The sequence below is a fragment of the Lachnoclostridium sp. An138 genome (assembly GCF_002160765.1).
Taxonomy (GTDB): Bacteria; Bacillota; Clostridia; order Lachnospirales; family Lachnospiraceae; genus Laedolimicola; species Laedolimicola faecalis.
Map to the genome: position 1 here is coordinate 1 of NZ_NFLF01000018.1, position 57528 is coordinate 57528.

General features: G+C 53.1%; 48 protein-coding genes. 36 read left to right on the forward strand and 12 right to left on the reverse strand.

The annotated features are described in order from the left end of the window. The first annotated feature begins 95 nt into the window (after positions 1 to 95). The 6 genes from B5E82_RS13590 to B5E82_RS13615 all read left to right on the forward strand — a co-directional run bounded on the left by B5E82_RS13590 (position 96) and on the right by B5E82_RS13615 (position 6397). Positions 96 to 1673: a DUF4368 domain-containing protein gene (locus B5E82_RS13590; protein WP_265104726.1), complete on the forward strand. Its 1578-nt coding sequence runs from the start codon at positions 96 to 98 to the stop codon at positions 1671 to 1673. Between the two features lie 127 nt (positions 1674 to 1800). Then, positions 1801 to 2118 carry a hypothetical protein gene (locus B5E82_RS13595; RefSeq protein WP_140393147.1) on the forward strand — a complete coding sequence of 106 codons (318 nt, stop codon included), beginning with the start codon at positions 1801 to 1803 and terminating at the stop codon, positions 2116 to 2118. Between the two features lie 499 nt (positions 2119 to 2617). Then, positions 2618 to 3781 (forward strand): helix-turn-helix domain-containing protein, encoded by a 1164-nt coding sequence (locus B5E82_RS13600; RefSeq protein WP_162610783.1) that lies wholly within the window; start codon positions 2618 to 2620, stop codon positions 3779 to 3781. A 145-nt stretch (positions 3782 to 3926) separates the two neighbouring features. Next, a complete protein-coding gene (locus tag B5E82_RS13605) occupies positions 3927 to 4745 on the forward strand; it encodes a toll/interleukin-1 receptor domain-containing protein (RefSeq protein ID WP_087308106.1) in 819 nt (272 codons plus the stop codon). A gap of 193 nt (positions 4746 to 4938) precedes the next feature. Next, positions 4939 to 5802, forward strand: coding sequence for an EFR1 family ferrodoxin (locus B5E82_RS13610; protein ID WP_140393148.1), 864 nt, complete (start codon positions 4939 to 4941; stop codon positions 5800 to 5802). Then, on the forward strand, positions 5792 to 6397 hold the full coding sequence (locus B5E82_RS13615; protein WP_087308107.1) for a hypothetical protein: 606 nt from the start codon (positions 5792 to 5794) through the stop codon (positions 6395 to 6397). The genes B5E82_RS13610 and B5E82_RS13615 overlap by 11 nt, the downstream gene beginning before the upstream one ends. Before the next feature lie 125 nt (positions 6398 to 6522). Here the strand turns inward: B5E82_RS13615 and B5E82_RS13620 are convergent, their stop codons facing one another. From B5E82_RS13620 to B5E82_RS13640, 5 genes are all read right to left on the reverse strand, one after another. After that, complete coding sequence (locus B5E82_RS13620) at positions 6523 to 7245, reverse strand: response regulator (protein WP_087308108.1); 723 nt, start codon at positions 7243 to 7245, stop codon at positions 6523 to 6525. A 91-nt stretch (positions 7246 to 7336) separates the two neighbouring features. Continuing rightward, on the reverse strand, positions 7337 to 8395 hold the full coding sequence (locus B5E82_RS13625; protein WP_087308109.1) for a sensor histidine kinase: 1059 nt from the start codon (positions 8393 to 8395) through the stop codon (positions 7337 to 7339). 182 nt (positions 8396 to 8577) lie between these two features. Next, positions 8578 to 10002 carry a sensor histidine kinase gene (locus B5E82_RS13630; protein WP_087308110.1) on the reverse strand — a complete coding sequence of 475 codons (1425 nt, stop codon included), beginning with the start codon at positions 10000 to 10002 and terminating at the stop codon, positions 8578 to 8580. Between the two features lie 6 nt (positions 10003 to 10008). Further along, the gene (locus B5E82_RS13635) at positions 10009 to 10710 is read right to left on the reverse strand and encodes a response regulator transcription factor (protein WP_087308111.1); all 702 of its coding nucleotides are present in this window, start codon (positions 10708 to 10710) and stop codon (positions 10009 to 10011) included. Positions 10711 to 10717: 7 nt separating this feature from the next. After that, positions 10718 to 13102, reverse strand: a complete 2385-nt coding sequence (locus B5E82_RS13640) for an endonuclease MutS2 (protein ID WP_087308112.1) — start codon at positions 13100 to 13102, stop codon at positions 10718 to 10720. Positions 13103 to 13302: 200 nt separating this feature from the next. On the opposite strand from B5E82_RS13640, the gene B5E82_RS13645 reads away from it, so the two are divergent. From B5E82_RS13645 to B5E82_RS13680, 8 genes are all read left to right on the forward strand, one after another. Beyond that, positions 13303 to 14580: a S1C family serine protease gene (locus tag B5E82_RS13645; protein ID WP_087308113.1), complete on the forward strand. Its 1278-nt coding sequence runs from the start codon at positions 13303 to 13305 to the stop codon at positions 14578 to 14580. A 60-nt stretch (positions 14581 to 14640) separates the two neighbouring features. Next, a complete protein-coding gene (locus B5E82_RS13650) occupies positions 14641 to 15588 on the forward strand; it encodes a 3'-5' exoribonuclease YhaM family protein (RefSeq protein ID WP_087308114.1) in 948 nt (315 codons plus the stop codon). A 2-nt stretch (positions 15589 to 15590) separates the two neighbouring features. Beyond that, positions 15591 to 16970 (forward strand): 23S rRNA (uracil(1939)-C(5))-methyltransferase RlmD, encoded by a 1380-nt coding sequence (gene rlmD / locus B5E82_RS13655; protein ID WP_087308115.1) that lies wholly within the window; start codon positions 15591 to 15593, stop codon positions 16968 to 16970. Positions 16971 to 17032: 62 nt separating this feature from the next. Next, complete coding sequence (locus tag B5E82_RS13660; protein ID WP_087308155.1) at positions 17033 to 17851, forward strand: DNA-3-methyladenine glycosylase family protein; 819 nt, start codon at positions 17033 to 17035, stop codon at positions 17849 to 17851. 83 nt (positions 17852 to 17934) lie between these two features. Further along, a complete protein-coding gene (locus tag B5E82_RS13665) occupies positions 17935 to 18489 on the forward strand; it encodes a DUF3783 domain-containing protein (RefSeq protein WP_087308116.1) in 555 nt (184 codons plus the stop codon). A 53-nt stretch (positions 18490 to 18542) separates the two neighbouring features. Further along, positions 18543 to 19484 carry a ketopantoate reductase family protein gene (locus B5E82_RS13670; RefSeq protein ID WP_087308117.1) on the forward strand — a complete coding sequence of 314 codons (942 nt, stop codon included), beginning with the start codon at positions 18543 to 18545 and terminating at the stop codon, positions 19482 to 19484. Between the two features lie 8 nt (positions 19485 to 19492). Continuing rightward, positions 19493 to 20260, forward strand: coding sequence for a sigma factor (locus B5E82_RS13675; RefSeq protein ID WP_087308118.1), 768 nt, complete (start codon positions 19493 to 19495; stop codon positions 20258 to 20260). A gap of 6 nt (positions 20261 to 20266) precedes the next feature. After that, the gene (locus B5E82_RS13680; protein WP_087308119.1) at positions 20267 to 20683 is read left to right on the forward strand and encodes a zinc ribbon domain-containing protein; all 417 of its coding nucleotides are present in this window, start codon (positions 20267 to 20269) and stop codon (positions 20681 to 20683) included. Positions 20684 to 20846: 163 nt separating this feature from the next. On the opposite strand, the gene B5E82_RS13685 is transcribed toward B5E82_RS13680, so the two are convergent. Then, on the reverse strand, positions 20847 to 21053 hold the full coding sequence (locus B5E82_RS13685; RefSeq protein WP_087163541.1) for a cold-shock protein: 207 nt from the start codon (positions 21051 to 21053) through the stop codon (positions 20847 to 20849). 376 nt (positions 21054 to 21429) lie between these two features. On the opposite strand from B5E82_RS13685, the gene B5E82_RS13690 reads away from it, so the two are divergent. The 10 genes from B5E82_RS13690 (at position 21430) to B5E82_RS13730 (ending at position 32838) form a co-directional block, all read left to right on the forward strand. Further along, entirely contained in the window at positions 21430 to 21891 is a 462-nt protein-coding gene (locus tag B5E82_RS13690) for a MarR family winged helix-turn-helix transcriptional regulator (RefSeq protein WP_162610784.1), read from the forward strand. 253 nt (positions 21892 to 22144) lie between these two features. Continuing rightward, on the forward strand, positions 22145 to 23890 hold the full coding sequence (locus B5E82_RS13695; RefSeq protein WP_087308121.1) for an ABC transporter ATP-binding protein: 1746 nt from the start codon (positions 22145 to 22147) through the stop codon (positions 23888 to 23890). 15 nt (positions 23891 to 23905) lie between these two features. Further along, positions 23906 to 25807 (forward strand): ABC transporter ATP-binding protein, encoded by a 1902-nt coding sequence (locus tag B5E82_RS13700; protein WP_087308122.1) that lies wholly within the window; start codon positions 23906 to 23908, stop codon positions 25805 to 25807. Positions 25808 to 26065: 258 nt separating this feature from the next. Continuing rightward, a complete protein-coding gene (larE, locus tag B5E82_RS13705) occupies positions 26066 to 26884 on the forward strand; it encodes an ATP-dependent sacrificial sulfur transferase LarE (RefSeq protein WP_087308123.1) in 819 nt (272 codons plus the stop codon). Positions 26885 to 27084: 200 nt separating this feature from the next. Further along, positions 27085 to 28242, forward strand: coding sequence for an exonuclease SbcCD subunit D (locus B5E82_RS13710; RefSeq protein WP_087308124.1), 1158 nt, complete (start codon positions 27085 to 27087; stop codon positions 28240 to 28242). Next, positions 28239 to 31112 (forward strand): SbcC/MukB-like Walker B domain-containing protein, encoded by a 2874-nt coding sequence (locus B5E82_RS13715; protein WP_087308125.1) that lies wholly within the window; start codon positions 28239 to 28241, stop codon positions 31110 to 31112. The genes B5E82_RS13710 and B5E82_RS13715 overlap by 4 nt, the downstream gene beginning before the upstream one ends. 145 nt (positions 31113 to 31257) lie before the next feature. Continuing rightward, complete coding sequence (locus tag B5E82_RS17960) at positions 31258 to 31431, forward strand: iron-containing alcohol dehydrogenase (protein WP_140393149.1); 174 nt, start codon at positions 31258 to 31260, stop codon at positions 31429 to 31431. 10 nt (positions 31432 to 31441) lie between these two features. Continuing rightward, positions 31442 to 31678: a hypothetical protein gene (locus B5E82_RS13720; protein ID WP_442911312.1), complete on the forward strand. Its 237-nt coding sequence runs from the start codon at positions 31442 to 31444 to the stop codon at positions 31676 to 31678. Then, the gene (locus tag B5E82_RS13725) at positions 31675 to 32145 is read left to right on the forward strand and encodes a flavodoxin (protein WP_087308126.1); all 471 of its coding nucleotides are present in this window, start codon (positions 31675 to 31677) and stop codon (positions 32143 to 32145) included. Before B5E82_RS13720 ends, B5E82_RS13725 begins: the two co-directional genes overlap by 4 nt. A gap of 54 nt (positions 32146 to 32199) precedes the next feature. Continuing rightward, positions 32200 to 32838, forward strand: a complete 639-nt coding sequence (locus B5E82_RS13730; RefSeq protein WP_087308127.1) for a TetR family transcriptional regulator — start codon at positions 32200 to 32202, stop codon at positions 32836 to 32838. Positions 32839 to 33080: 242 nt separating this feature from the next. Here B5E82_RS13730 and B5E82_RS13735 read toward each other — a convergent pair whose 3' ends face one another. The 3 genes from B5E82_RS13735 to B5E82_RS13745 all read right to left on the reverse strand — a co-directional run bounded on the left by B5E82_RS13735 (position 33081) and on the right by B5E82_RS13745 (position 37457). Further along, entirely contained in the window at positions 33081 to 33491 is a 411-nt protein-coding gene (locus B5E82_RS13735; RefSeq protein ID WP_087308128.1) for a metal-dependent transcriptional regulator, read from the reverse strand. Between the two features lie 147 nt (positions 33492 to 33638). After that, complete coding sequence (locus B5E82_RS13740) at positions 33639 to 35639, reverse strand: RNA polymerase sigma factor (RefSeq protein ID WP_087308129.1); 2001 nt, start codon at positions 35637 to 35639, stop codon at positions 33639 to 33641. Between the two features lie 54 nt (positions 35640 to 35693). Continuing rightward, on the reverse strand, positions 35694 to 37457 hold the full coding sequence (locus tag B5E82_RS13745) for a sigma-70 family RNA polymerase sigma factor (protein ID WP_162610785.1): 1764 nt from the start codon (positions 37455 to 37457) through the stop codon (positions 35694 to 35696). Between the two features lie 396 nt (positions 37458 to 37853). On the opposite strand from B5E82_RS13745, the gene B5E82_RS13750 reads away from it, so the two are divergent. The 4 genes from B5E82_RS13750 to B5E82_RS13765 all read left to right on the forward strand — a co-directional run bounded on the left by B5E82_RS13750 (position 37854) and on the right by B5E82_RS13765 (position 41638). After that, on the forward strand, positions 37854 to 38396 hold the full coding sequence (locus tag B5E82_RS13750; protein WP_087308131.1) for a hypothetical protein: 543 nt from the start codon (positions 37854 to 37856) through the stop codon (positions 38394 to 38396). Positions 38397 to 38573: 177 nt separating this feature from the next. Continuing rightward, on the forward strand, positions 38574 to 39365 hold the full coding sequence (locus B5E82_RS13755) for a hypothetical protein (protein ID WP_087308132.1): 792 nt from the start codon (positions 38574 to 38576) through the stop codon (positions 39363 to 39365). A 44-nt stretch (positions 39366 to 39409) separates the two neighbouring features. Next, entirely contained in the window at positions 39410 to 40423 is a 1014-nt protein-coding gene (locus B5E82_RS13760; RefSeq protein WP_087308133.1) for a hypothetical protein, read from the forward strand. Positions 40424 to 40426: 3 nt separating this feature from the next. Then, positions 40427 to 41638, forward strand: a complete 1212-nt coding sequence (locus B5E82_RS13765) for a hypothetical protein (RefSeq protein ID WP_087308134.1) — start codon at positions 40427 to 40429, stop codon at positions 41636 to 41638. Between the two features lie 62 nt (positions 41639 to 41700). Here the strand turns inward: B5E82_RS13765 and B5E82_RS13770 are convergent, their stop codons facing one another. Continuing rightward, positions 41701 to 42270 carry an RNA polymerase sigma factor gene (locus B5E82_RS13770; protein ID WP_162610786.1) on the reverse strand — a complete coding sequence of 190 codons (570 nt, stop codon included), beginning with the start codon at positions 42268 to 42270 and terminating at the stop codon, positions 41701 to 41703. A 102-nt stretch (positions 42271 to 42372) separates the two neighbouring features. Continuing rightward, the gene (locus B5E82_RS13775) at positions 42373 to 43332 is read right to left on the reverse strand and encodes a hypothetical protein (protein WP_087308136.1); all 960 of its coding nucleotides are present in this window, start codon (positions 43330 to 43332) and stop codon (positions 42373 to 42375) included. Between the two features lie 232 nt (positions 43333 to 43564). On the opposite strand from B5E82_RS13775, the gene B5E82_RS13780 reads away from it, so the two are divergent. The 5 genes from B5E82_RS13780 to B5E82_RS13800 all read left to right on the forward strand — a co-directional run bounded on the left by B5E82_RS13780 (position 43565) and on the right by B5E82_RS13800 (position 53414). Next, entirely contained in the window at positions 43565 to 45025 is a 1461-nt protein-coding gene (locus tag B5E82_RS13780) for an SPFH domain-containing protein (RefSeq protein WP_087308137.1), read from the forward strand. Between the two features lie 29 nt (positions 45026 to 45054). Continuing rightward, entirely contained in the window at positions 45055 to 45507 is a 453-nt protein-coding gene (locus B5E82_RS13785; protein WP_087308138.1) for a hypothetical protein, read from the forward strand. 25 nt (positions 45508 to 45532) lie between these two features. Continuing rightward, positions 45533 to 47578: a toll/interleukin-1 receptor domain-containing protein gene (locus B5E82_RS13790; RefSeq protein WP_087308139.1), complete on the forward strand. Its 2046-nt coding sequence runs from the start codon at positions 45533 to 45535 to the stop codon at positions 47576 to 47578. Further along, the gene (locus tag B5E82_RS13795; RefSeq protein ID WP_087308140.1) at positions 47578 to 50220 is read left to right on the forward strand and encodes a hypothetical protein; all 2643 of its coding nucleotides are present in this window, start codon (positions 47578 to 47580) and stop codon (positions 50218 to 50220) included. The genes B5E82_RS13790 and B5E82_RS13795 overlap by 1 nt, the downstream gene beginning before the upstream one ends. Before the next feature lie 86 nt (positions 50221 to 50306). Beyond that, positions 50307 to 53414 carry an RCC1 domain-containing protein gene (locus tag B5E82_RS13800; protein WP_087308141.1) on the forward strand — a complete coding sequence of 1036 codons (3108 nt, stop codon included), beginning with the start codon at positions 50307 to 50309 and terminating at the stop codon, positions 53412 to 53414. Positions 53415 to 53853: 439 nt separating this feature from the next. On the opposite strand, the gene B5E82_RS13805 is transcribed toward B5E82_RS13800, so the two are convergent. Beyond that, a complete protein-coding gene (locus tag B5E82_RS13805) occupies positions 53854 to 54882 on the reverse strand; it encodes a PD-(D/E)XK nuclease family transposase (RefSeq protein ID WP_087308142.1) in 1029 nt (342 codons plus the stop codon). A 158-nt stretch (positions 54883 to 55040) separates the two neighbouring features. Between B5E82_RS13805 and B5E82_RS13810 the strand changes: the two genes are divergently transcribed. From B5E82_RS13810 to mutY, 3 genes are all read left to right on the forward strand, one after another. Further along, entirely contained in the window at positions 55041 to 55520 is a 480-nt protein-coding gene (locus tag B5E82_RS13810) for a hypothetical protein (RefSeq protein ID WP_087308143.1), read from the forward strand. 89 nt (positions 55521 to 55609) lie between these two features. Beyond that, positions 55610 to 56335 (forward strand): DNA/RNA nuclease SfsA, encoded by a 726-nt coding sequence (gene sfsA / locus B5E82_RS13815; RefSeq protein ID WP_330398378.1) that lies wholly within the window; start codon positions 55610 to 55612, stop codon positions 56333 to 56335. Further along, on the forward strand, positions 56336 to 57421 hold the full coding sequence (mutY, locus tag B5E82_RS13820; protein ID WP_087308144.1) for an A/G-specific adenine glycosylase: 1086 nt from the start codon (positions 56336 to 56338) through the stop codon (positions 57419 to 57421). Positions 57422 to 57528: the final 107 nt, after the last annotated feature.

Below are 57528 nucleotides of genomic sequence, written 5' to 3' on the forward strand. Positions count from 1 at the left end.
CAAAAGTATTGTAAGCGTGGGTTGTTTCTTTAGAAGGAGGATTTTTAACGGTGAAACAACCTTACAATACTACGATTTACAACACGGCGCTTTATATGAGATTGAGCCGGGACGATGAACTGCAAGGAGAAAGCGGGAGTATTCAGACACAACGCATGATGCTCCGGCAATATGCCGCCGAGCATAGCCTGAATGTCATAGATGAATATATCGACGATGGATGGTCTGGAACGAACTTTGACAGGCCGGATTTTCAGAGAATGATTGATGACATTGAGGACGGGAAAATCAACTGCGTTGTTACGAAGGATTTATCCCGCTTAGGCAGAAACTACATTCTGACCGGCCAATACACGGAAATCTACTTTCCCAGCAAAGGAGTCCGCTATATCGCTGTCAATGACAATGTGGACACCATCAACGGAGAGAATGAGCTTGCCCCATTCCTCAACATTCTGAATGAAATGCACGCCCGCCAGACCAGCAAAAAGGTAAAAGCGGCCATGCGGACACGGTTTGCAAATGGCGCACACTATGGAGCCTATGCCCCGCTGGGCTATGTCAAAGACCCGGATAAGAAAGGCCATCTTCTGATTGACCCGGAAACAAGGTGGATTATCGAAAAGATTTTTGACCTTGCCGTTCATGGCCGGGGAGCCGCCAGCATTACACGGATTTTGGTCGAAGAAAAAGTGCCTACTCCCGGCTGGCTGAATTTCCAGAGATACGGCACTTTCGCAAATATCTATGCCGGAGCGCCGGAGGAAAAAGCCTATGCGTGGACGATAGCGCAGGTGAAAAGTATTCTGAAAGAGGAAACCTATATCGGACACAGCGTCCACAATAAGCAGACCAACATTTCATTCAAAAACAAGAAGAAAGTACGCAAGCCAAAAGAGGAATGGTATCGTGTGGAGAACACCCACGAAGCGATTATTTCCGAAGATGTGTTCCGTCAAGTACAGGAGCAGATTTGCAACAGGCGCAGACGGCAGAAGAACGGCACAACACAGATATTTTCCGGGCTGGTAAAATGTGCGGACTGCGGCTGGTCGCTGGCCTATGGTGTGAACAGCCAGAACAAAAATCCCTATGCCCACTACCATTGTAGCAAGTACGGGCAAGGATTGCACCAGTGTTCCATGCACTATATCCGCTATGATGTGCTTTACGCCTATGTCCTTTCCCGTCTGCAATACTGGTCTGTGCTGGCACAGCAGGATGGGGACAAACTTCTGAAACGGCTACTTAACGCCAGCGACAAGGAACGCAATACTGCAAGGAAGCGGCAGACAGCCGAACTGAAAAAGGCGGAAAAGCGCAAAGCAGAAGTAGACACCCTGTTTGCAAAAATGTATGAGGACTGGTCTGCCGGACGCATTACAGAATACAATTTCAATATGCTGTCCGAAAAGTATCAGGGCGAACAGCGAGAATTGGACGCAAAAATTGAACGGCTTCACGAAGCGATGGAGGTCGCCGCCCAGACAGCGGTTGACGCTGAAAAGTGGATAGGTCTGATGAAACAGTATGTCAATCCCACAGAATTGACGGCTGAACTTCTGAATACGCTGATTGAAAAAATCCTTGTCCATGAAGCGGTCAAAAGTGAGGACGGAAGCCGGGAACAGGAAGTGGAAATCTTCTACCGCTTTATCGGCAAAATCGAATGACACATCTTGAGATACCCAACAATATCTTTAACTAAGGGAAACGGGATTGTCCGTCCCTGATTCGGATATGCTGATTTCCATCTCAGAAGCATTGGATACATCTGTAGGCGCTCTGCTGGGGGAAAATATGATGGAACCGGAAACGGATACCCTGAAAGCGATTTCTGAAAAACTGGAGGTTATAAACCTGCAGCTGGCGCAGAGAAAAAATGCGCGGCGAAGAGTGTTTCATGGTCTGCTTATTTTATTATGCGCGGTTATAGCAGTAATTTTTGCAGCCTTGGCAGCATTGAACAGTTCTTACCTGAGCTGGGATTACAGTGATCCCGAAATGGCTGTCGCCGGAACAATTCTTCATGGTTTGGAATGGCTGTTTGTCAGAATAGCGCCGATTATTTTTGCTGGGGCAGCTATTGGAATTTTCCTGACCCGGAGAAAGGAGTAGGGCTGTACAACGCCTGAGAAAAAACAGAATAGACAGGGTGTTGGTTCATACCGATTTTTAGCCTCTGACATGCAGAAAAAAGACAATCCCAAAGAATTCGAACTTTTTTAAGGACCTGAATTCTCCGGCGGACTGTCTTTTTCCTTTGTATTTCATCTCTGATTTTCTGAATGAACAGATTAAATTCTTTCAAGCTCATACACGGTTCTCTTTTCTCGAGCTGTTCAAGAGAGAACAGACGGGGATTGCCAGCTATATATAACCTCAAAGTATTATATTTCTGTATTTTTTCGACAATTTAAGGAAATAGAATGATATATCCTGTTTAAATCCAACTTTTCGGTATATAATGAATCCTCAGATCAATCCATTTGCGGAATAGACAAATAATAATGCTGTTTTTGTAAACATTTTCGAATTTTTATATTGTATAATCAATACGCATTTTACTCTGTCGGATACAGAAATGAAAGAAGGGAACGGAGGACGAAAACAAAAGATGAAAACAGCGGAATGGATCAGGACAGAACGGGAAAAGAGAGGAATGTCAAGAAAAGAGCTGGGGGATATCCTGGGCTGTACAGCGGAAGCGGTGAGGTTATGGGAGTTTGGAAAAAGGAAACCAGGCAAAAAATATGTGTCTGCGCTGGCACGGATATTTTACTTGGGAAGGGAGGCGTCGGGAGAAACAGCACACAACAGCGGCAGTAAGAAATTATACGCAGCATGTGGAATGGAAGGGCTTCTGAAAAAGAGTCTTCAGCTGACAGTATGCCGGAAAAAGAGCCGGATATACCTGAGAAAAAATCTGAGTGCTCAGCTACGCTGCCCGGTTGAGATTTCCATTCATCCACGAAATGCCAGAGAGCTTTTGATTCGTGAAAAGAAAGATGGCGCGCCGAAAAAAGCTTATTATTCAGTGAAGCTGGTACGGGAGATTTCAGAGGCGCTGGAGACGGAAGGAAATATGAGATTTCTTTGTATCTGGGATGAATGTGAAGGCGGTTGGCGGGCAGTGCTGCTGCCGGAAATGACGGTATCATATTTATGGAACAATATGAGAAGACAGGCAGATGAAACGTGGACGAAAGCTGCCCGGCATAAGGGTGCAGCGGAGGGCGCCGTATGGAAGGATACTGCATGGCTGGACACCATATGGACGGAACGGATTTTCTGGGCGTTATGCTGGAAATACGGCAGACTTGTGGAGCATGAAGAAATCCGGATGATGTATCGGCTGGCACAGGAACTTGCCGTAAATGCAGACATATTTGAAGCAGATGAAATCTGGTATTTGGTTTTAATGTATGCCTCTGCCCTGCTGGACGAAATTCAGAGGGTGCAGAGGCGCTGTATGAGGGCAGAAGCGTCTCTATCTTTTGACCAGCCGCTGGGGAAAGAAGACGGATACAGTCTGCATGAAGCCTGGATGGGAGGGGAAATTCCTCATATGCAGATGGAAATTGATGAGTTTATCGGAAGGCTGACCGGGTTTGAGAAAAGAATTTTAAGTCTGCTGGCGGATGACAGAGATCCGGAGGATAACATAAATTTCGGCATCGGCTTGAAAGTGCTTGTGCGGGAAGGAGTACAGAGTCTTCGAAGAAAAGCGGAAGACTATTACGGAAAAGAGTATATTGGAAGCTTGCTGGCAGCAGGCTGACGCTGATGGAAATTGAAAAAACGCCCGGACAGAAAACTGCTGCGCGGAGGCAGAGCGCGGCAGCATAAACCAGGTTAGAAAATCCAAAAGATAAATCAAAAAACAAATATATGGAATAAATCCAAAGGACTGTAAAGGAGAAAAAATGAGATTAGATAAAGATTTTGTATGGGAAGGTGAATATGGAAGGAGAGAACATCTTGCTCCGGTATTCAGGGAGCTGCTGAAAATGCAGAAGGCGCATTCGCTGCAGATGCTGAGTCTGTTTGTCAATAATGTGCCGTACAATCTGGAGTTTTTTGTTGGGGCCAGTTACGACAGGCCGGGAAAAGACGATATGGATGAGATGAAAAGACTGTTTGAGGATGCGGGCCTCCGTTACCGCCAGGATCTGACGCTTCAAAAGCTGTTTCAGAAAATGGGGAGCAGAAGATTCGACAGTTATGCGATTTCGGAAGAAGCTGATGTGGACATAGTGATGAAAAATGCGTTTGTATTTGCCGAGATCAGTGATTTGGAGAAGAAAGGATATGGAATGAGTCCGTTTGGAAAGGAAAAGCAGGTTTTTATAAGCCACAGTTCCAAGGACAAGGAAGAGGTGGAAAAACTGATCCCGTATCTGAATGGAGCCGGGCTGCCCGTTTGGTTTGATAAATACAGCATTCATGTGGGAGATTCCATCGTCGATAAGGTCCAGGAGGGGCTGGATGAAGCAGAGAGTGTTATATTCTGGATTACGGAGCATTTTCTGGATTCCAGCTGGTGCAGGTATGAGATGAGCGCGTTTATAAAAAAGCTCATAGAGGAAAATGCGCTTATTATCAGTATCCTGGATAAGAACATAGGGATCAGGCAGCTGCCGCTGTTTTTACGGGATATTAAGGCCATCTATAACAACGGGCAGGGATATGAGAGCCTGTCAGGGGAAATCATTTCGGCTGTAAAAGAAAGAACCAATTTGTAAAGAACCCCCTTCCCTTCTCCCCTCTCTCCCCCTTTCTCCAGAAATTGTTCGCTGTAAAAGGATCTGCGGAACGATCTGCAAAGGAACAGTTGACAGACCCTGTACTTTTCGTAGAAAATAGAAAAGGACGTAAAAAGTCCTGCCCCCGGAAAACGGACCGGGAAAATGAGAAAGATCAGAAGAGGAGAACGGCATGATTTTATATTATTCAGGAACCGGAAACAGTGAATATGCGGCAAAGAGAATCGGCGGGGAAATCGGAGACGAGGTCCTGAACCTGTTTGAGAAGCTGCGTGATGGGGATGTTTCCGAAATGTATTCGGAAAAGCCATGGGTGATTGTGACGCCTGTCTATGCCTGGAGAATTCCGCGCATCCTGGGAGAGTGGCTGAGAAAAACGAAACTCACCGGTAATCCTGCGGTTTATTTTGTGCTGACCTGCGGTGCGGGAATTGGAAATGCGGGGAAATATCTGAAGACATTGTGCGCAGAGATGGGAATGGAGTACAGGGGCTGCCTGGAAGTGGTGATGCCTGAGAATTACATTGCCCTGTTCAGTCCGCCTTCGGACGCGGAAGCGCGGAGGATCATCGAACAGGCGGAGCCTGCGCTTCAGCAGGCGGCGGAAGCGGTTGGAAGCGGAAAACCGTTTTTGGAAAAACCGGTTACGTTTACGGACAGGGTGCTGAGCGGCGCGGTGAATGCTCTGTTTTATCCCCTGTTTATTCACGCAAAAAAATTTTATGTGACAGACGCCTGCGTCTCCTGTGGAAAATGTGCGGAGGTCTGTCCGCTTCAGAATATCCGGATGGAGGGCGGGAAGCCTGTCTGGGGAGAAAACTGTACCCACTGCATGGCGTGTATCTGCCGCTGCCCGAAAGCTGCCATCGAATACGGGAAACACAGCAGAGGCCTGCCCCGTTATACCTTCCCGGCAATGGCGGAAAATGCGGCGGATGGGGAAAAAGCCCAGAATCAGGGATTTCAAAGCCAGGGATTCGACCAGCAGGAACTTCAGAATCAGGAGAAAGGAAGTATCGAAGGAAATGAAGAATGAGAATCTGAAGGATAAAAATATAAAGAATGGGAAGCTGGCGGTAGTCTTTCCGGGGGTCGGCTACCATGCAGACAAACCGCTTTTATATTACAGCAGAAAGCTGGCTGCCCAGTATGGGTATGAGATCATCTGCGCGGATTACGGGATTCTTCCGTCCGGCATTAAGGGAGACGCAGGGAAGATGTACGCGGCATTTGAGCAGGCTCTTTCTCATGTGGAGGAACAGCTTGCCAGTGTAGATTTTGTGTCCTGCAGCAGAGTGCTGTTTCTGTCAAAGAGTATCGGCACGGCGGTGGCTGCTGCCTATGATGGGAAGCATAAGACCGGCGCCGGTCATGTCTACTATACGCCGGTGGAGGCGTCTTTCCAGGCGATTGGAACGGAGGGAATCGTTTTTCACGGAACGGGAGACGACTGGGCTGACACCGGTGCGATTCGGGAGGCGTGCGAAAAAAGAAATCTGCCTCTGTTTCTGACGGAGGGAGCAAATCATTCGATGGAAACAGGAGACGCGCTGAAGGATCTGGAAATTCTCCGAAAAATTATGGAAGAGACCGATCAATATATCAGAAAATTTTCGGAGGCAGCCCGTTAAAGGAACGAAGGCAGCCTGTTAAAAGAACAGAGACAGATACCAGCAGGAAAATTCCTGTTTGATAGCTGCGAATAAATGTTTGAATGAAATTTCTGCCTGGGCCTCATTCCTGGAACAGGCTGCCGTTATTTCCCTTCGTTTCCCTTTTGAGTTTCTTCTGCCATCCGGTAGCCGATTCCCACTTCCGTGAAAATATACTGCGGGTCCGCAGGATTTTTCTCCAGTTTCCGTCTGACATTTGCCATGTTTACGCGCAGAATCTGATTGTTGCGCTCGATATAGGGGCCCCAGATCTGTGTCAGAATGCTGTCGTAGGTCAGTACACGTCCGGCGTTGCGCGCCAGAAGAGAGACAAGGCGGTATTCGATCTGAGTCAGGTGGATGCTTTCTCCGTTCAGAAACACGAGGCGCTTGTCGAAATCTACAGTCAGCTCGCCGCATACATAGGGACGCTTGTAGAGTTCTGTGTCGGAATCCAGACGGTTGCTGTGCCGGAGTGCTGTCCGGATGCGCGCCAGAAGCTCGGCTGTGCCGAAGGGCTTGGTGATATAGTCGTCGGCTCCCGCGTCGAGCGCAAGAACTTTTTCATGCTCTTTGGTTCTGGCAGAAATGACAATGATGGGCAGGCTGGACCAGGAGCGCACTTCACGGATGATTTCCAGTCCGTCCGCATCAGGCAGTCCCAGATCCAGAAGCACCAGATCGCAGCTTCCGCTGTTTACAATGGACAAGCCTTCCGCAGCTGTGGAGGCTGTTGCGATCTTGTAACCCTGGGTCCGCAGGGAAGTCTTAATAAAATTACAGATATTTTCTTCATCTTCAATAATCAGTACAGAAAGCTTGCTCATAACTAAATTCTCCTAATTCTTGCCTGCGGGAAGGGCCGCACTTCGGGCGGCTGTTCTTGTCCCGTGGTATATTTGTATGATACAGCAGACGTTACATGGGCAGTGTAAAAGAAAATTTTGCGCCTTTTCCATGGTTCTCTGCAGTAATAGTGCCTTTATGGGCGGAAATGATGGTCTTACAGATAGAAAGGCCGATTCCCATACCTTTAAAAGCTTCGCTGCTGCCTTCTCTGCTGTAGGCGGCATCTCCGTCAAAGATAGAACTCAGCCGTTCCGGAGCGATTCCTTTCCCATAGTCAATCACATCAAACTGCATCATATTTCCGTTTGGCCAAACGTTCAGCTCAATGGGATCTGAGGAACCGGAGTGGCGGGCGGCATTTTCCAGAAGATTGATAATTACCTGCTCGATCAGAGTAGCGTCCATGGGAATCAGATAAAATTCATCTGGCACCCTTGCTTTAACAGATATGTCAGGAAGGCGCTGCTTCAGCCTCGTGACAGCTTCGGCCACTACTTCCTCCACAGGTTCTTCTGTCTTTACGACGCTGGCTGTATCTGCGTCGATACGGGTTACGGTAAGCAGGTTTTCCACCATGTTCAGAAGCCAGTGGGCGTCCTCGTGGATGCCGCTTACCAGAGCGTTTCTTTCCTTTTCGGACAGTTCCTCTCCGTTTTCCAGGTAAGTGGAGCTGGAACCGATGATTGCGGTCAGAGGCGTGCGCAGATCGTGGGAAATAGCACGCAGCAGGTTGGCTCTCATTTTTTCTTTGTCAGCTTCCAGCAGCAGGCGTTCCTGTTCCTGAATCTGCCTGGCCTGGCTCTTCAGGTGCGTGGTTGTGGTGCTGGTGATGATAGACACGCTCAGAAAGCCGAGAAAGGTCAGGGGATATCCGGCCATGGTAAAATTCAGCTTGCCATAGGGATAGGTAAATACGGCGTTTACGATAAATACGCTGATAACAGAAGCCAGGATTCCCGGCAGATAGCCGCTGCTGTATCGGGCAATCAGAGCTACAGCCAGGACATAAATCATGGATATATTATTTGCGCTGCCTGTAGCCAGATAAAAAAGATAGGCGATCAGGGTAGCCAGAAGCAGCGCCAGTATAGTGATCAGACAGTTTCGTTTCAGTTCTGTGTTCGTCATACAGATTCCTCGTTTTGCTGCAAACAGTTCTCTTGTTTTTGATACTGCCTATTATACAATACTTCCGCTGTGTTTTACAAGATTTCTGAGGATATCTGGAAGTTCAGAAAAAAGGAGCTGTGAACGCAGCTCCCTTTCTGTCCCTGTGCGCCTGGCGGCGCACAGTTTTTCTTCTCTTCATTTTATTCTTCATGCACACGGGGCAGTGTAAAGATAAATTCCGTTCCTACTCCTTCGGTGGAAATCGCGTTGATGTGTTCTCCGTGGGAGGTAATGATTTCTTTTACAATGGACAGGCCCAGGCCGGTTCCTTTTTTGTCTCTGCCCCGGGAGGCGTCGGTCTTGTAGAAACGCTCCCATATTTTTTTCATGCTGTCCTTGGGAATTCCTATGCCCTGATCCTTTACGGAGATGAAGACCTTTTCGTGGCGGAGCGTGGTCTCAATGGTAATCTGGGAATCGTTGGGGCTGAACTTGATGGCATTGTCCAGCAGGTTGTACATTACCTGCTGAATCTTACCCATATCTGCGGATACAAACTGTTCCCTGGCGTCAAACAGAAGCTCGATAGAGATGTGGCGCTCCGTACACCGTCCCTCGAAGGAAGAGACGGTGTTTTTGATTACCTTATTGATATCGAAATCGGTGATGTCCAGGCGGTTTTTCTTCGTGTCGAAGGAATTCAGCGTCAGGAGGCCGCTGGTGAGCTTGTTCAGGCGCTCGGTCTCCATCAGGACAATGTTCAGATATTTTTCCTGCATCTCCGGTGGGATGGTGCCGTCCAGCATTGCTTCCACATAGCCCTTGATGGAAGTCAGGGGGGAGCGGAAGTCATGGGAGATGTTCGCAACAAATTTTTTCTGGTAATCATCGGTTTCTTTCAGCTCATGGGCCATATAATTCAACGTGGCGGCCAGCTGTCCGATTTCATCTTCGCCATAGATTTCCAGCTGGTACTGAAAATTTCCCTGGGCGTACTGACGGGCCGCTTCTGTGATTTTTTTCAGGGGCCTGTAGACGGTGACGGTAAAAGCGGCCAGTATCATAAGCGACAGGCCGAAGATAAACAGAAGAGTCAGGTAAGTCACATTCAGCAGCCCGTCCCGCTCTGCGGTGAGCTGGCGCATGGGCATATGGATTAGAACATATCCTCTGGTCCGGAAATTGTAGGTGATGGGCGTGACTACCGAAAGGGTCTCTTCATCGAAGCGGCCGTAAAAATCGCCGATCACATAATAGCTGCTGCCCATATCGGTGGGATCAAAGTCTTCTATGACGGTTTCTGTCCCTTCGGAAAGACTGGTGTCGGAGTTTACGAGAAGGGTGCCGTCGGCGTTCAGCAGCCAGATAGAAGCGTTCAGATAAGTGTCCAGCGCCTGAAAATGGGAGTGGATATCTTCCAGCGAGGCGGCGTTGGGGCTTTCCGAATAGTAGCTTCTCGCAAAATTCGTGGAAATATAATTGGCCTCCCGGTACAGGCTTTCCGCTCTCTGCCCTGTCAGGTAATTCAGGGTCATGTGGGAGCTGAAGGTGGCGATCACCAGAAAGCCCAGAAGACCAAAGACCAGATAGGTCAGTATAAATTTCAGATAAAGAGAATGCTTCATGACCGCCTATCCTTTTACCTCAAATTTGTAGCCGATTCCCCATACGGTAGCCAGGCTCCAGGAGGGATGATCCTTGATTTTTTCCCGCAGACGCTTAATATGTACGTCTACGGTACGGGTGTCGCCGATGTATTCATATCCCCAGATATGATCCAGAAGCTGCTCTCTGGTAAATACCTGATTGGGTGAGGAAGCCAGAAAATACAGAAGCTCCAGCTCCTTGGGCGGCATATCTACGGGATGCCCCTGGTACAGCACGGAGTAGTTGGTCTGATTGATGACCAGATCCGGATATTCCACGATCTTGGCCGTGGCCTTCGGGGCTTCCGGTTTCGCGGGCTGGTAGCGGCGGAGCACAGCCTTGACCCGGGCCACCAGTTCTTTGGAATCAAAGGGTTTGATGATATAGTCGTCAGCTCCCAGCTCCAGGCCCAGCACCTTGTCAAAGACTTCGCCCTTGGCGGAGAGCATGATGATCGGCGTAGAAGACTTGGAACGGATCTCCCGGCATACCTGATAGCCGTCGATGCCCGGGAGCATCAGGTCCAGCAGAATCAGGTTGGGCTGAAAGGTTTTGAAGACGGAGAGCGCTTCCTCCCCGTCGTTTACAATCATGGTCTCATAGCATTCTTTTGTCAGGTACAGAGAGATAAGCTCTGCAATGTTGGCATCATCGTCTACGATTAAAATTTTCTGTTTTGCTGCCATGTTCGAATCACTCCTGTTTAAACGTCGCAATGGTGACGCCGGCGTCTCCTTCGCCGAACTCGCCAAGACGGTAAGATTTCACATACTTGTTGCGCTTCAGCAGACCCTGAACAGCTTTTCTGAGAGCCCCGGTTCCCTTGCCGTGCACGATGCGGACGGATGGAAGATGGGCCAGATAGGCATCGTCCAGGTATTTGTCCAGGTGTGCCAGCGCTTCATCCACAGTCATGCCGATCAGGTTGATCTCAGTGCTGACGCTGGCGGATTTGCTCATCTTGATTTTTCCCGTGCTGCTCTTCTGGAACTGCTTCGAGGTAATCACAGCCTCCTCCACAAGCTCCAGATCGGAGAGCTTCACCTGAGAGCGCAGAATTCCCATCTGAACAAAAAGACTGCCTCTGGCGTCGGGAAGGGAGCTGACGGTTCCCTGCAGATTCAGGCTCAGGACACGGACAGTATCCCCCAGATGAATATCTGAGGGCTTTAGGGCGCGTCTGGGCTTCTGTTCCTTCGGCTGGGAGAGAGCTTTTTCAGTCTTTTTCATCCGCTCCCGGAGGCGGGCGCGCTCCGCTTCCATCTCACTGGCGGAGATGCCTGCTTTTCCGAATTTATGGAAATCCTTCATGGTCTGGTCTGCATAATCTTTGGCCTCCTGAAGGATCTTTCTGGCCTGTTCATTGGCTTCGCGCAAGATCCGGTCTCTCTGGGCGTCCAGCTTTTCCTGCTTCTTTTCCAGAGCCTCGCGCAGGGAGCGGATTTCCTCCTTATGCTCACGGATCTCTTCCTGCTCCTGTTCAATGGTCCGGCGGCTGCTTTCCAGATCGGCCAGCAGGTCCTCAAAGCTTTCGCTCTGCTCGCTTAAATGGCCTCTTGCGTCCTCGATGAGAAAATCAGGAAGTCCCAGCTTTGAGGAAATGGCAAAGGCATTGCTCTTTCCGGGAATTCCGATGAGCAGACGGTAGGTGGGGCTTAAGGTCTCCACGTCGAATTCGCAGCAGGCGTTTTCCACACCGGAAGCAGAGAGGGCGAAGACCTTCAGTTCACTGTAATGGGTGGTGGCCATGGTGCGGATTCCCATTTTATGCAGGTGGGAAAGGATCGCAATGGCCAGGGCCGCGCCCTCTGTCGGATCGGTTCCCGCGCAGAGCTCGTCGAAGAGAACCAGGGAATTTAAAGAGGCCTCCTTCAGAATCCGGATAATGTTCGTCATGTGGGACGAAAAAGTACTTAAGGACTGTTCAATGCTCTGCTCGTCGCCAATATCTGCGTATACCTCGTCAAAGACCGCCAGCTGGGAATTCTGGGCGGCAGGAATATGCAGTCCCGCCTGTCCCATCAGAGTCAGAAGCCCCGTGGTTTTCAGAGAGACCGTCTTTCCTCCGGTATTCGGCCCTGTCACGATAAGCAGATCGTACTCCTGCCCGAGCCGGATAGTGACCGGAACCACCTTTGACGGGTCCAGCAGGGGGTGGCGGCCTTCTTTAATGAGAATCTGCCTTTTTTCATTGAAGACAGGGCAGGTGGCCTTCATCTCCCTGGCCAGGTTTGCTTTGGCAAAGATAAAATCCAGCTCTGTCAGGATCTCATAATCCTGGGCAATGGATTCTGTGCAGGAGGCAGCCTCCTGGCTCAGCTGTTCCAGCACATGTTCGATTTCTTCCTGCTCCTTCAGATACAATTCTTTTAAGTCGTTATTCAGGCGCACGACCGCCATGGGCTCCACGAAAAGCGTCGAGCCGGTGGAGGACTGGTCGTGGATCATGCCGGGCACCTGGCTTCTGTATTCCGCTTTGACCGGGATGCAGTAGCGCCCGTTCCTCTGGGTAATCACTGCGTCCTGCAGATAGGTTCTGGCAGAGCCGTTTACCATGCCGGAAAGAGTGGAATGAATCCGGTCGTTCGCGGTCCGGATGGAACGGCGCACGCTGCGCAGCGCTGGGCTTGCGTCGTCGCTGATCTCCTCTTCTGAAAGGATGCAGCGGCGGATCTCCTGGGAAAGCCGGGCGCAGGGCTCCAGGGCGGAGAACAGCGGATCGAGTGTGTCCGGCTCTTCCTCTCTGCCGTCATTCTGGCGGGCATACTGCTTTGCCTTTGCCGCTGTCTCCAGAAGGGTGCACAGATCCAGAAGCTCCATGATATTCAGAGAGCTTCCCACCTCCAGGCGTTTCAGGGAGGGACGCACATCCTTTGCGCCCCCAAGGTAAAGACTGCCGCGGCGGTAGACGCGGCTTAAGGCGTCTGCCGTCTCTGTCTGGGAGGCAGTAATATCGCTTAATTTCTGCATGGGCACAAGGTCCAGGCAGCGCTTGCGGCCGCCGGCGCTTGCGGCGTGTCCGGCCAGCCGTTCTGTAATTTTATAAAATTCAAGAGTCTGATATGCTTTTCTGTTCATAGTATCTAAAGTATACTCTATTTACCGCGGAAACTCAAGGTCACTTTTCGCATCCATCTGGGGCCGCGGTACCGCGCCGCCCCTGTCAGAAGACGGCTGCGGCCGGCAGTCTTCTTGTCAACCCAGGGTAGACACCCGTAAAAAAATGTATTAGAATAAAACTGTTTACAGTGTGCGGTTTTAAATGTTCGGAGGAGCGTATGGCAGAAGAAAAACGTCGTGAGGAACAGGAATTTTCTTTTGTGAAGGAAAAGATCAAAAAGCAGCCCTTTTACCAGAATAAAACCCTGCGCCGCGCAGCTCTGCAGCTGATTTTTTCGGTCGTCTGCGGTGCAGTGGCCTGCTTTGTATTTGTAATCGTACACCCCTGGATGGAGCGGACATTCGGGGAGCAGGAGATGACTGAGATCACGATCCCGCAGGAGGAAGAGGAAGAGACAGTGACGGAGCCTCAGGAGGAGACGGAAGACGAGGAACCCGTGGTAATTACCGAGCCCCGGGAGCTTGAGGTGGAGGATTATGCCGATCTTTACACAAAGCTCAAGGAGGTGGCGGACACAGCCGGAAAGAGCCTGGTGACTGTGACGGCTTCCAGCAGCGGAACCGATTGGTTTAATGAGACCTATGAGAGCCGCAGAGAGCTTTCCGGGCTTCTGGTGGGAAATAACGGCGTGGAGCTTCTGATTCTGGCGCCCTATTCCCAGGTGGAAGGGGCGGATACGCTTCAGGCCGCCTTTGCCGACGGGTCTACGCTTGCGGCTGTGCTGAAAAATTATGATTCTGTGACGGATCTTGCGGTTCTCAGCGTAAATCTGGCAGATGTGGAGGAAGACACACTGGAAAGCATCCGCATGGCAGAGCTGGGAAGCTCTAAGAGCCTGAAAGCGGGAGAGCCTGTGATCGCAGTGGGAAGTCCTGCGGGAATAGCCGGTTCTGTAAAGTATGGCAATCTGGTGGCGTCAGGCTATAAGGTCAGTGTGATTGATGGAGAGTACAATCTGCTGATTACAGACATGGAGCGTTCGGAGAAGGGGAGCGGCGTTCTTTTGAATCTGAGCGGACAGGTGATAGGCCTGCTGGAAGACTCCTATCTGAATTCCAGCAATGAAGGGGCGCTGACCGCCTATGCCATCTCGGATATGAAGGATATCATTGAGCATCTTTCCAACAGCCAGGATCTGGTGTATATGGGTATTCACGGAACAGATGTGACAGAAGAGATTTCGGAAGCCCAGGGGATTCCCGCGGGTGTGTACGTGACGGGCATGGAAGCGGATTCGCCGGCCATGAACAGTGGGATTCAGGCAGGAGACATTATCACGGAAATCAACGGAAAGACGATCACTTCTCTTTCCCAGATCCGGGAGATGCTGCTGAAATTCTCGAGGGAACAGGTGATACAGGTAGTGGTTATGCGGCAGGGAAAAGACGGCTACAAAGAAATTGAGTGCAGCGTGACTCTGAATGTGCTACAATAAAAAAACGAGTAACTATTGGCCGGGAGCTTTTCCGGCATTCCGGCAGGATGAGGAGAAAATATGAAATATATCGAGAGCATCCGGGAGGGCGAGCGCGTTTCCGGAATTTATCTGTGCAAGCAGAGGCAGTCAGCCGTGACGAAGAACGGCAAAGCCTATGAAAATATGATTTTACAGGATAAGACGGGTCTGGCGGATGCCAAGATCTGGGACCCGAATTCCCAGGGAATTGAAGAATTCGGCGCGCTGGATTATGTGGAGATCGTGGCGGAGGCCACAAGCTTTCAGGGAGCGCTGCAGCTGAATGTAAAGCGTGCCAGAAAAGCCCGGGAAGGAGAGTATGATCCGGCGGATTATCTTCCGGTCAGTGAATTTGACATTGAAGAGATGTACCGGGAGCTGATGAACTATGCGAATCAGGTGCGTGAGCCCCATCTCAGGGCTCTGCTGAAGGATTTGTTTGTGGATGACGCGGACTTTATCCGCGCGTTTAAGTTTCACTCCGCGGCCAAGACGGTCCACCACAGCTTTGTGGGAGGATTGCTGGAGCACACCTTGAGCGTCTGCCGTCTCTGCGAATATTATACGAAGGCGTATCCGTTCCTGAACCGGGATCTGCTCTACACGGCGGCCATGTGCCATGATATTGGAAAGGTGTACGAGCTGTCGGATTTTCCGGAAAATGATTATACGGATGAGGGACAGCTTCTGGGGCACATTTCCATGGGAAGCGAGATGGTGGGCGAGCGCGCCAGAAAGATTTCCGGATTTCCGAAAAAACTGGAGAATGAGCTCAAGCACTGCATCCTGGCCCATCATGGAGAACTGGAATACGGCTCTCCCAAGAAACCGGCCCTGGCAGAGGCTCTGGCGCTGAATCTGGCGGATAATACGGACGCCAAGATGGAGACCATCAAAGAGATCTTCCGCGCGGCAGGACAGAATCAGGGGTGGCTTGGCTACAACCGCCTGTTTGAGTCGAATCTTCGCAGGACAACGGAGGTCTAAATTTGAAGAAGAATGATTTACTCCAAGTAAAAATAGAAACTATGGGAAACGCAGGAGAGGGCATCGGTAAAATCGACGGATACCCTCTCTTTGTCAAAGACGCTCTTCCGGGAGACGTGGCGGAGGTACGGCTTACCAAGGTAAAAAAGACTTATGCCTACGCCAGGCTGGAGCGGCTTCTTGAGCCCTCTTTGGACCGGACTGAGCCCCGGTGTCCGCTGCACAGAAGCTGCGGAGGCTGCCAGATTCAGGCCCTTTCCTATGAAAAACAGCTGGAGTACAAGGAAAATAAGGTGCGGCAGGATCTGATCCGCATCGGAGGCTTTGCCAATCCGGAGGTGCTTCCGGTTCTGGGAATGGAGGAACCCTATCATTACCGGAATAAGGCCCAGTTTCCCTTTGGCCGCAGCCGGGACGGCAGAATCGTCACCGGCTTTTACGCGGGGCGCACTCACACCATTGTGCCGGGTACGGACTGCGCCATCGGCGCGCCGGAAAACAAAGAGATTCTGGAGCTGATTCTTGATTTTATGAATGAGCGGGGAATCGAGCCCTATGATGAGGCGGCCGGAAAAGGTCTGCTGCGCCACGCTCTGATACGGAAAGGCTTTGCCACCGGAGAGCTGATGGTCTGTCTCGTGATTAACGGAAGAAGCTTTCCCGGTGCAGAAGAGCTGGCGGACCGGCTCTTTGCGATCCCCGGCATGACCAGCTTCAGCCTGAACGTGAATCAGAAAAACACCAACGTGATCCTGGGAAAGGAAGTGATTCCTGTCCGGGGGCAGACGTACATTACTGATCGGATTGGGGAGATCAGCTATCAGATTTCGCCTTTATCCTTCTATCAGGTTAATCCGGCCCAGACAGAGAAGCTGTACCGGACTGCCCTGGACTACGCCGGACTTACCGGAGGAGAGACAGTCTGGGAGTTGTACTGCGGCATCGGAACCATTTCCCTTTTTCTGGCTCAGAGCGCGGGAAAGGTATACGGCGTGGAGATTGTGCCCCAGGCCGTGGAGGACGCCCGCCGCAACGCGGCGCTGAACGGCTTTGCCAACGTGGAATTCTATCTGGGAAAGGCCGAAGAGGTGCTGCCTGAAAAGTATGAAAAAGACGGCATCCGCGCCGATGTGATGGTTGTCGATCCGCCCCGGAAAGGCTGTGACTCGGCCTGCCTGGAAACTATGCTGCGCATGGAGCCCCGGCGCATTGTCTATGTGAGCTGTGATCCGGCGACGCTCGCCAGGGATCTGAAAATCCTCTGCGCAGACGGATGTTATGAACTCCGGAAGGTGCAGCCTGTGGACATGTTCCCCCACACAGCCGGGGTGGAAAATGTGGCGCTGCTTACCCGGAAGACGCATACTGTGCCTTCTGCATGAAGAACAGCCGGTGCGGTAACTGTGGAAGCTTAGATATACTGCCTTATTTTATGGAAGATAAAATGATTAAAAAAGAACTCACCGATTTTGACATCCGCCAAATCGCCCTCTCCGGACAGTGCTTCCGCCTGCGGCCCCTGTCAGAGTATACTTTTTCTCTGACGGCGCTTGGCAGGTATCTGGAAATCAGCCGGCAGGGGGCGGAAACTGTATTTTCCTGCACAGAGCAGGAATGGAAGGATGTCTGGGAAAATTATTTTGATTTACATACGGATTATGCCGGAATCAAAAAGGCTATTGATCCGGAAGATTTCTATCTTCAGGAGGCGGCCCGGATCGGAGGCGGAATCCGGATTCTGCGCCAGGAGCTGTGGGAAACCATAGTGACCTTTATTATCTCCCAGCAGAACAATATTCCGCGCATCCAGAAATGCGTGGATGCCTTGTGCGGGGAATTCGGCAGTGAAGCGGAGAATTTCCACGGAAATGCATACAGGCTTTTTCCGGGGCCGGAGGCAGTGGCGTCTGCCACGGAAGAACGTCTGAGAGAGATGGGACTTGGCTACCGGGCGCCCTATATCGTAAAGACAGCCCGCATGGTCTGTGAAAAAGAAGTGGATCTGGACAGGCTTCCCGCTCTCGGCTATGAAGAGGCAAAGGCAGAGCTTTTGAAGCTCTGCGGCGTGGGGACCAAGGTGGCAGACTGCATCTGTCTCTTTGCTCTCCATCATATTGAGGCTTTTCCCATAGACACCCATATCAAAGCCATGCTGAAACGCTATCCGGAAGGGTTCCCCTTTGAGCGGTATCAGGGCTTCGCAGGTGTTCTGCAGCAGTATGCGTTTTACTATGAGCTGCACGGGCAGAAGGGCGCAGAGTGAGGAAGAAACCGCCGGGTGCGGTATGGCTGGAAACGGGTCCATAACGGACTCATACAGGTTAGTTCAGATGAGGAGAGAAGCGTATGGCAGTGAGAAAAGAACTGGTGTTATATTACACGCCGGAAAAATCCGCGGATGATCAGAAGCTGAAGGGAGTGCTGGTCCGCCTGGGTATCCGCATCCGGAATATAACTCCGGATCAGATATATCAGAAGGTGGGATATCTGGCGGGAATTCCGGGATTTGAAGAAGAGCCGGACACAGAGTCAAAAGAAGCGGAGCTGAAAGAAACTGGCCGGAAAGAAGCCGGTCAGAAAGAAGCTGGTCAGAAAGCAGCGGCGCAGCAGGAAGAAGGATTCTCCGGCGGAAACGTTCCCGCGCAGATCCCGGAGAAGGTTCTGGTGCTTTACGGATTCGGGGAGCGGAAGCTGAATGAGATGCTGAATCAGTTTCGGAAGGCGAAGGTGCCGCCCATTGCCCTGAAAGCGGTCCTGACGGAGCACAACTGCGGCTGGAGCTTTTATGAGCTGTATCAGGAACTGCGCCAGGAGCATGAAAAAATGAATGCGCGCCAGGAGAAAGAGTATGAAAAAATGAGTGCCGGTGCCGAAGAAGCTTCCGTCAAAGAAGAGTCTTAAGAAAAGGACGGACCGGGCTGCCGGCAGAGGGCTTCGGAATACGGAAAGAAGGAATGAAGATGAAGATCGAAAAGGTGACATTGATTGGACTGGGCGCCATGGGCGTGTTTTTTGCTCCGAGGCTGCAGGCGGGCCTGCAGACGGGAAATTTCCGGGTGATGGCGGAAGGCGAAAGAAAAAAGAGACTGGAGAGCCAGGGAGTGACACTGAACGGAGTCAATTACCGGTTTCCCATCGTAGAGCCGTCGGAGACGGGAAACCCGGCAGATCTGATTATTATGGCAGTGAAAGACATGGGGCTGGACCAGGCGATCCGGGATATAGCGGGCCAGGTGGGAGAGCGTACCCAGATTCTCTGCGTGATGAATGGAATCGAGAGCGAAGAGCGGGTGGCGGCCGTCTATGGCTGGGAGCATGTCCTTTATTCGTTTATGCGGGTGTCCATTGTCATGGATAAGGGCGTGGCCGACTTTGATCCGAATTCCGGCTTCGTCCATTTCGGAGAGAAGACGAATGGGACGTACAGCCCACGGGTGGAAGCGGTGAAAGAGCTCTTTGACCGCTGCGGCATCCCCTATAAAATCAATACGGATATGCTCAAAGGGCTCTGGTTCAAATATATGGCAAATGTGGGTGAAAACATGACCTGCGCCCTGCTTGGGATTCCCTTTGGAGCGTACCGGACAGAAGAGAGTGCCAATATCATCCGCCGGGCTGCCATGCGCGAGGTGGCTGCCATCGCCCAGAAAAAGGGAATCGATATCGGAGAGGCAGAGATAGAGAAGCAGGAAAGAGTAGTCAAGAGTCTCCCGCCGGAAAACAAACCTTCCACCCTTCAGGATCTGGAACGGGGACGGAAGACGGAAGTGGAAATGTTCTCAGGAACCGTGATACGCCTGGGTGAAGAGCTGGGAATCGACACGCCGGTCAACCGGGTGCTTTATCACGGAATCAAGGTGCTGGAATACAAAAACGGACTGAAAAAGCAGAGATAGGAGAAAAGATGGAACAGCAGGAATTTCAGAAGAAGCTGGAAGAGCTGGGCAGGCTGGCCCAGACAAAGGAAAATCGTCTCCGGACGGAAGAGATCCGGGAATTTTTAAAAGATATGGAGCTGACAGAGGAGCAGTTTCAGCTGGTATACGCTTACCTTGCTTCCCGTATGATCACGGTGGAAGGATATGTGCCGGCCAGGGAAGAAGCGGAAGAAGAGGCAGAACTGACACCAGAAGAGCAGAGCTTTCTGGAACAGTATCAGAAAGAGATGGAATATCTGACTTTTCTGGAGGAGGAAGAACTGCTGGAACTGTGCCGGGAAGCGGAAGAAACGGGAGACGGCGGGGCGAAGGCACGCCTGACGGAACAGCTGCTTCCGGAAGTGCTGAAGACCGCCAGGAGTTTTGCGGGACGCGGACTGCCCTTTGGCGATCTGGTTCAGGAGGGAAATATTGGCCTGATGCTTGCCATGGAAACGCTGGGACTGCGTCCGGAAGGCATGACGGCGCTGGATTATCTGAAGGAAGAGATACGGACGGCAGTTTCCCAGGCGCTGGAGGATCAGCAGGCGGAGCAGCAGGCAGGAGATCTGCTGGCGGAGCGCCTGAATCATCTCAGCGACGGCATCAGAAAACTTTCAGATGAGCTGGAGCGCAAGGTTTCCCTGGAGGAACTGTCTATGTTCATGGATATGCCTGTGGAGGAGATCGAGGATCTCCTGAAGCTGGCCGGTGAGGGAACCGGAGACAGCGGGGACAACACAGAGGAAGGGTAAAAGAGTATGTTTTTTATTTTCGGAGTCAATTCAGACCGGAAGGAAATAGGAAGCTTTGGACCGGTGATCTGCGGCTGCTGCGGAAGATACGGAAGATATCAGGTCTATATGACCTGCATGTGCCTGAGCCTGTTCTTTATTCCCGTGTTCAGATGGGGAAGAAAATATTATGCGGAGACTTCCTGCTGTCAGAGCCTTTATGAGCTTGATCCGCAGGCTGGCCGGAGGCTGCAAAGAGGAGAACAGACGGAAATCCGGCCGGAGGAGATGACTCTGATCCGAAGGGGCGGCAGCTCCAGCGGCAGTTCCGGATGGGGCTGGGCCAGTCAGAAAAGGAGCCGGTACTGTCCGGCCTGCTGCTATGAGACGGAAGAGGATTTTAAATACTGTCCCAGGTGCGGCCGAGAGCTGGAGGAACGATAAAAAAACGACAGTCGATGAGAACACCGGAAAGAAGGGGGAAATGCCGGGACTTTGTCCGGCCTTCCCTCTCAAAAAACAGACAGGGCCGTCCCGGTCCATGGAATCCGGCATATCCGGATCTCCATAAGCCGGGACGGCCCTGCTTTCCCCCCGTAATAACAGCTTACGCTACTACTACAACATTGGTAGCCTGCGGTCCGCGGTTTCCTTCAGTAATGTCGAATGTAACGGACTGGCCTTCCTCCAGAGTCTTGTAGCCATCGGCCACGATACCGGAGAAATGTACGAATACGTCCTCTCCGTTCTCAGAGTTGGTGATGAAGCCGTAGCCCTTTGTTGCGTTGAACCACTTTACTGTGCCCTTGTTCATAAGATGCCTCCTGTAAAAAAATAAAAATAAGATAACAGCACCGGTCTGTACCGGTACCGGGCCAGCATATTTCTCCGAAAATAAAAAACACATGTTTTTGTAAAGCATCAGAATGAATGATGACTTACAAAAACATGTGAATCAACCTTCTTCAAAAATACACTTAACCGTAAGCTCACTATATCCTAAAAACGGAAAAAAGTCAAGGAATATTCATGTGAAAATCAGGGAATTCCGTGTTAAATTCATGTGAAGAAAACGGGGGACAGGCGGTAATGTCTCTGCTCTTTCGGGTAAATGGATGAAAATAGTTCCTCTATATTGACAGCGAGCGATTAATATGATACGATTGAACTGCCGGGGAGGAGGGGACAGAATGAAAGCTGACAGGGTATCATTCCGCATGGCCAAAGATTATCTGCCCTGCGGGGAACTGATGAAGAGGACTCATGAGAGTATGGAAGCCCATGCGAACAGCCAGATGCAGAAAAATGGGATTACGTTTACGCAGTTTAAGTGGCTTGCGGCTGTTTATGAGATGGAAGGGGGGACAGCATCCCTGAAGGAGCTGGAGCATTCCTTTGGAGTCGCGCAGTCCACAGCGGCAGGGATTGTGTCCAGACTGGAAAAGAAGCATTTTTTAGAGAGCTTCGCGGACGCGCAGGATAAGAGGATCAAGCATGTGCGGATAACTGAAGAAGGATGCGCAGTCTGCGAGAATACTTACGAGACTATGGTGGAGAGCGAAAGACGTATGCTGTCGGGCCTGACGGAGGAGGAACAGGAGCAGTTCCGCGGCTATCTGCAGCGGATTTATGAAAATATTACCCGTAATTAACAGAGAGGGCATGGCCTGACCAGTGAAGGGTAAATGAACCGGGATTCCGGCATACAGGAGAGGAAAGAGGCTGCCTGGGCCGGAATTTCTTTCAGACAAATAAATCGCTTGCGATTAATCATATACGATTAATCATGTGGGATTAATCATATGCGATTTATTATGCTCCGATTCATTACAGATGGCTGAACTTACACAGATTGATCATGCGGCGGCATACCATTATGAACCAAAAAGAATGGAGGATGTGAACATGCTTAAGACACTGGCAAAAGAGATACGGCAGTACAAAAAAGCGACGGTACTGGCTCCTGTCTTTACAGGGTTTGAGGTGCTGATGGAGATACTGATTCCCTTTGTGACCGCGTCGATTATCGACCAGGGCATAGAAGCGGGGAACATGCAGAAGGTATATCTGTATGGAGGAATCATGCTGATATTTGCGTTTATCAGCCTGATCTGCGGCGTAGCGGCCGGACGGTATGCAGCTTCGGCATCGACGGGCTATGCCTGCAATCTGCGTGACGCGATGTATGCCCGGGTTCAGCAGTATTCCTTTTCAAACATTGACAAATACAGCACGGCAGGGCTGGTGACACGTATGACTACAGACGTAACCAATCTGCAGAACGCTTATCAGATGATTCTGCGCATTGCGTCCAGGGCTCCCCTGATGCTGCTCTGCAGTATGGTTATGTGCTTTGTCATCAATGTGAGACTGAGCCTGATTTTTCTCGCGGCTCTTGCAGTTCTTGGCTGCGCTCTGTTTTTTATTATGACGAGGACCCTTCCGGTCTTTCAGGAGGTGTTCAGCAAATACGACGATCTGAACGCCAGCGTGCAGGAGAACGTATCAGGAATTCGCGTAGTAAAAGCCTTTGTAAGAGAAGATTATGAAAACAAGAAATTTTCCAAGGCCGCGGAACAGCTTTGCAGGCTGTTCATCAAAGCGGAATCCCTTCTTGCTCTGAACAATCCCATTATGATGCTGGTCATCTACGGCTGTATCATCTGCCTGTCCTGGTTTGGAGCTCATTTCATTGTGGCGGGAACGCTGACCACCGGAAATCTGACCTCTCTGTTCAGCTATGTGATGAGCATGATGATGTCTCTGATGATGCTGTCCATGGTCTTTGTCATGATATCCATGAGCGCGGCCAGTGCCAGGCGGATTGCGCAGGTCCTGGAGGAAAAACCGGATCTGGCGGACCCGGATCAGCCGGTTACAGAGGTGGAGGACGGCCGGATCGACTTTAATCATGTGAGCTTTTCCTATAAACACGGAAGCGGAGAGGCTGTGCTCCACAACATTGATCTGCATATTCTTCCGGGAGAAACGGTGGGAATCATCGGCGGCACCGGCTGCGGAAAGTCCAGCCTGGTGAATCTGGTCAGCCGCCTTTATGATGTGGACGAAGGTTCTGTCTGCGTAGGCGGCCGTGATGTGCGGGAATACGATATGGAGGCTCTGAGAAACCAGGTAGCCGTGGTTCTTCAGAAAAACGTGCTGTTTTCCGGCACCATCCTCGAAAATCTGCGCTGGGGAAAGGAGGACGCTTCTAAAGAGGAGTGCGCGGAAGCCTGCCGCCAGGCCTGCGCGGATGAATTTATCGAGCGGTTTCCGGAGGGGTACGACACCTGGATAGAACAGGGCGGCGCCAATGTGTCCGGCGGACAGAAGCAGCGGCTCTGTATCGCGAGAGCCCTTCTGAAGAAGCCGAAGGTGCTGATTCTGGACGATTCCACAAGCGCGGTGGATACGGCCACAGACGGGAAGATTCGGGAGGCCTTCGCGAAAAAAATTCCGGGGACCACAAAGCTTATCATTTCCCAGAGAATATCCAGCGTCCAGGACGCGGACCGGATTCTGGTCCTGGAGGAAGGGAAGGTGAGCGGATTCGATACCCATGAAAAGCTTCTGAAGACGAACTCCATTTACCGGGAGATCTATGAGGCTCAGATTAAGAGCGGCGGCGATTTTGATGAAAAGGCAGGCTGAGAGGAGTGAATCATTATGAAAGAAAAGAGAGAGAAAAATAACGGAAACACCGTGTCCTTAAGCGCAGCAAGAAGAATTCTGGCTTATATATTTCGATATTATAAAGGGTCCTGCCTGATTGTGGCAGCCAGCATTCTGATATCCGCCCTGGCCACCCTATGCGGAACGCTCTTTATGAGAGAACTGATTGACAGCTATATTGTGCCTCTTTTAAACGAGGCGGCGCCGGATTTCGGGCCGCTGGCCGCAAGGCTTCTGTCGCTGGGGGCGGTGCTGGCAGCAGGTATCCTGTGCTCCTATGCTTACAACCGGATTATGGTAAACGTAAGCCAGGGAACCATGAAACGCATCCGGACGGAGCTGTTCAGCCATATGGAGGCTCTGCCCATCCGGTATTTTGACACCCATGCCCATGGAGACATTATGTCCGTCTATACGAATGACGTGGATACGCTCCGCCAGCTGATCAGCCAGAGCCTGCCGCAGCTTCTGAACTCCGGCGTCAGCTTTCTTTCCACTCTGATCAGCATGTTCGTGCTTGACGTTCCGCTGACTGTCATATCGCTGGTCCTGATTGGCGCAATGCTGCTTGCTGCCTCAAAGCTTGGCAGTCTGTCCGGAAAATATTTTGTGCGCCAGCAGACAGACCTGGGCAATGTCAACGGTTACATCGAGGAAATGATGGAAGGCCAGAAGGTGGTGAAGGTGTTCTGCCATGAAGAGAAGTCTCTGGAGCAGTTCCGTGTTTTGAATGAAAGGCTCCGGGAAAGCGCGGATAAGGCCAACAAAATTTCCAATATCATGATGCCCGTAAACGCCAATCTGGGAAACATCAGCTATGTGCTCTGCGCTGTCGTGGGCGCGGTTCTGGCGCTGAACGGTTTCTCCGGACTGACCGTGGGAACGCTGGTGTCCTTCCTGAGCCTGAACAAGAGCTGCACCCAGCCCATTACTCAGATCAGCCAGCAGATGAACAATGTTCTGATGGCCCTGGCCGGAGCCGGCCGCATCTTCGAGATGATGGACGAAGAGCCCGAACAGGACAATGGCTATGTGGAGCTGGTGAACGCAAAAGAAAACGCGGACGGTACCTTGAGCGAGACAAAGGAAAAGACCGGGCTCTGGGCCTGGAAGTATTTCCATAAGGCAGACGGCACCACGACCTATATGAAGCTTCAGGGCGATGTCACTTTTGACGGCGTGGACTTTGGATACACGGATGACAAGATGATCCTTCACGATATCCGGATGTACGCCACGCCCGGACAGAAAATAGCCTTTGTGGGCAGCACCGGCGCGGGCAAAACCACGATTACGAATTTGATTAACCGTTTTTACGATATCCAGGATGGCAAAATCCGCTACGACGGCATCAATATCAACAAAATCAGGAAGCCGGATCTGCGCCGCTCTCTGGGAATCGTTCTCCAGGACACCCACCTCTTTACCGGAACCGTCATGGACAACATCCGTTACGGAAGACTGGACGCCACTGACGAAGAATGTATTGCCACCGCGAAGCTGGCCAACGCCCACGGTTTCATCCGGCGTCTGCCTGACGGCTACCAGACCATGCTTACCGGAGACGGGGCCAATCTGAGCCAGGGCCAGCGGCAGCTGATTGCCATCGCCCGGGCGGCCGTGGCCGATCCGCCGGTGCTGATTCTGGATGAGGCGACCTCCAGCATAGACACCCGCACAGAGGAGCTGGTCCAGAAGGGTATGGACGCCCTGATGAAAGGCCGCACCTCCTTTGTCATCGCCCACAGGCTTTCCGCCGTGCGCAACGCCGACTGCATCATGGTCATGGAGCAGGGAAGAATCATTGAGCGCGGCACCCATGAGCAGCTGATGGAGCAGAAAGGCCGTTACTGGCAGCTTTACACCGGAGGAAAAGAAGAACCGGCTGCGTCATAACTAAATATCTATTAAAAAGCGCTGCGCGCTCCCGGTGCAACAAGACAGACCCTGTCGAAAACTGCCTGTTTCCAGGTTCCCGAAAATGTAGTAAAATAAAACAGAAACAGGCCCATGGAAAATCAGGAGAGCAGAATGGACGGGACAGGAATCAGCGAAAAGGTCATCCGGGAAATCCGCATGGCTGCAGAAAAATATCAGATAGAAAAAGTTATTGAATACAGGCCGATATTATGACAGCCGGAGAAAGGAAATGACATGACAGAGGAAACAAGACAAAAATACGCCAATTTACAGGAAAACTTAAAGAAACTCGGAAGCGTGGCCGTCGCCTTTTCCGGCGGCGTAGACTCTACCTTTCTTCTGAAAGCCGCCCACGCCGCTCTGGGAGACAGGGCCGTGGCCGTAACGGCCACGGCCAGCGCTTTCCCGAAACGGGAAAGCGGCGAAGCCTTTTCCTTCTGTGAAGAAGAGGGAATCCGGCAGATCCGGTATGACTTTGACGTGATGTCCGTGGAAGGTTTCGCCCAGAATCCCCCGGATCGGTGCTACCTCTGCAAACGAACGCTCTTTCGCCATATTCAGAGACTCGCCGCCGAAAATGATCTGGCTTACGTAGTGGAAGGCTCGAACATGGACGACAACCGGGATTACCGCCCGGGCCACCGGGCTATCGCCGAGCTGGGCATCAAAAGCCCTCTTCGGGACGCGGGCCTTACGAAAGCAGAAATCCGGGAGCTCTCCCGGGAAATGGGGCTTCCCACCTGGGACAAGCCCTCTTACGCCTGTCTGGCATCCCGCTTCGTCTACGGCGAGACAATCACCCCGGAAAAGCTCTCCATGGTAGAGCAGGCCGAGCAGTTCCTGATGGAGCAGGGCTTCCGCCAGATGCGTGTGCGGGTCCATGGAAACCTGGCCCGTATCGAAGTCCCATCCGAAGAGATCCCCCGTTTTATGGATGACACTCTCCGCCGGACCATTGCAGCGCGCTTTCAGAACTTAGGCTTCTCCTATGTCACCCTGGACCTTCTCGGCTTCCGCAGCGGCAGCATGAACGAAACCCTGGAGAGAACCTGACTGTCGGCGCTCCATACGCGCCCCTGCCAGCCGGAAACTTCCGGCTTCTGCCGCCGCAAGTAAAACTTATACAATACAGAAGGCTTTGGAGGATGGGCAGTCCGGTTTTCTGATATCCCAGTGTCCGGCCTCTTGACGGATGGCTGTGGGATATCAGAAAACCGGACGTTCGCCTTCCATGCCCCTGGAGGGATTTTTTTATGAAACTGCTTCACCTTTCCGACCTGCACCTGGGCAAACGGGTAAACGAATTTTCCATGCTGGAAGACCAGGCGTACATCTTACAGCAAATCCTGAAAATTACAGAAGAGGAGCGTCCGGACGCAGTCCTGATCGCAGGCGATATTTACGACAAGTCTGTGCCGCCGGCAGAGGCTGTGCAGCTCTTTGATGATTTCCTGTATCAGCTGTCAAAAGGCGGCTGGCAGGTCTTCCTGATCAGCGGCAACCATGATTCGCCGGAACGCCTTTCCTTTGGCGGCCGCCTGATGGACCGAAGCGGTATTCACATCGCCCCGGTCTATCATGGACATGTGGAGCCTGTGACGTTGAGAGACGGGCATGGGAAACTGGATCTGTACCTTCTGCCTTTTCTGAAGCCTGCCCATGTGCGCAGATTTTTTCCGGACCGGGAGATCGCATCTTATACAGACGCGGTACGGGCGGCTGTAGAAGAGATGAAAATGGATACGTCCCGCAGAAACGTACTCGTGACCCATCAGTTTGTGACGGGCGCCAGCCGCTGCGATTCCGAGGAGCTGTCCGTGGGCGGTACGGACAACGTGGACGCTTCGGTGTTTGACGGTTTTGACTATGTGGCGCTGGGGCACATCCATGGTCCCCAGAATCTGAGAGACGGAAGGCTGCGTTATTGTGGAACGCCGTTGAAATATTCTTTTTCCGAGGCCTCCCATAAGAAATCTGTGACTGTGGCGGAGATCGGGGAAAAGGCAGAAGGAGAGGGGGCGCAGCTGTCTGTGCGGACTGTCCCTTTGGAGCCGCTTCGGGATCTCCGTGAGATCCGGGGAACTTATATGGAACTGACAGACAGAAGCTTTTATCAGAAGGGAAAGGGAAGCCAGGAAGACTACCTGCATGTGACGCTGACGGATGAGGAGGATGTGCCGGACGCGGCGGCCAGACTGCGGATTATTTACCCGAACCTGATGCGCCTGGATTATGATAACCGGAGAACGAGAGCGGGGGCTGCTCCTGTGGAGGAAGCGGACACCGGGAAGAAACCGCCGCTTGAGCTGTTTGCTGAATTTTATGAACGGCAGAATAACGGGCCTATGAGCGAAGAGCAGCTGGCCTTTGCGGAAGGTCTGATCGAAAAGATATGGGAGGATGAAGGATGAGGCCGCGGAAGCTTGTGATATCCGCCTTTGGTCCCTATGCGGGACGGGCGGAGCTTGACATGGACCGCCTGGGACAGGGCGGTCTTTATCTGATTACGGGAGATACGGGAGCGGGAAAGACGACCATCTTTGACGCGGTTGCATTCGCGCTGTACGGGGAGGCCAGCGGCGCGAACCGGGAGCCGGGAATGCTGCGCTCCAAGTATGCGGACCCGGACACGCCGACCTTTGTGGAGCTGACCTTTTCCTATGGAAACAAGGTTTACACAGTCCGCAGAAATCCCGAGTATGAGAGGCCTGCGAAGCGGGGAGGCGGGACTACGATCCAGAAGGCGGACGCGGAGCTTACGATGCCGGACGGCCGCGTGATTGCGAAGGTGAAGGACGTAAACGCGGCGGTGCGGGAGATTCTCGGAGTGGACAGAAATCAGTTTTCCCAGATTGCCATGATTGCCCAGGGAGATTTTCTGAAGCTGCTTCTGGCAGACACAAAGGAACGTCAGGGGATTTTCCGGGAGCTCTTTCAGACGGGCAGGTATCAGGTACTTCAGGAACGTCTTAAAGATGAGTCCGGGAAGCTGCGGGATGCCTGCGCGGCGGAGAAAGCCAGCGTAGAACAGTATATCCGCGGCATAGCCTGCGCTGCGGAAAGCAGTTTTTCCTCTGAGCTTGAGAAAGCAAAAGCGGGCGGGCTTCCTGTGGAGGAGATCCGGGAGCTGCTGGAGAATATTCTGGATCAGGACAGGAAAGCACGAGATCATATGGAAACAGAGTTCCGGAAGGCAGAGGAAGAGCTTGCAAAAGTGGCGACGGAGCTGGGACGGGCCGCTGAGCTGGACAGGGCGGAGAAAGAGCTGGAGCAGGCGGAAGAAAAGCGGGCAGCCTGCAGGCTGAGGCTTGCGGAGGCAGAGAACCGCAGAAAGGAACAGCAGGACAGGAAGCCGGAGCAGGAAAGGCTTCAGGAGAAGGCCGCCAGGATACGGGCGGAGCTCCCCTCTTACCAGGCGGCGGAAGAGCGGCAGATGGAGCTTCAGAAGCTGGAACGGGAGCTTATGGAGGAGAGCGAAAGGCAGGCAGAGCTCTCCGCGAGACAGGAACAGCAGGCGCGCCGCCTGGAGAAGCTGAAGGAAGAGCAGAAGAAGTATGCGGGCGCCGGGGAACAGCGGGAGCGCCTGGCGCGGGAACAGGAGCAGGCAGAGCGGGAGAAAAGGGAACTGAATGCTTTTGGAGCGGAGCTTGCGTCTTATCGGAAGCTTGGAGCGGAGCTTCAAAGGGTTCAGGAAAAGTACCGGAAGGCGGCAGCAGATATGGAAAAGAAGGACGCGGCTTACCGGGAACTGAACAGGGCTTTTCTGGACGAGCAGGCGGGAATCCTGGCGGAGACGCTGGAGGATCGGAAGCCCTGTCCGGTCTGCGGCTCTCTGATCCATCCTTCTCCGGCCAGAAAATCTGAGAAGGCGCCTGCGGAGGCGGAACTCAAAAAGGCAGAGCAGGAATTCCGGAGCGCGAAAGAAAAGGCAGAAAAGGCCAGCGCAGAGGCAGGAAGCAGGAGCGGAGAGGTAAAGGCAAAAGCCGGACATCTGCGGGAAAGGCTGGCAGAAATCTTAAGAATCCGGGCCGGCGGACAGGAAGAAGAACAGGAAACTGATGGGACAGGGACATCTGCGGGCCAGGTTTCCGAACGGGAGATGAAAAAGCTGCCCGGGGCAAAGGAGCTGTTCCAGCCCGGAGAACCCTGGGAACAGGAGCTTGGAGCCCGTTTCTCTGCCCTGGACCAGAAGATTTCCAGGCTCCGGAAGCAGATAGAGAGCGAGGAAGCGGCGCTGAAGCGAAGAAAAGAGCTGGAAGAGCTGGTTCCCCGGGAAGAAGAGGCGGAGAAGACTCTCCGGGAAGAGCTGTTCGGAATAAGGGAAAGCATGGCGGCCGCGGCCAGCCGCCGGGAAGAGCTGGAAGCCCGGAGAAAGGAGATCTGCTCCAGCCTGCAGTTTGAGAGCAGGCAGCAGGCGGAGCAGGAGATAGAGCGGCTGGAGACCGGGAAAAAAGCCATGGAAAAGGCGCTTAAGGACGCTGAAGACGCCTTCCGGGCACAGGAGCAGGAGATGGACGGACTGGAAGGCCAGATCCGCCAGCTGCAGACGCTTCTTCAGAATGCTGTTCCCACAGACGCGGAGGGGCTGTCAGAAAGGCAGAAGGAGCTCCAGGCTCAGAAAGATTCCTGCAGGGAAATGCAGAAGAAGCTTCACGCCCGCGTCACGTCAAATGAAGAAACTCTTCGGAATCTGGCGGCTCATACGGAAACGCTTTCAGAGCTGGAACGGCGCTGGTCCTGGGTGCGTGCCCTTTCCAATACGGCGAACGGCAATCTGGCCGGGAAAGAGAAGCTGATGCTGGAAACTTATATCCAGACCACATATTTTGACCGGATTATCCGTCGGGCAAACCTGAGGTTTCTGGATATGTCGGGCGGCCAGTATGAACTGAAGCGCAGCCGTGAGGCCGGAAACAACAAAAGCCAGAGCGGACTGGAGCTCAATGTAATTGATCACTATAATGGCACGGAGCGCAGCGTCCGCACTCTGTCAGGGGGAGAATCTTTCAAAGCTTCTCTTTCTTTGGCGCTGGGCCTGGCTGATGAGATTCAATCCTCGGCCGGGGGAATCCGTCTGGATACCATGTTCGTGGACGAGGGCTTTGGCTCCCTTGATGAGGAATCCCTGCGCCAGGCCATCCAGACGCTGGCAGACCTGGCAGGCGGAAACCGGCTGGTAGGGATCATTTCTCATGTAGGAGAGCTGAAGGAAAGGATAGACCGGCAGATCGTCGTGACCAAGGACAGAACAGGCGGCAGCCATGTGAGAATAGAGTGCTGACGGCTGCCGCTGGCTGCTATTCATAACTGCTGGCAGAAAAATTTCAAAACGATGTTGACACAGTGTCAGAATAGTACTATATTGCAGTTGCTGACACAGTGTCAGAATAAAAATTCTTTGCGTTCATGTGAAGGAGGAAGTATTCATGTTAGGAAATTTTTCATTTTGCAACCCTACGAAACTGTATTTTGGAGATGAATCCCTGAATTACCTGAGCGGCGAGCTGTCCAGGTACGGGAAGAATGTAGTGCTGATTTACGGCGGCGGTTTCCCTGCCGTATTACCGCCATATTCTGCCCTGCGGTGTGCAGAAGTTTAAACGCTTTGCCGTGAATGTGTGGGATGTGGATTCGGAAGGAAAGACGGACGAGCAGACTGCTCAGGAGGGGCTTACAGCCATGGAAGGCTGGATGAAGGAGCTGGGGCTGGTGATGAAGCTTTCCGATCTGGGCGCTTCGGAGGATATGCTGGAGGGAATCGCTGACGGCACGATTATCCTTTCCGGAGGATACAAGGTTCTGGAGCATGATGAAATCATTGAAATTTTAAAGGAGAGTCTGAGATGAAAAAAACGTTAGTTGTTTATTTTTCCGCAAGCGGTGTGACAGCCCGGGCAGCAAAGGAAGTGGCGGCTGCTGTGGGAGCGGACCTGTACGAGATCCGTCCGGAGCAGCCCTATACAGCCTCTGATCTGGACTGGATGGATAAACGGAGCCGGAGTACTCTGGAGATGAATGATCCTGCCTGCCGTCCGGCCATTGCCGAGCCGGTGGAGCAGATGGAACAGTACGATACCGTGTTCGTGGGCTTCCCGGTGTGGTGGTATGTGGAGCCCCGCATTGTGGACACTTTTCTGGAGAGCTATGACTTTTCAGGCAAGACGCTGATTCCCTTTGCCACCTCCGGCGGAAGCGGAATTGGCAAGGCGGAGAAAAGCCTGCAGGAGCATTGTCCCGATGCCGTATGGAAGAAGGGCCAGCTGCTGAATGGCTCCGGAGCGGCAGAGTGGGCTGCGCGCGCAGTGAAGGGCTGAGCTCCGCCTGGAGATTCTGGGATTTAAGCTGTCTGATAAAAAGGAGAAACCGCTATGCCGAAGGGTTCAGAAGAATTGACGAACGCAAGAAAGGAAGAAATCATCAATGCCTGTGCTTCTCTGTATGAGACCATAAGCTTTAAGGATATTACGATCCGGGATATCGGAGCCAGGACCTCTTTTACCAGGACTTCGATTTATAACTACTTTCAGACAAAGGAGGAAATCTTTCTGGCCCTGCTTGAGCGGGAGCACGAAGCCTGGATCGCAGATCTGAAGGAGCTTATGGGGCAGAACTCCATGCTTTCTGCGGAAGAATTTTCGGACAGACTGGCGCGCACGCTGGAAAAGCGGGGCTGCATGCTGAAGCTGATGTCCATGAATCTTTATGATATGGAGGGAAACAGCCGTCTGGAAAGTCTGGTTTCCTTCAAAAAGACCTATGCAGATGCCCTGCAGGTAATCAGCCGCTGCCTGAAAAAGTTTTTCCCGGCCATGCCGGAGAGGGAGATCCAGGACTTTCTTTATGCCTTTTTCCCATTTCTCTTCGGGGTCTATCCTTATACCTCGCACACCGAAAAGCAGCTGGAGGCGATGGAACTGGCCCATGTAAATTACACGGAATATTCTATTTATGAGCTTACCCGGTCTTTTATCGCCAGAATGCTGAGTAGGTCCTGCGGCGGGGAATGATGAGTTTGGGCGGGTGATTCAGCCATTTTTGACCGTGTGTGTCCTTGTACACCGACGCTATGGAAAACAGAAAAAGAGACAGTTCTGCGGAGCTTTCGGTCCCTGACGGGACGGCTCTCACAGGAGTGTCTCTTTTTCAATATCCGTTTTGTTTCAGTATCTGTTTCATTTCAGCCTTTGTTTTGTGCGCGGGAGCCTGAAACGGTATTACCGTCCGGCTCCTGGTTTTCACAGCTTGCTGTTCAGGTCTGTCCGGCGGCTTCCTTCTGCCGCATAAATTCGGAAATACACTTTTTAATGGCGGCGAAGCTCTCGGCGCTGATGTCATGCTCCACTCTGCAGGCATCCTCAGCCGCCACCTCCGGATCGACACCCAGGCTGATGAGCCAGCCGGAGATCAGGGAATGGCGCTCGTAGACTGTCTCAGCCAGAGCCCGGCCTTCTTCCGTCAGATGAATGTAGCCTTCCTCCGATACGGTGACATAATTTTTCTGACGCAGATTTTTCATGGCCACGCTCACGCTGGGCTTGGAGTAGTTCAGCTCGTTTGCCACATCGACGGAGCGTACCTGAGGCATCTGTTTTCCGAGAAGCAGAATGGTCTCCAGATAATCTTCCACCGATTCTTCGGATTTGTGTTTCTGATAATTCATGAAAAGCTCTCCTTGTTCTGTGTGTCCGGGGATTTTCCGCCCCGGTTCCGGCGACAGCGCAGATGAAGGAAATGTCTGGCTGTTTTCCGGTTTTCCGCTCTGATTAGAATAACTCAATCATATCATTTTGCACCGGGAAAGGCAAGCTTATTCTTGCCTGGCTGCCGGGAGAGACTCTGCGCTTTCCTTCACAGTAAATGGGATGGAAAAGCTGTGGTTCCAGCGGGTATAAATGGTGTCCGTGGAAGCGGAGGAGAGACCATAGGGCTGCGATGCCAGGTACAGGACGAGCTCCGTAAGCTCCGGCTGCGTATCAGAGCCTGTCTGGTTCCGGACCCGGATCAGGATGGGAAGCAGATTGCCGCTGGCGTACCGCAGCGTATCCATGTCTGCCGTGGACAGCATCAGGCTGTCTGAATATGACACAACATCCAGGCAGGAAAGAGAAAAAGGCGCAAAGACAAATTCTTCGTCCGGATGAAGAGGCGTGAGATTTACCGGCAGCAGCCAGTAGAAATCGGTCTCTGAGAAATCCAGAAGGGGAGAACCATCGGAAGCAATGATCTCGTCCGGCTGCAGATCATAGCGCTCCAGGGGGCCGATGCTCAGAGTGCCCGCTGAGGTCTGGTACTCCGTATCGGGGGCGTAACCTTCTTCCAGACACAGAGGAATCCGAATATCCTCCTGTATAAGGTATTTTTTCAGCAGATACGGTACCTCCAGCGTATAGCTTCCCGGTTCGGCGGGGCCGAAGTTCCAGGTAAAATACGTGTCAGAAGAGAAGGGATTGTAACCGGGGCAGGTTCCCTCCAGCACCGTGCCGTCCTCTGCCGTGGCTGTGATGACGCCCGTTTCCTCAGGATTCTGCATCAGGCAGTAAAGCAGCGCCGGAACGATCTGACCGTCTTCCGGATCAAGAGGATAGATGTCCACCAGCAGTTCCCCGTTTTCCAGGCGGGGCATCAGGAGCAGACCGCCATCCTCTGTCATGGAATAGCTGTATTGCTCCAGACTGTCCTCTGACAGCGGCTTTAAGGACAGGGTGTAGGAAAGCTCATAGCTGCGCCAGGGCAGATGGCGCTCATAGGAGAAACCGTCTTCCGTGACCTGGGTTTCCCCGGATACATATTCTGTGACGGAGAAAACGGCGTCCAGGGTTGTCTCCTCTTCTTTCAGCAGCTCCTCCAGTTCCGGGAAGTATACCTCAAACTGGTGAAGAAAGCTTCCGTCCTCCAGCATAGAGGAACTTCCCATTGTACCCTGGGAAGTGCCGCTGGCGAATTCCATTCCTGAAGGGCGCTGGTATTCCGGCTCCAGCCCGCCGCAGGACACGGAAAGCTGCACAGATTCTGCGATAATCTCAGGATTGTCTGCGGACAGATGGACGTCTATATACAGCACGCCGTTCATGTAGCGGGCTTCCAGAATCTCCAGGCTGGAGCCGTCCACAGGCATGGACGTAAGCTCTGCTGTGTCAAGCTGATAGAAGGGTACTTCCTCGTCTGTATTGACGCCATAGCCCGGCACAATGCCGAAGTAGCGCAGTACCACGTAAGCACATGCGGCCAGAGCGGCGATGAGAGCCAGGATAAGGCCGATAGTGAGGGCCTTCTGCAGCTTTGTAAGAGAACGCTGGTGGCGCTTCTTCACTGTCTCATAGGACAGGTTTAGAGAATCCGCGATTTCCTTTATGGTCATTCCGTCATAGTATTTCATGCGGATGATGTCAAATTCCTCAGGCTTTAAGGATTGAAGAGCCGCTTTCAGATCCAGGCGGCCGGCAACGGCTTCTTCCATGTCTGCCGGGTCCGCCATGTCCTCAGGCTCTGCCATATCTGCCGGAGCAGCCGTAGCTGCCCGTCCTTCCCTTTCCCCTGACAGGACCGAAAAGCCGGAGCCCTTCCGGTTCTTCCGGTATATGCTTACAGCCTTTCTGCGCGCGATGGTACAGAGGAAGGCGGCATAAGAGCCTTTCTTGGGCTCATAGCGGTCGCTGTGAAGATAAAATTCCAGAAAGGTGTCATTGACGCACTCCTTGATATCCTCCGGGTTTTTAAGATAGGCGGCAGCCGTCTTCCAGACGAGGGCGGCGTACTGCTCCATGAGCTCTTCCACAGAGGGAAGGGAGCCGGTATTTGACCTGTTCATCGGGATCTCCTTTACATCGATCTATATTTCAATGCAGTAATTTTGGAAGCATTGTTATTCCTGCGGGGTATCTGACTCCCTCGGCGCGGTCACCGGGATCGAAAAAGCGTGATTCCACCGGTACATGACATTTGTGCCGGCGCCGTCGCTGCGGATGCAGAGCTCTTCTGCATTGATGTTTTCCGGCCAGGCAATCGAGAGGCCCCAGGAAGCATTTTGCCCGGCGGAGTCTTCTGCGGAAACATTGCCGATACTGGAAGGAGCCGGACAGATCTGGGGCGCATCTTTCATCCCAAGGGTCATAGCGAAAATGACTACCGTCAGATCCTCCCGATCCGGCGTGTACAGGATATGGAGTTCCTGTCTCTGCATCCCCTCCACAGGGGTGGAAAGCTGTTCTTCGGGAACAGGCGGAGTATCCCAGCCAAGTATCGAAAAGCTCCCTCCGGGAAGGGGCCAGGAGTTGTCCGGCATTTCTTCCTCCAGGGCCGGGAGCGGAATCGTGATGGCTTCCGGTATGGCAGCCGTCAGGCTGGCGTAAGGAAACCGGATGAGATAGTGTCCTTCCTCCGCCGGCCCGAAATCCAGGGTAGAAATCTCACTCTGGGGAAACTCTCCACGGACCGGGGAGCCGGTGAGGACTGTTCCATCCTCTGCCGCAGCGGTGACATCCGAGGCAGAAAACGCAATCCGGTATCCGTCCACATTCAGCGGGTACAGATCTGCCATCAGATGTCCGTCCCGGATATAAGCGTCTGCCATAAAGCCGCCCAGATCAGAGAGTTCATAGCCGTAGTTTTCAAGAGGCAGTTCCCGGGCAGGTGTAAGACGGAAGGACAGGGAAAGCTCCCGGATACGGAAGAGAAGGGTTTCGTCCAGGCCTTTCTCCGGTACAGTGTAATGGAACTGATAACGATGTATATTTTCCGGGTTTTCGTTGGAGTCAGAGATCAGATCCCGCTCGTAAGAGAGGCTCTCCCCGCTGCTTTCCTGCTCCAGAGAGGACGCGCTGAGCATCAAATCCTGATACCAGTTAGGAATCATCTGGTTCTCAAACTCAAAAGCCTCCTTTTTGCGGAACTGCAGGGTCAGACTCAGCTCTCCATTGTTCCAGAATGCCTTCTCAAGCTCCACGCCAAACTCGTCATTTTCGGCGGAAACGGGTTCTTCCAGTACGTAGAAAGGCATTTCCCCGTTCGTATTGACACCGTAGCCCGGCACGATGCCGAAATAGCGCAGCACCACGTAAGCACATGCGGCCAGAGCGGCGATAAGAGCCAGGATAAGGCCGATAGTGAGGGCCTTCTGCAGCTTCGTGAGAGAACGCTGGTGGCGTTTCTTCACCGTCTCATAGGACAGATGCAGGGAATCCGCGATTTCTCTAATAGTCATTCCGCCATAATATTTCATGCGGATGATGTCAAACTCCTCGGGCTTTAAGGACTGAAGAGCCGCTTCCAGATCCAGGCGGCCGGCAACGGTTTCCGCCATGTCGGAAGGGTCCGCCATGTCTGCCGGATTTGTTATACCTGCCGGAGTGTCAGGGTCATGAAATATTCCGTTTTTCAGCGGCAGCTTTTTCTTCCCACCCGGCGCCATAGAAATCCCGGAGGCTTTCCGGTTTTTCCGGTATCTGTTTATGGCCTTCCTGCGGGCGATGGTACAGAGAAAGGCGGCGTAAGAGCCTTTACCGGGATCATAACGGTCGCTGTGAAGATAAAATTCCAGAAAGGTGTCGTTGACACATTCTTTGATATCTTCGAGATTTTCCAGACAGGCCGCGGCTGTCTTCCACACAAGGGCAGCATACTGTTCCATGAGCTCTTCCGGAGCGGGAAGAGTTAAGGCGTCCTTTGAAGCGGATTTTGAAGGGGTCCGCGCAGAGGAAGCGGCGGCTGATTTTCCGGCGTTTTTCATGACAGTTTTTCTCAAATTGTTAAAGTTTACATGTTACTACCAGAATAACACGAAAACAGAGCAAAAGACAATCATGTAAAGTTTAACAATTCTGTATCATATTTGACTGATTGTTCATAAATGATTCTGAAATTGTTAAAGTTCAGAAAGTTGCCGCGGACTCTGAAAGCGGGTACAGTGAAAAGGCGGCGAATCAGACGGGCTGCCGTTACCCGTTATCATTTGGCAGGGCGTTCTGGCAGGGCGTTCAGGGAGGCGCCGCGGAACTTATATTTATTTATCAGGAGGAAAAGTGTTATGACAGTGTTTTTACTGATTCTTGCGCTTGCGTACTTTGGCGGCAGCTATTTTGCTTATAATGCGCTTCGCAGAAAGTATGCGGGAATCATCGGTGTTCCGGGCTCTTATTTTATTCTGATGACAGTGTTCATCCTGATTGGCCTGATCAGGAGAATTTTTTTGGGCGGTTCCGGAGGAGAATCAGCCATAGAGATGGTGCTGACGATTCTGGTCATGCTGGCGGGACTTGCCTATACGGTGTTGATGATTCTCCGCTGTGAGACGCTGGCCGATAAGATTCTGCTTCCCATTGCGGCAGTTCTGATTGGCTCCGGTTTCTGCATCCGGTTTATTGCGTCCATTGTCTTCCATGTGCCCATGGAGAGCGGAAAGGTGGAAAGCGTGTCCTTCCCATCGTCTATGCGTGACAGCAGCGGTGATATCTGGGAGCTTAAAACTCATAATGATGTCGTGGCTGAGTATTACTGTGGGAAAACGGGCGCGCGCAGAGAGTTTGGCATTGGAGAGTTTTCAGGCGGAACGCCCTTTGGCTTCAGCTGATGCAGCACGGAATAAGGTTTGTCTGATGTCCCTCAGTTTCCGGGAGTACGCTTCCGGAAGCCGGGGGAATTTTTCTGTCAATTTTTCTGTCACAGGGAGCAGACTGTTAAACTTTACATAGTTGAAGCATCTGCGAAAAGAAAGTACAGTGTTGGAAACGGAATGAGGAGGTGCAGCATGGGATTATTGAAAAGTCTGTTTAAAAGCAGGACGGCTCCGGAGGAGAAGCTTTCTGATGAAGACAGGCGCCGCATGGGTGAGAGGGCTCACAGGCAGGGGGAAACAAAAGAAAAACCGGCCGGAGAGATGTCAGAGGAGGAAAAACTGAGTTATTGGGGACGGCTCTGCGAAATGAATGATCTGGAGGAGCGGCTGCGGAGGCTGGAGGAGCTGGCAGAGTCTGGCTTTGACGCTGCCTGGCTGTCCATGATCGAAGCTTATTTTGCCCAGTCGGCTGCCCGCGGGATGGAACCGCCTTTTGAAAGGCTGGAATACTGTGCCAGAAAGGCGGCGGACGCCGGCCTGGCGGAAGGGCATACCCACCTGGGAATGCTCTGCGGCAGTCCGCTGTATGGAGAGCTTGACCCGGAAGGGGCCGCCCGGGAATACCTTCTGGCTATGGAGGGGGGAAGCGAGTCCGCGGCCAGGCTTCTTCTGGACTACTGGAACAGGGAGTTTCATGTGGAAAGTTACACGCCGGAGGAAAACAGGGAACTCACGGCTGCCTTCCACGAAAGCATCCGGGAGGCCATCCGGCCGGAGATTGAGCGCCTAAGCGGCGGGAGCGGCAGGGAAGCCCTGACGGCTTTCGGGCTTCTGTATTTCTACGGCATCTATTTTGAGCAGTCACTGGACAGGGCAAAGGAGTATTTTGTGAAGCTTAACGGGATGGGAAGCCCCCTGGCGCGCAGAATGCTGGAGAACCCGGTCTTTGAGGAGGATGACAGCGATGAGGATGACGATGAGTAGATGCAGCCGTATTTTTGAGTAAAGTTCACAGGAGGGGATCAGATATGGGATTATTTAAGAAGGAACCGCCGGAGAAAAAGGCATACTGGAAGGCATTTGGAGCCATGATGAAGAAACCGAACGCAGAGACCTTCGCGGCTATGGAGGAGGCCTGCAGGGCCTGGCCGGAAGGCTGGCAGGGATATCTGTTTATGGCCCTTGCCTATGACGTGGCCTGCGCGAAGATTCCCTTTGACCCGGAAAAGGGCGCGGCGTACCATAAGCTTGCGAAGGAAGCCGGGAAAAAGGCCGGAAGCGACTGGCTGGGAGTTTTTTATGAGTGTTATGAGGAGTCTGCGGGAAATTTCCGTCTGAAAGAGGATTATTATCCGCTGACAAAGAATGTCCGCAGGCTGGGAGCCGCCATGCTGTTCAATTACAGCGAGGATGAAAAGCATGTGGTCACGGATGTGGCTTTGAAAAAGGATGACGCTTTCTGGAAGGAACTGCTTATTCATGCAGGAGAAGGTATTCCGACGAAGGGCGGACTGTTCAGCAGCCTGCCTGCCGACGTGGTGGAGGCAAATCATCATGCGGAGCCTTTTATCCGATATCTCAACGATTATGTGAATAAAAATCTGGAAGAGAAAGATCAGCTGAAGGCGGCAGACAAGGTATATAAGCAGTATAACGCGTTTGTAAAGACCGGCAGAGATGAGGTTACGACCCAGACGGAGGACATGTACGGATACATGCTGGGGTATTCGCTTATGATCGGGGGAGGTCCCTATCAGATTCTGAACGGAAGACAGGGCTTTTACCAGGATATCCGGATCAATGGCTGGATTACCCTCTGGAAGTCGGCGTACCGGGGCAATATGCCTGCGCTGCACCTGCTGGCGCAGCTCTTTCACACAGAATGCGCGGAATTAATCGATTTTGCCTTTTCCAAATCCTATTCCAATGTGGGAAACGCGCATGAGGAAGCCTATTATGAGCTGGTACTCATGCTGGAAGCGGCCGCAAAGAACAGAGATGAAGACGCGGACCGCATTCTGGCGGATCTGGTCAGGAAATAAGCTATGGCAGAGAAAGAAGAATTAAAACAGGCAGCCTTTTCCCTGGGCATGACGGAGCTGAGAGGACGGCTTCTCTATGACCGTTACCGCCGGGGAATGGAAGGCGCTTCAGAAGAAAATCTGGAAAGAATCGCCGCGGAACGGGAGGAAGAATGCCGGAGGGTTAATCAGATCCGCCAGTCTGTCCCGGGAATCGAGGGGAAAAGCTACTGGTGGGATCTGCCTTATGAGATCAAAAATCCGCCGGGGCGGTTTGCGGGTACCTTCGCCATGCCGGATGGAATCTATTCGGAGCAGGATGACTTCAGTGAAGCCTGCGGGGTGACGCTGACCAGAAATGACAGCAGATTTCTGGTTTCCGATGTGCTGTCCTCCTATTTTTCCTACTCGGATTATGTGGTGCTGTACGCGGATCGGAAGAAAATGAAGGCCCGGATTACCTCGCCTGTGACGATGAAGGCGATCCTCTGCGCCCGGGAAGAACAGCCTCCCAGACAGGTGACCGGGCTGAAAGAGCCGCCTCCGCCTTTTATCGCGGAGCAGAGCTATGATTACTGGTACCTGCAGCGGGAGATCCGCTCCATCGCAGGCGGGCTGTCCGGCGAGCTCCGTGCCTTTGAGGAAAGGCGGGATAATTTTGAGCGTTTCGTAAACAGCAGTCTATATACCAATGAAGAGCGGTGGCTGCGGGGAGAGATGAGCAGCGATTCTTATTACAGCTCAGAACTGTACCGGGATCTGCGCAGGGATGAGATCAAAGAGAAGGCCGAGTCCCAGATATCTGCCCTGAAGTGGAAGCTGCACCAGCTGGAGGTAAAGGAAAGGCAGATTGACTCTGAAAGAAAACGGTATGATTTTTACCGGGTGAAGGCGGGCCTTGGCAGCGATATTGTCATGCATCTGATGCGGTGCGGATACGCCTTTTATCTGGACGGAGAACTGGTGGGAATCGTGATCGCGAAAGGGCCGGTGATGGTATTCCGGGTCCGCCACCGTGGAGAAATTTCTCCCTATGATATTTTCGGGGATGTCAGCGAGATGCGGGAGACAGAGTATCAGATTCCCGATCCGGGAAGTCTGCTTCCGTTCATTGCCGCGGAATATTCCGGGAAAATGAAGCCCTATTCCGTGCTTTCCACACGTCCGAAAAACGCTTCGGATAAGCTTTGGAGATACTGGGCGGAACTGAGATTCGCAGGACTGCTCAGTTCCTGACGGCGCGGTTGAGGTGAAGCTTAAGTTTAACTGCGCAGCCCTGGGAAAAGAGAACTCCGGCGTCAGCAGTCCTGCTGGCGCCGGAGTTTATGTAAGGATCTCTGGTGGCGTTTTTTTACGGTCTCATAGGGGAGATCTAAAGAAGCGGCGATTTCTCTGATCGTCATGCCGTCGAAATATTTCATGCGGATAAGCTCGGCTTCTTCCGGTTTCAGAGAGGCGATGGCTTCCTCCAGATCCAGACGCTGGGCGATTTTTTCAGCCATATCATCGGGAGCCGGGAATTCTTCCAGAGTCAGTTTTTTTTCCGCGGTTCCGGAGACCGCGTCGGGTATTCTGCGGAACCAGGGTTTGGCGGAGCCGGACAGGAAACCGGAAGATAAATTCTGGTTTTTCCGGTATCTGTCTATGGCCTTGTTGCGGGCGGCTGTCGAAAGAAAGGCGGCGTAGGAGCCTTTGTCCGGGTCATAGCGCTCGCCGTGCAGGTACAGTTCACAGAAGGTATCATTGACGCATTCCTGGATGTCGTCAGGATTATCAAGATAAGCGGAAACGATTTTCCAGATCAGGGGACCATACTGCCGGATCAGTTCTGCGGGGTCCGGCAGTCTATTCTTTTTCGAATCATTCATAACACACTTCCTCAGATTGCATTCGCGGCAGAATGACCTAAGCATGACATGAAAGGGAAGGTGTCTCAACATTCTAAACTTTAACAGTTTCTGGCTTCTTGTTTATTCCAGTGATTTGAAATACATAAAGCGAAAACAGTTTTTCCTGTTTTTAACAAAATAGGCATCCAGCCTTCGATAACAGTTCAGAAACCACAGACGCGCGCTTTCCGGGCCGCCTGAGCGCTTCAGATCCTCATAAGCCGACAGAATTCCCAGAAGAAGACGATCCAGATATTCGCCTCCGGTCAGTGTGTGATCCGGAGTCAGCGGCAGATAACCGAAAAAGGAAAGCTGTTCATTCATCCATGCCGCGCTGAGCCCGGGGAAACCCAGAATAATCAGGTGCCGGATCATGGTCTTCCGGGGAATTTCTCCCAAAAGCTTCAGGCTCCGTTTCAGTTCCATGTCATAGCGGATGCTGTAAATATGCTTTTCCCAGAAAGAAGACGCGGGTTCCTGGCAGATGTACTGCAGGGCGTCCACATAATACAGATGACGCAGGTTGCTTAAAGGGCCTCCCTCAGAGAGCCGGATTCCGTTCAGATGGGCCGGAGGCTGGCTGGACATGCGGTCCAGATAGCCGGCTGCCAGTTCTTCCAGCCGGAGGCGGCGCTCCCAGTAAAGCCGATCCTGCCTGGAAGGCGCTGTCAGATAGAGATCTCTGGACTTGTCAAGCCAGGCGGTTAGAAGCCAGGCGGCTTCCTGCGGCGGCAGCTCCAGCGCTTCCGCGAAGGCCAGGGCAGTGCCGCGGTTCGCCGGAATGTGATGCCCGGTCCTCCAGTAACGGATTTTCAGGGTGCTGCTGGCGCTTTCGGGCGCCCTGCCGTGTATCCGCTCATAGATCAGGGCGTCCATTGCAGCCCTGGAAACGCCTTTCTTTTTCCGTTCTTCCTCGTATAAAATTTTAAGCCGGCGGACCTCGGGCCGTTCTCCCTGGCTTGCTTTCATACACTCTTTCGCCAGATCCCGTATTTTTTCCCAGCTTCGTACTTCTTCCGGAGAAATAAACTGATGCGACATAACTGTTCTCCCTCTTTTGTTTTCAGCGCCGGGCAGAAATCATCCTTTTCTGCATGCTGCACTGATATCCCTCTATAAAAGGATTCGCAGAAAACGGGTGGAAGGGGACAAAGAAAAGTGAAAAATTTTCGGCGGATAAAGTGTTAAAGTTTACATGAATGACTGGATATGGAAAAGGGGGTAGAATGAGATAACTGTGGTTATGCCCGAAGAGGGGCGGAGGAGGTAAGCTATGCGGACAATGATAGTGGATGAGGGACGTACGGATGTTATAGCGTGGAAATGCGCCACCCAGGATTTTGAGTTCGGAACGCGGCTCAACGTACACGAATCCCAGGCGGCAGTGTTTTTCCGGGACGGACAGATCGTGGACGTTCTGGGCCCCGGAATGCATGTGCTGGAGACACGGAACTTTCCTTTTTTGCGTTTCTTTACAAAGCTGAGATTCGGAAGATATTTTCATGCGGAGGTATATTTCGTAAATCTCTCCGTGCAGATGTCGCTGCCATGGGGGACACGGGAGCGTGTGAACGTGATGCTTGAGGTGGAACCCGGAAAAGCGATGCCTCTGAATGTGGGAGCCAGCGGTACCATGAATGTGCAGCCGGCCCCGGAGCAGGTAAGGGAGATGCTGACCTGGCTTGTGGGAACCGGGGAGGAGCTGACGGCAGAGAGCCTGCGCGATAAGTTCAACAGTATGCTGAACACGAAGATTAAGACATTTCTGGGGCGGGTTCTACAGATGGAAAACATGAATGCCTTTACGCTGGATCAGCATCTGAATGATATCAGCCAGGCTTTGTATGCGGTACTGGAGCCGGAATTCCGGAAATACGGGGTATGGCTTCGGGAGTTCTATGTGGATGCCTTTGCGCTTCCGGAGGATAATCCTGCCTTTCAGGATGCCCGGCGTCTGGCGGAGGGCCGCTACATCCAGCATGGGAAGCTGGATCTGGAATATGAGCTGAGGCTTAAGCAGGCCCAGAAAGAAGCGGAGCTGGCCCGGCTGGAGGGAGAGAAGACGCTTGTGGAAGCGGATGTGGCCGCGAGAGCAAATGTGGCTGCGGCTCAGAGCGAGGCGGTCCGCCGTTCTCTGGAGGGTATCACCTCAGTGCAGGAGCATCAGTTCGCGACCCTCGATCATATGGTAGACGCAGGAGCCGCAGGAGGAGCCGGAGGCGGAGCTGCCGGCGGCTCCGGAGACAGCGGCAGCGGCATGGGTGATATGGCAGGCTTTTTCGGAGACGTGATGAAGATGGGAATCGGCCTGGAGATGATGCGCAGTATGGGAGACGTGATGAAGGACGCCATGAACAGCGGAAGCCAGGCCGGAGTCAACATGTCTCAGGCTATGAACATGGCCGGAGCCGGAACGGCGGAGGCTGGCGGAATGGGAGGAACGCCAGCGGCTGGTCCGGGGATGGTGAATTCATACGCCGGACAGAATCCATATGCCGGGCAGAATCCATACGCGCAGCCTCAGGCATCTGCCGCGCCCCGGTCCTCCGGCTGGGTCTGCGCCTGCGGCCGTGAGAATCCGGCAGACGCCGCGTTCTGCGGTGGCTGCGGCACGAAAAGGCCGGAGCCGGAACCGGAAAAGCCGGCCGGGTGGACCTGTGCCTGCGGCCGTGAGAATCCGGCTGACGCCGCGTTCTGCGGTGGCTGTGGTATGAGAAGACCGGAGCAGGGATGACAGACAGATAAGAAAGGATGAATCAGACTATGAATAAAAAAACTTCCTATGGAATTCGGGCAGTGGCGATAGCGGCTCTGTTCCTTCTGGTGTATATGGCGGCCTATTTCCTTCTGGCGGATCTGGAAAAGAACGTAAGCTGGATAGGCTTTGGCTTTGCTGTTCTTGCTTTCCTTCTGACAGGCGGAGGCCTGTGGATCGGCATCGCCGCCTCGGACAGCCTGCAGACAGCGGAAAATATCTATGAAGCTCTTCATCTGCTCTGGCTGTATCCGGCGCTGGTTGTGGTTTTAAACCTGATATCCGCCTTTCTTCCGGCAGGAGCCTGGAAGCTTCTGGTGCTTCTGGAGGTGGTGCTTCTGGCGGGAGCAGCCATCTACGCGATTGTGGGGGCTACGGCGGCGGCCCGCATGACAGAGCTTGACAGGGAGGGGAAAAGGCCGGGAGCCGGACGGAAAGGCGGGCCCGATACCCCGCAGTAATTGAGAAAAAAGGGAGAAGATAAGTATGAAATGTATGTACTGCGGCGGAGAGGTTCTCGTACAGCCGGGCAGCAGCATCGGAATCTGCACCTGCTGTATGGCGGAAAATCCGCTGCCGAAAGATGAAAAGATAAACAGGCTTTATGAAAAAGCGGGAACCTCCTTAAGGGAAAGCCGTTTTGACGAGGCCAAGGAACTGTTCCAGAAGCTTCTGATTGAGAATCCCCAGGACGCGGCAGTCTGCTGGGGACTTGCCTTAAGCGAATACGGAATCGAGTATGTGACTGATCCGGCCACGGGAGAACAGCTTCCCACCCTTCACCGCCTGTCCGTGCAGAAATTCAGCGAGTATCTGTATGCAAAGAAGGCAGTTGATCTGTCCTGGAACTCTCTGGACCGGTACTTTTACATAAATCAGAGCAGTCTGATTGACAGCATCCAGGTGAAGAGCCTGTCCATTTCCAGCCAGGAGACTCCGGTGGATGTGTTCATCTGCTACAAGCGTTCTGAGGAAGGGGAGAAGCGTACGGCGGACAGCCGCATGGCGGCGGATTATTACCGGGAGCTTACAAGGCGGGGCTATCAGGTGTTCTTCGCTGAGGAGACGCTGAAAGCCGGAGAGGAATACGAGCCCCGTATCTTTGCGGCTCTGCAGAGCGCGAAGGTTCTGATCGCGGTGGCCTCAAGGCAGGAATATTACGAAGCAGTCTGGGTAAAAAACGAGTGGAGCCGTTACGCGGCTCTTATCGAGCAGGATCTGAGAGAAAAAGGAAGCACAGAGCGTCTGCTGATTCCTGTGTTCCAGCATATGAAGCGCGAGGAGCTTCCGGCAGCTTTAAGAAAGATGCCCTCCTATGTGGAAATGATGACTTCAGCGGACCCCAAGAGCGAGCTTTTGAATCTGGTGGCGGCTCATTTTGAGAGGGGAAAAGCGGAAAATGTATCCGACATCTTAAGGGAGGTGCGCACAGGCGGTATGTCCCCGGATGCTTCCCGGAAAGGCGTGGAGGACGGTCTTGCGGAGAGCGCGGAGAAGACCCGTACCCTCGCTGTGATCCGCCTGGTCAATAAGGAATATACGGAGGCGGAGGAGCTGTTCCTTCGGGCTCTTGGCCAGCCGGGCGGAGAGGAAGATCCGGAAAACTGGCTGGGCCTGATGATGAGCAGCCTGAAGGTTCCGGGCAGGGAGGCTCTGGGGGCCTACGCCTTCCCCATCGATGAAAACGAGTATTTTCAGAAAGCTCTTGCCTGCGCTTCGGAGGAGAAGAAGCAGGAGCTCCGGAAAATCGCGGATAACTGCCGGGAGAACCAGGCCTGGTTTAAAAAGACAGAAAATAAGAGAGGGGAGTGCGAGGGCAAGGTCCGGGCGCTGATAAAGCAGAAGGCGGGCGCTGGCTTTGGAGAGCTGGAAAAGCGGTGTGCCGGGCAGAAGAAGCTTCTGGAGGAAAGTGTGAAGCAGAAACCTGCCGTGATACGGGATAAGCTGCTCTTTTTGATTCCCGGAAATGTGCTCCCTCTCATAGCTCTGTGCTATATCACAACGGCTGTGGACGGAAACCTGGGCGCTCTTCTCACGATCATGCTGTTGATTCAGCCGGTGATCTACGGGATCTATATCTGGAGATTCTTAAGCGCCCGGGAGCTTCTGGACTCGGGCTGCGTCACATACCTGATACGCCTGGTGGTGATAGGCTTCGTCTACTGGCTGGTGATGCTGATCGTCTCTGTTCCGATGAATCATCATCTGGGGATTCCCTTTACGATTCTTGTGACTTTAGCGGCAGCCGTTTACTCGGTGAAGCTGGTATCCGGCTTTGCCGGCCAGAGGAAGAGAATCCGGGAGGGAATGGACTGGGCGGCCCGGCAGAAAAGAGATCTTTCGGAGCTTGAGGAAAAGAATGTCTCTGATCTGTGTCAGCAGATAGAGGCGGCTGCGGAAGCCTATCGGAAATACTATGTGGATTTCGATTCCCGTATGAAAGAATGGCGGGAACAGGCCAGGAAAGCTGCGGCGGAAAAAACGCGGCAGTTTCAGGAAAAGCTGGAACAGTGTGAGAGGGGGATGCTGTAATGCTGCGGATTTACTGTCCGGTCTGCAACGGACTTTTACGGCTGGAGGACGGCCAGAAGGAAGCTGTCTGCGTAAACTGCGGAACGCGGGTGGAGGTGCCAAAGGGCTATACGGAGGCGGAAAGCAGCTATCTTTTTGCGGCGGAAGCCGCAAAACGCCGGGATTTTGAGGGAGCCTTCCAGACATACAGCGAGATTCTGGCGGCGGATTCTTCCCAGGCGGAAGCGTATTTTAAGCGGGCGCTGGCTCTCTACGAGATCGAATATGAGGATCTGGGAGAGGGACATTACCGGCTGATCTGCCATCAGGCGGAAAAGACAGATTTTCTGGGAAATGAAGATGTGAAAAAGGTGCTGGAACTCTCGGAAGGGTCCCAGAGAGAAGCATACGAGAAGCAGGCGGCGGAAATCCATGCCCTTCAGGAGCGTGTGTCTGCCTGGGCCGCTTCCCATCCTCCGGTGGACGTATGGCTGGCCGTGTCCCAGGAGAGCTTAAGCTCCCTGAACCGTGCTGTCCAGATCCGCCAGCTTCTTAAGGCTGTAGGACTCTCTGTGTTCTGCGCGCCCCTTGATCTGGCAGAGGATGAGGACTTTTTTGAGCCTGCCGTCTACCGGGCGGCCTCCACGGCCAGCGTCCTGATCCTGGCAGCTTCGGAGAAGGAAGCCTTCACAGAGGATGTGAATTTCGCGGCGGAGCGCTTCCTGCACAGAAAGGAGAAGGCTCTGCGGGAGGCGAAGGGACAGATTCCCGTCCTGATCACAGTCTTTGAAAATCTGGACGAGTATGAAGACATTCCGGACAGCTATTTCGACGGCATCGACAGCCGTCTGGATATGAGCCGGGAGAGCTTTGCCTCCAGACTTCAGGAGGCGGTAAAGGAAGCTCTTTCTGATTACCGGGGAGCCTTAAAGGAGCAGGCCGGAACCCATGAGAGTTTTACTTATGCAAACCTTCTTCTGAAGGCGCGTCAGACTCTGGAGGGAGGAAACTTCGAGGAGGCGGCGGAGCAGTATCAGTCGATCCTTTTAAAGAGCCCCACGGAGAGTCAGGCCTACTGGGGCCTGCTTTTGGCAAAGCGTCGCTGCGTGTCTGAGGAAGCGCTGATTCAGTCGGGAGAAAGCATTGCCCAGGAGGCGGATTACCGGAGCGCCCTTGCTTTCGCCAGCGAGCGTGAGCAGCAGACCTACCGGGAGACGGCTGCCCGGACGGACGAGATGGCTTCCGTGTTCGCGGAGCAGGAGAGAGAGCGGAAGCGTCAGGAGAGAGAGCAGGAAAAGTGGCGGAAGGAAAAGGAGCAGGAGGTCCGGGAGGCTGGAAAGCGCAAGCAGCAGGAGGAAGCAAAAGCCAGAATAAGAAGAAAGAACCGTCTGCGTATCTTTGCGGCGGCAGCCGTGGTGATTCTGGCAGGCTGCGGTATCGGCTATCTGATTTATTCTAAATCACCGGCGGGCCTTATGGCAAAGCAGTACCGGGAGGCGCAGACGGCCTACAGCCACGGTCTGTACGAGGAAGCCTACAGCCTCTATGCGGAGCTGGAAGACTATAAAGACAGCAGTCAGATGGCCCTGGCCTGCAAGAGCCGCCTGGAGCAGACCTCTTACAATGCTGCGATCGAGAACCTGGATGATATGACACAGCGGGCTTCTGTGGTGTCAGAGATCCTCGGAGCAGAGCCCTATGTGCAGGAGGCGGCGGCCATGATCTCAGAGCTTCACGCGGAGGGCCTGCAGTATCTGGAAGAAGGAAAGATTTACGAGGCCTGGAACACACTGGTGTCTTTCGGGACTTCGGACCCGGATATGGTGAGAACCTGGCGGATTGTCTTTGGACGGGGTGTGCTGGCCGGAAGCCGGGATGGAAAGATCGCAAGCCTCGATATGGAAGGAAATATCACAAGCTGGGGCCAGGACGGCGGCTTCACCTTTGAAGAGGGAGGAGCGGTTTCTGTAGCCCTCTCTGACAGCGGAGCTTCGGCGGGAGCTGTGCGCCGGGACGGTACGGCCTACCTGCTTGGCCAGGCAGCGGGACTTTCCGTGAGCGGCTGGAGCGATCTGGTGAGCATTCGGGTAAGCGACAGCTTCGCGGCGGGACTGACCGGCAGCGGCGATCTCTACGCCACAGGAGCAGGCCTGGTGGCCTCGGATGTGATCCAGTTTGATCTGGACGGAAATTATCTGGTGGCGGTACGGCGGGACGGAAGTCTTGTCTGCACGAACCCGGCGGCCCAGATCCCGGCAGACTGGAGCGGTATCGCGTACGCGGCTCTTGTGGGGGACAGCATCCTCGCGGTGACGGAGGACGGAACCCTGCTCCAGAGCGGCAGCTCTTATGGATTGCCTGATTCAGGCGTAGGCGTGGTCTACCACGGCTGCGGAAGGGTCGGCGTGCTGACTCTGGACGGGGATATGGTCTGCGCAGGGATAGACGGAGATGACGACGGCGGAACCGGAGTGACGGGAAGCGCAGGATACTTCGCGGCCTTTGCCGCCTCTCCCAGCCATACGGTCAATCTGTTCACAGACGGCTACGGCAGCCTGAAGGGGCAGCTTTACGGCAATTCCGCCGGGGATGTGGCCATGAGAAAGGCCATGCAGGATTTCCCGGACGTGGATGTGCCTGCGCCTTACGCGGAGGAGGAGTGAGCAGCTCTTTGCGTGATATCTGACAGAAAGCAGAATATCCCGCAGGTTTCAGTGCTGCGGGAGTGAAGGAGGAAAACAGAAGAACCATGAGCACTTACAGATGCAGCCAGTGCGGCAGCCGCATTTCTGTGGCGGAAGGGACGAAGATCGGGACCTGTCCGGCCTGTCAGGCTATCTTCGTTCTGCCCAATCAGTTCGCCCAGAAGGAGAATCTCTACCTTCTGGCGGCCGACGCCCGCCACAGCGGCAATTACGACATGGCAGAGAATTATTACAGCCGGATTTTGAAAGTGGACGCGGCAGAGCCAGAGGCCAACTGGGGCTATCTCCTGAGCAAATACGGAGTGGAAATCTCGGAAAATGCCCTGGACTATGGCGGAGTGCTGTTCCACCGGGTAGAGCACGGCTCCTTTTTACAGGACCCGGCTTACGAAAAAATGATGACTTATGTGCCCCGGGAGGCGCGCCACTATTATGAAGGAACGGCCAGAGATATCGACGCCCAGCATAAGAAGCTGATGGCCATTTCCAGGGCGCTCGCGGCTCCGGATATCAGCATCGACTGCACGGCGGCGCCGGGAACGGAGGATTTTCTTCTGTCTGTACAGATCGGAAAGGCTCTGGAGGAAGCCGGCTACCGGATCTTCCATCCAGCCATGCTGGCAAATGTGGACCGGCGGGACCTGAACCTTTACGAGATGGCAGCAGCCGAAAAGGCGGAGGCCATGCTGGTAGTTATGACCCGGAAGACAGACCGGGAGGACGCCCGCTTTCAGGCAGTCTGGCGGCGTTTCCTGGCATACAGGAGGCAGGACGCGGGCAGGAAGCTTCTGTCAGTGTTCCGGGGGATTCGCCCGGAGGATCTGCCTCTGGAGCTTCAGCCCCTGCAGTCTGTCGCCTGTGAGGGAAGCGGTTTCCAGGACCGGATTACGGCAGAAATCAACCGGATGTTCGGACGCCAGAACCGTTCCTCCGATCTGGTAAGGAAAAACCTTGAGCTTCTGCGGGAGGGCCAGGCGGCTCTGGACGCCGGCGATTATGAAAAGGCGGCAGGCTGCTTCCGTCAGGCTGCGGCTGCGGACACGGAGGAGTACCGGGCCCACTGGGGACTGGTCTGCGCCCTGACAAAAGGGCTCACGGTCCCTGTGCTCTCCGGCGAGGTGGACCAGAGCTACCGGCAGGCAGTACAGTCTGCGGATAAGGCTTCCGCTGAAAAATATACGGAGAGCATGAAGGCGCTGATGAATCAGGCGGCCTGGCAGGAGCTTCTGCGCCTTACACGGCTGCTTCAGGACTATGAAGCAGAAGGAAGGGAGGAGGTGCAGAAGGCAGAGGAGCGGGTGAAGCTCTATCTTCCGGCCTTTGACAGCCGCTTTCAGGAGCTGGAGGACTGGCATGAGGGCGCGAAACGCCAGAGAGAGCTGGACGCGCTGCGACGGGCCTATCAGCGGCGGGACACAGCGGTGGAGCCCCTGTTCGCGGAGCAGGAAAAGATCGAGTACGCTTATGAGAATACGGCTATGAGCCATTCCCCTCTTCTGAATGGCGGGCCCTTGCGGGCGGTTCTGCTGGGGCTTTCTCTGGCGGCCATGGCAGCTTCCTATATGCTGGTGCTCTGGAACTTCCGATACAGCACCGGATACACCACAGACTTTTACAAGAAGTCCCAGTGGCTTTTTGTCATTTCGCTTGTCTTCATCATTGCCTGGGCGAGATGCCTGATACCAAAGGATAACTGGAGTGTTTATATTGGTATCGTCGTCAGCCTGGTCCTCTATGTTCTTTCCCGGAGGAAGATTGTGCTGTTTCAGCTTGTGCTGATTCTGCTTCCCGCAGTTCTCTTTCTGGTGGAGCGGATCATGATGATGGTGCTGGCGAAGAACGCCAGAGACGCCTATGAGACAAAGGAGAAGGCTGCCGGCGCCGTGTGGGAGATCGCGGAGCGTATCAAAGCATCCTACCAGACGGCTATGGAGGCAGTCTGCGCGAAATACAGGCTGCCCGGGGTAGAGATTCCTACTCTTGAGGTGTCGCATTCCCAGTATTACAGCGGGGTCGGGAAGCACTGGAAGGACAGATCCCCTCTCAGCTACCTGCTTCGGACACTGGCTTTCTTTGCTGTCTTTATCGGAGCGGTGACTGTCATAAATAACGGGCTCTACGCTTCCGGCTGGAGCCATATCACAAAGGTGGACACCCGCTATTATCATGTGGTGGGACTTACAGAGGACGGCACGGCGCGGGCCAGCGGCATGAACGACGCAGGCCAGTGCGAGGTCTCAGACTGGGAAAACCTGGTGGATGTAGGCGCGGGCCGCTATTACAGCGCGGGACTTACGGCGGATGGCCATGTTCTGATCGCCGGTCTGGAGGGCCAGGACGAGTCTGTCCGTGAAGCGGAGAGCTGGACGGATATTCAGGCCATCAGCGTGGGCGGCTACCACATCGTGGGCCTGAAAAGGGACGGGACAGTCGTATCGGCGGGAGCGGATACCTGGGGCGAGAACGCAGTGGGAGACTGGACAGACGTGATCCAGATACAGGCTGTCTCCGACAATAATCTGGAGCAGACCTACGGTCTGTGCTCGGACGGAAGAGTGCTGATCGCCGGAGGCGGTTCAGATTATGACAGCATAAAAAGGTATGTGAGCGACCATTATGGCCCGGGAGAAGGGCAGATTTATGGAACAGAAGTGTATGGCTTTACAGCCTCCATCCTGGTACGCGCCCAGGACGGCAGCCTCAATGGAATCGGAAACGACGGTTACAAGCAGCTTTCCCAGGCTCAGGAATGGGACGGCTCTGAGATTACAGAGGTGTGCACCTCCTCCGGGGCGGCCACTCTGGGGCTGAAGACAGACGGCACCGTACTCTGCGGCGGGAATAACCTGGTGATACGGGAAGCTGTGGAGGGCTGGACGGACGTGATAGATATCACAGTATCCATGGGCCATGTTCTGGGCGTAAAAAGTGACGGCACAGTCGTGGCTGCCGGAAGCAATGGCTCGAACCAGCTCGAGACGGAGGGATGGACCCATGTGGTCTCTGTCAGCGCAGGCGACCTGACTTCTTTTGGAATCCGGGAAAACGGAAAGGTAGAGTCTGCAGGCTACGGAATCGGCGGCCTGACCTATGTGAAGGCCAAAAGCCCCATCGGATTGCTGAAATTCTGGTACAGCGCCCTGAAGTGGTAGTAAGAGAAAGACACAGAGGTGAGACGCTCTCGACACCCCGTTTTCAGGGAATAAATTTCAGGGGAAGGCGCGGCTCATGCGAGCTGCACCTTCCCCTGATTAAAAGAATCTATTTTCCGGCAGTTTCTGTGCCAGGTATACCCTCAGTTGACAAGAGCACATACGGTCAGGACAGGGCTGTTTCAGTGTCCTGCCGCGTTGCTTTTCTCTCCGCGTACGTCCAGTACGCGTCGTTCAAGCGCCTTGCAGGGCACTGAAACAGCCGCTGCCTGACTCTTCGACCTCCAGTAGGCCTAATTACGGTAGTTTCAAGGAAGCGGGAATGAGGTGTACTAAACGTACGCCGATTGACGATGACGCAGAAAATGCCGTAATTAGGCCGCTGGAGGCGTGTGTGTCCTTGTCAACTGAGGGTATTTTCTGTGTTTATAATATAGAGTTATTTTTTGCTTAGTTCCTCAAGCTGCTTCTTTAACGCTGCGATTTCTGCATCCTTTTCCCGATTCTCCCGCAGAGTTTTCCGCAGCTCTTCGTCCTTTTCTTTCGTTACCTGCTGCAGTTTTTCTTCCAGCTCTTCCACATAATACTTCAAGGTATTCTCGTCCAGCATACGCAAAGCTTCCGACCACATTCCGAGCACCTCCTCCGGTTTCCGGCGCAGCATGGCGATTTCCTGATAAATCTCTTTGAGCCAGGGATAGTCTTCAATCAGCCTTTCGGCATCCTCCAGATTTTCCGTGGTCAGCAAAGAGAGCCATGCTCTTTGTTCACTCTTTTCACCTTCAGGATACGGAATTTTTTGAAAAACGTCAAGGGCGATCAGATAATATTCCTGCAGAAGTTCCATGTTAAGCCCGGAATCGAAAATAGTTTTTCCGTGGTGCAGATAGATTCCCGGAAATTGATGAAACAAAGAGGTGCTTTTTTCAAACAGAACAATGACATAGACTTTCTTTATGTCTTTGTAGGAGAAGCTTTTTCTTTCTGCGTTTCCTCTCACTCTCATGTACTGGCGCATGAGAAGATCGGCAGAGTAACAGGAAATACGTTCTGCCGGAAAGGCATATCCCTGTTTCTGCACCTCGATATTGACCAGAGAACCATCGGTAAGTCTGGCCAGCAGATCCATAATCAGATAGCTTTCTCCGTCTATCAGCCTGTCTTCACTGGGAAGAGCCTGGAGGATCTTTACCTCGAAGCCCAGAAGACTGGAGACAAAGCGGGAAAGCCGTTTCCCATGAATCTCCGGATCAAAGAGGTATTTAAAAAACGGGTCATAGGTGAGCGGCAGAGATTTCTTTCCCTGGCAGAAATCCAGAAAGAGCTCTTTCCAGCGTTCGTTTAATTTCCTGTATCCGTTGTAGAGAACCGGGGACTGACGCAGCCGTTCCAGCGTTTCCTCTTTTGTCTGCGGCGGGGTGTTCCACGTCACAGCCTTTACAGAACCATTAAAATCGAATTGTTCCATAGACAGAATCCTTTCCTTCTGTGATAAAAAATGGGGAAAATGCTCCGGCGGACTGCCGGGAAGTCTGTACTGATCAGTACAAAAACAGATTACTATAATATGGAAAATAACGCAAGGGATATTTTTCTCTGTTGAGAGGCATCTGGAAGTCTGGTATAATGATAAAAAGCAAAGCTGTAACAGCAGGGGTATCCGGAGGTGTTGATTTTACTGTATTGGCCCGGGAGGTGGGGAGTTTGAAGATGTATGACTGGAAAACATTTCTCGCTGCGCTTCTGCTGGGAGGCGCGGGAATGGCAATTCATTTGATGAAGCTGCTGCAGGGTGGCATGGTTTCTCTGGCATGGCTGATTCTTTTTGCATATCTGATTTGCAGGGGTACTTATGAATCGGTGACAGAACAGGGATTCCGCAGGGGAAAGGAACGGAACAGTCAGGTGAAGCAGGTTTACCAGGAACGCTTTGGAAAGCTGTGGCCTGTGGTGAGCTGGAGCGTGGTGATTGGCTGGGGAGTGATAATTATTCTGGCGCTGGTCTCTGCTCCTGCATGGATGATTGTAGCCGGTGGGACTGCGGTCCTGCTTTATCAGCTTATTCTGACGGTTATCATAAGGGGCGGTTTAAGAAAATACAGATAACAGCGCCTTCTGTCGGGAGAGTACAGGATGGAGTTGGATACCGCTTTTGTGTGGGCGATTTTACAAAATGTTAAGAAAAGCCCAATCAAATGTTAAAGAATATCAATTACAATAGCAAAGGTATTGACAGAACCATGCATTATGAAAATATGGAGCCTGCCGTTTTCATCAGCCGGCCGAACCGGTTTGTGGCTTATGTAGAGCAGGCAGGGAAGCAGGAAATCTGCCATGTAAAAAATACCGGACGGTGCAGAGAGCTTCTGATTCCGGGAGCGGAGCTGTATGTTCAGAGGTCGGACAATCCGGCCCGGAAGACGGCTCTCGATCTGATTTCCGTGAAAAAGGGGGCTCAGTGGGTGAATATGGATTCCCAGGCGCCCAACAAAGCCGCGGCAGAGTGGCTGAAGAACGGCGGTCTAGGGACAAAAGAAATTCTGGTCCGCCCGGAATATAAGTATGAAAATTCCCGTTTTGACTTTTACCTGGAGACAGAAGGGCGGAAGGCTTTTATGGAAGTCAAAGGAGTGACTTTGGAGGAGGACGGTACCGCCCGCTTCCCCGACGCGCCCACCGAACGGGGCGTAAAGCATATCCGGGAATTGATGCGCTGCCTGGATGACGGTTATGAAGCCTATATCCTTTTTGTGATTCAGATGAAGGGCGTCCATGCGTTTGAACCCAACGACCGGACTCATCCGGCTTTCGGGGAGACGCTTCGGGAAGCCGCCGGAAAGGGCGTGCGGATTCTGGCTTATGACTGCCTGGTAAAGCCGGATGAAATGACGATAGATCAGAGAATCGAGGTTCACTTATAAATGGTTTATTTACAGGAAACAGTCACGCCTCTTCTGGCCTGGTACGACGGCCATGCCAGGGTCCTTCCCTGGAGAGAGCATCCGTCTCCGTACCGGGTATGGGTCTCGGAGATTATGCTGCAGCAGACCCGGGTGGAAGCCGTAAAGCCCTATTTCGAGCGCTTTATTGGAGAACTGCCGTCGATTCGGGAGCTGGCGGAGGCGCCGGAGGACAGGCTTTTGAAGCTCTGGGAGGGGCTTGGATATTACAACCGGGTGCGGAATATGCAGAAAGCCGCCCGCATTCTTGTGGAGGAATACGGCGGGGAGATGCCTGCCGATTATGACGCCATTCTGTCGCTGCCCGGAATCGGAAGCTATACGGCGGGAGCCATTGCGTCCATTGCTTTCGGCATGAGCAGACCAGCGGTGGACGGCAACGTGCTCCGGGTTCTTTCAAGGCTTGAAAAAAACTATGAGGATATTCTGAAGCAGTCAGTCCGCCGGAAGTTTGAACAAGAAGTTCAGGAAATTATTCCGAAGGGAAGGGCCGGGGATTTCAACCAGTCGCTGATCGAGCTGGGAGCCCTTGTCTGTGTGCCGAACGGGGCGCCAAGATGCGGGGAATGTCCCCTGGAAAAACTCTGCGGAGCCCACGCGGAGGGGGTAGAACTGGAGCTCCCGAAAAAAACTCCGCCGGCAAAGCGGAAGATTGAAGACAGAACGGTACTGGTTCTCGTTTCAGATAACAAAGCCGCTCTGCGAAAAAGACCGGCGAAGGGACTGCTGGCGGGGCTTTATGAGCTGCCGAACCTGGAAGGCCGTCTGGATCGGGAAGAGGTGCTTGCTTTTGTAAAGGAGCAGGGGCTTTCTCCCATACGGATTCAGGAGCTTCCGGCGGCAAAGCATATTTTCAGCCATATTGAATGGCATATGGCCGGATACGCGGTGAAAGTAGAAGAACCGGAGCCGGAACAGTTTGCGGAGCATCCGGGACGGAGAGAAAAGGATGGAATCTTTTTTGTGGAAAAGAGACAGATGGAAGAGACTTTTTCGATTCCGGCGGCCTTTTCCGCTTATACACGCTATTTCCGGGAACGTTTTTGACAGAGGTGAAAGAAGAAGGAAGGCATAAAGTACGGTATTACCGCTGGCAGATAAAGGGGCGAATTGCTTTCTGCCTGCCGGCGTAAAATATAAATACAAAAGACAGT

What these genes read in the sequence shown, in the direction of transcription:
- B5E82_RS13590 (WP_265104726.1), top strand. Translation starts at nt 96, where the DNA reads ATGAGATTGAGCCGGGACGATGAACTGCAAGGAGAAAGCGGGAGTATT.
- B5E82_RS13595 (WP_140393147.1), top strand. Translation starts at nt 1,801, where the DNA reads ATGATGGAACCGGAAACGGATACCCTGAAAGCGATTTCTGAAAAACTG.
- B5E82_RS13600 (WP_162610783.1), top strand. Translation starts at nt 2,618, where the DNA reads ATGAAAACAGCGGAATGGATCAGGACAGAACGGGAAAAGAGAGGAATG.
- B5E82_RS13605 (WP_087308106.1), top strand. Translation starts at nt 3,927, where the DNA reads ATGAGATTAGATAAAGATTTTGTATGGGAAGGTGAATATGGAAGGAGA.
- B5E82_RS13610 (WP_140393148.1), top strand. Translation starts at nt 4,939, where the DNA reads ATGATTTTATATTATTCAGGAACCGGAAACAGTGAATATGCGGCAAAG.
- B5E82_RS13615 (WP_087308107.1), top strand. Translation starts at nt 5,792, where the DNA reads ATGAAGAATGAGAATCTGAAGGATAAAAATATAAAGAATGGGAAGCTG.
- B5E82_RS13620 (WP_087308108.1), bottom strand. Translation starts at nt 7,245, where the DNA reads ATGAGCAAGCTTTCTGTACTGATTATTGAAGATGAAGAAAATATCTGT.
- B5E82_RS13625 (WP_087308109.1), bottom strand. Translation starts at nt 8,395, where the DNA reads ATGACGAACACAGAACTGAAACGAAACTGTCTGATCACTATACTGGCG.
- B5E82_RS13630 (WP_087308110.1), bottom strand. Translation starts at nt 10,002, where the DNA reads ATGAAGCATTCTCTTTATCTGAAATTTATACTGACCTATCTGGTCTTT.
- B5E82_RS13635 (WP_087308111.1), bottom strand. Translation starts at nt 10,710, where the DNA reads ATGGCAGCAAAACAGAAAATTTTAATCGTAGACGATGATGCCAACATT.
- B5E82_RS13640 (WP_087308112.1), bottom strand. Translation starts at nt 13,102, where the DNA reads ATGAACAGAAAAGCATATCAGACTCTTGAATTTTATAAAATTACAGAA.
- B5E82_RS13645 (WP_087308113.1), top strand. Translation starts at nt 13,303, where the DNA reads ATGGCAGAAGAAAAACGTCGTGAGGAACAGGAATTTTCTTTTGTGAAG.
- B5E82_RS13650 (WP_087308114.1), top strand. Translation starts at nt 14,641, where the DNA reads ATGAAATATATCGAGAGCATCCGGGAGGGCGAGCGCGTTTCCGGAATT.
- B5E82_RS13660 (WP_087308155.1), top strand. Translation starts at nt 17,033, where the DNA reads ATGATTAAAAAAGAACTCACCGATTTTGACATCCGCCAAATCGCCCTC.
- B5E82_RS13665 (WP_087308116.1), top strand. Translation starts at nt 17,935, where the DNA reads ATGGCAGTGAGAAAAGAACTGGTGTTATATTACACGCCGGAAAAATCC.
- B5E82_RS13670 (WP_087308117.1), top strand. Translation starts at nt 18,543, where the DNA reads ATGAAGATGAAGATCGAAAAGGTGACATTGATTGGACTGGGCGCCATG.
- B5E82_RS13675 (WP_087308118.1), top strand. Translation starts at nt 19,493, where the DNA reads ATGGAACAGCAGGAATTTCAGAAGAAGCTGGAAGAGCTGGGCAGGCTG.
- B5E82_RS13680 (WP_087308119.1), top strand. Translation starts at nt 20,267, where the DNA reads ATGTTTTTTATTTTCGGAGTCAATTCAGACCGGAAGGAAATAGGAAGC.
- B5E82_RS13685 (WP_087163541.1), bottom strand. Translation starts at nt 21,053, where the DNA reads ATGAACAAGGGCACAGTAAAGTGGTTCAACGCAACAAAGGGCTACGGC.
- B5E82_RS13690 (WP_162610784.1), top strand. Translation starts at nt 21,430, where the DNA reads ATGAAAGCTGACAGGGTATCATTCCGCATGGCCAAAGATTATCTGCCC.
- B5E82_RS13695 (WP_087308121.1), top strand. Translation starts at nt 22,145, where the DNA reads ATGCTTAAGACACTGGCAAAAGAGATACGGCAGTACAAAAAAGCGACG.
- B5E82_RS13700 (WP_087308122.1), top strand. Translation starts at nt 23,906, where the DNA reads ATGAAAGAAAAGAGAGAGAAAAATAACGGAAACACCGTGTCCTTAAGC.
- larE (WP_087308123.1), top strand. Translation starts at nt 26,066, where the DNA reads ATGACAGAGGAAACAAGACAAAAATACGCCAATTTACAGGAAAACTTA.
- B5E82_RS13710 (WP_087308124.1), top strand. Translation starts at nt 27,085, where the DNA reads ATGAAACTGCTTCACCTTTCCGACCTGCACCTGGGCAAACGGGTAAAC.
- B5E82_RS13715 (WP_087308125.1), top strand. Translation starts at nt 28,239, where the DNA reads ATGAGGCCGCGGAAGCTTGTGATATCCGCCTTTGGTCCCTATGCGGGA.
- B5E82_RS17960 (WP_140393149.1), top strand. Translation starts at nt 31,258, where the DNA reads ATGTTAGGAAATTTTTCATTTTGCAACCCTACGAAACTGTATTTTGGA.
- B5E82_RS13725 (WP_087308126.1), top strand. Translation starts at nt 31,675, where the DNA reads ATGAAAAAAACGTTAGTTGTTTATTTTTCCGCAAGCGGTGTGACAGCC.
- B5E82_RS13730 (WP_087308127.1), top strand. Translation starts at nt 32,200, where the DNA reads ATGCCGAAGGGTTCAGAAGAATTGACGAACGCAAGAAAGGAAGAAATC.
- B5E82_RS13735 (WP_087308128.1), bottom strand. Translation starts at nt 33,491, where the DNA reads ATGAATTATCAGAAACACAAATCCGAAGAATCGGTGGAAGATTATCTG.
- B5E82_RS13740 (WP_087308129.1), bottom strand. Translation starts at nt 35,639, where the DNA reads ATGAACAGGTCAAATACCGGCTCCCTTCCCTCTGTGGAAGAGCTCATG.
- B5E82_RS13745 (WP_162610785.1), bottom strand. Translation starts at nt 37,457, where the DNA reads ATGGAACAGTATGCTGCCCTTGTGTGGAAGACAGCCGCGGCCTGTCTG.
- B5E82_RS13750 (WP_087308131.1), top strand. Translation starts at nt 37,854, where the DNA reads ATGACAGTGTTTTTACTGATTCTTGCGCTTGCGTACTTTGGCGGCAGC.
- B5E82_RS13755 (WP_087308132.1), top strand. Translation starts at nt 38,574, where the DNA reads ATGGGATTATTGAAAAGTCTGTTTAAAAGCAGGACGGCTCCGGAGGAG.
- B5E82_RS13760 (WP_087308133.1), top strand. Translation starts at nt 39,410, where the DNA reads ATGGGATTATTTAAGAAGGAACCGCCGGAGAAAAAGGCATACTGGAAG.
- B5E82_RS13765 (WP_087308134.1), top strand. Translation starts at nt 40,427, where the DNA reads ATGGCAGAGAAAGAAGAATTAAAACAGGCAGCCTTTTCCCTGGGCATG.
- B5E82_RS13770 (WP_162610786.1), bottom strand. Translation starts at nt 42,270, where the DNA reads ATGAATGATTCGAAAAAGAATAGACTGCCGGACCCCGCAGAACTGATC.
- B5E82_RS13775 (WP_087308136.1), bottom strand. Translation starts at nt 43,332, where the DNA reads ATGTCGCATCAGTTTATTTCTCCGGAAGAAGTACGAAGCTGGGAAAAA.
- B5E82_RS13780 (WP_087308137.1), top strand. Translation starts at nt 43,565, where the DNA reads ATGCGGACAATGATAGTGGATGAGGGACGTACGGATGTTATAGCGTGG.
- B5E82_RS13785 (WP_087308138.1), top strand. Translation starts at nt 45,055, where the DNA reads ATGAATAAAAAAACTTCCTATGGAATTCGGGCAGTGGCGATAGCGGCT.
- B5E82_RS13790 (WP_087308139.1), top strand. Translation starts at nt 45,533, where the DNA reads ATGAAATGTATGTACTGCGGCGGAGAGGTTCTCGTACAGCCGGGCAGC.
- B5E82_RS13795 (WP_087308140.1), top strand. Translation starts at nt 47,578, where the DNA reads ATGCTGCGGATTTACTGTCCGGTCTGCAACGGACTTTTACGGCTGGAG.
- B5E82_RS13800 (WP_087308141.1), top strand. Translation starts at nt 50,307, where the DNA reads ATGAGCACTTACAGATGCAGCCAGTGCGGCAGCCGCATTTCTGTGGCG.
- B5E82_RS13805 (WP_087308142.1), bottom strand. Translation starts at nt 54,882, where the DNA reads ATGGAACAATTCGATTTTAATGGTTCTGTAAAGGCTGTGACGTGGAAC.
- B5E82_RS13810 (WP_087308143.1), top strand. Translation starts at nt 55,041, where the DNA reads ATGATAAAAAGCAAAGCTGTAACAGCAGGGGTATCCGGAGGTGTTGAT.
- sfsA (WP_330398378.1), top strand. Translation starts at nt 55,610, where the DNA reads ATGTTAAAGAATATCAATTACAATAGCAAAGGTATTGACAGAACCATG.
- mutY (WP_087308144.1), top strand. Translation starts at nt 56,336, where the DNA reads ATGGTTTATTTACAGGAAACAGTCACGCCTCTTCTGGCCTGGTACGAC.